This is a genomic window from Pseudomonas sp. SF2, assembly GCF_036858055.1.
Classification (GTDB): domain Bacteria; phylum Pseudomonadota; class Gammaproteobacteria; order Pseudomonadales; family Pseudomonadaceae; genus Aquipseudomonas.
In genome coordinates this window covers 1-56,158 of sequence record NZ_JAMBDI010000012.1, presented here as the reverse complement: position 1 = coordinate 56,158, position 56,158 = coordinate 1, and the positions used below count along the sequence as shown (strand labels likewise).

Annotated in this window: 48 protein-coding genes, 1 pseudogene and 2 riboswitches; of the genes and pseudogenes, 22 read left to right on the top strand and 27 right to left on the bottom strand. The window is 64.8% G+C overall.

Translation table 11 applies throughout. The annotated features are described in order from the left end of the window. Positions 1–73 precede the first annotated feature (73 nt). The 7 genes from M2S36_RS09345 to M2S36_RS09315 all read left to right on the top strand — a co-directional run bounded on the left by M2S36_RS09345 (position 74) and on the right by M2S36_RS09315 (position 12,136). On the top strand, positions 74–4,549 hold the full coding sequence (locus tag M2S36_RS09345) for an NEL-type E3 ubiquitin ligase domain-containing protein (RefSeq protein WP_333957045.1): 4,476 nt from the start codon (positions 74–76) through the stop codon (positions 4,547–4,549). 110 nt (positions 4,550–4,659) lie between these two features. Continuing rightward, entirely contained in the window at positions 4,660–6,078 is a 1,419-nt protein-coding gene (locus M2S36_RS09340) for a dermonecrotic toxin domain-containing protein (protein ID WP_333957044.1), read from the top strand. Further along, positions 6,029–9,103 carry an NEL-type E3 ubiquitin ligase domain-containing protein gene (locus M2S36_RS09335; protein WP_333957043.1) on the top strand — a complete coding sequence of 1,025 codons (3,075 nt, stop codon included), beginning with the start codon at positions 6,029–6,031 and terminating at the stop codon, positions 9,101–9,103. The genes M2S36_RS09340 and M2S36_RS09335 overlap by 50 nt, the downstream gene beginning before the upstream one ends. Before the next feature lie 210 nt (positions 9,104–9,313). Next, entirely contained in the window at positions 9,314–9,865 is a 552-nt protein-coding gene (locus M2S36_RS09330) for a DUF4174 domain-containing protein (protein WP_207837393.1), read from the top strand. A 163-nt stretch (positions 9,866–10,028) separates the two neighbouring features. After that, positions 10,029–10,520, top strand: a complete 492-nt coding sequence (locus M2S36_RS09325) for an HvfA family oxazolone/thioamide-modified RiPP metallophore (RefSeq protein WP_207837390.1) — start codon at positions 10,029–10,031, stop codon at positions 10,518–10,520. A 76-nt stretch (positions 10,521–10,596) separates the two neighbouring features. After that, the gene (locus M2S36_RS09320; protein WP_207837388.1) at positions 10,597–11,445 is read left to right on the top strand and encodes an HvfB family MNIO-type RiPP peptide maturase; all 849 of its coding nucleotides are present in this window, start codon (positions 10,597–10,599) and stop codon (positions 11,443–11,445) included. Next, positions 11,438–12,136 (top strand): HvfC family RiPP maturation protein, encoded by a 699-nt coding sequence (locus tag M2S36_RS09315; RefSeq protein ID WP_207837385.1) that lies wholly within the window; start codon positions 11,438–11,440, stop codon positions 12,134–12,136. Before M2S36_RS09320 ends, M2S36_RS09315 begins: the two co-directional genes overlap by 8 nt. Before the next feature lie 75 nt (positions 12,137–12,211). On the opposite strand, the gene M2S36_RS09310 is transcribed toward M2S36_RS09315, so the two are convergent. The 4 genes from M2S36_RS09310 to M2S36_RS09295 form a co-directional block, all read right to left on the bottom strand. Next, positions 12,212–12,700, bottom strand: coding sequence for an HvfX family Cu-binding RiPP maturation protein (locus tag M2S36_RS09310; RefSeq protein ID WP_207837383.1), 489 nt, complete (start codon positions 12,698–12,700; stop codon positions 12,212–12,214). 14 nt (positions 12,701–12,714) lie between these two features. Next, positions 12,715–13,332, bottom strand: a complete 618-nt coding sequence (locus M2S36_RS09305; protein ID WP_207837381.1) for a ferric reductase-like transmembrane domain-containing protein — start codon at positions 13,330–13,332, stop codon at positions 12,715–12,717. Positions 13,333–13,580: 248 nt separating this feature from the next. Further along, positions 13,581–14,867, bottom strand: a complete 1,287-nt coding sequence (locus tag M2S36_RS09300) for a sensor histidine kinase (protein WP_233694273.1) — start codon at positions 14,865–14,867, stop codon at positions 13,581–13,583. Then, positions 14,864–15,604: a response regulator gene (locus M2S36_RS09295; RefSeq protein ID WP_003250463.1), complete on the bottom strand. Its 741-nt coding sequence runs from the start codon at positions 15,602–15,604 to the stop codon at positions 14,864–14,866. Before M2S36_RS09295 ends, M2S36_RS09300 begins: the two co-directional genes overlap by 4 nt. Before the next feature lie 221 nt (positions 15,605–15,825). Here M2S36_RS09295 and M2S36_RS09290 point away from each other — a divergent pair, with 221 nt between their 5' ends. Then, positions 15,826–16,101, top strand: a complete 276-nt coding sequence (locus M2S36_RS09290) for a DUF2790 domain-containing protein (RefSeq protein ID WP_233694274.1) — start codon at positions 15,826–15,828, stop codon at positions 16,099–16,101. Continuing rightward, positions 16,091–16,627 (top strand): thioredoxin family protein, encoded by a 537-nt coding sequence (locus tag M2S36_RS09285; RefSeq protein ID WP_233687780.1) that lies wholly within the window; start codon positions 16,091–16,093, stop codon positions 16,625–16,627. Before M2S36_RS09290 ends, M2S36_RS09285 begins: the two co-directional genes overlap by 11 nt. A 116-nt stretch (positions 16,628–16,743) precedes the next feature. On the opposite strand, the gene M2S36_RS09280 is transcribed toward M2S36_RS09285, so the two are convergent. Both M2S36_RS09280 and aroQ read right to left on the bottom strand, forming a co-directional pair. Next, positions 16,744–17,592, bottom strand: a complete 849-nt coding sequence (locus M2S36_RS09280; RefSeq protein WP_241106490.1) for a shikimate dehydrogenase — start codon at positions 17,590–17,592, stop codon at positions 16,744–16,746. Next, positions 17,589–18,038, bottom strand: a complete 450-nt coding sequence (gene aroQ / locus M2S36_RS09275; protein WP_207837374.1) for a type II 3-dehydroquinate dehydratase — start codon at positions 18,036–18,038, stop codon at positions 17,589–17,591. Before aroQ ends, M2S36_RS09280 begins: the two co-directional genes overlap by 4 nt. A gap of 237 nt (positions 18,039–18,275) precedes the next feature. On the opposite strand from aroQ, the gene M2S36_RS09270 reads away from it, so the two are divergent. Genes M2S36_RS09270 through M2S36_RS09260 form a run of 3 tightly spaced genes read left to right on the top strand, consistent with a single transcriptional unit; the run spans position 18,276 to position 23,881 of the window. Further along, entirely contained in the window at positions 18,276–19,529 is a 1,254-nt protein-coding gene (locus tag M2S36_RS09270; protein WP_233687779.1) for a TolC family protein, read from the top strand. After that, complete coding sequence (locus M2S36_RS09265) at positions 19,522–20,718, top strand: efflux RND transporter periplasmic adaptor subunit (protein ID WP_333957040.1); 1,197 nt, start codon at positions 19,522–19,524, stop codon at positions 20,716–20,718. Before M2S36_RS09270 ends, M2S36_RS09265 begins: the two co-directional genes overlap by 8 nt. Before the next feature lie 16 nt (positions 20,719–20,734). Beyond that, complete coding sequence (locus tag M2S36_RS09260; protein WP_333957039.1) at positions 20,735–23,881, top strand: efflux RND transporter permease subunit; 3,147 nt, start codon at positions 20,735–20,737, stop codon at positions 23,879–23,881. 94 nt (positions 23,882–23,975) lie between these two features. On the opposite strand, the gene M2S36_RS09255 is transcribed toward M2S36_RS09260, so the two are convergent. The 6 genes and pseudogenes from M2S36_RS09255 to M2S36_RS09230 form a co-directional block, all read right to left on the bottom strand. Then, positions 23,976–25,313, bottom strand: a complete 1,338-nt coding sequence (locus M2S36_RS09255) for an MFS transporter (RefSeq protein WP_207837362.1) — start codon at positions 25,311–25,313, stop codon at positions 23,976–23,978. Between the two features lie 219 nt (positions 25,314–25,532). Then, positions 25,533–27,683, bottom strand: a complete 2,151-nt coding sequence (locus M2S36_RS09250) for a TonB-dependent receptor (protein WP_233687777.1) — start codon at positions 27,681–27,683, stop codon at positions 25,533–25,535. 70 nt (positions 27,684–27,753) lie between these two features. Next, complete coding sequence (locus M2S36_RS09245; RefSeq protein WP_233694278.1) at positions 27,754–28,164, bottom strand: DUF2946 family protein; 411 nt, start codon at positions 28,162–28,164, stop codon at positions 27,754–27,756. Positions 28,165–28,223: 59 nt separating this feature from the next. Next, a pseudogene (locus M2S36_RS09240) lies at positions 28,224–28,358 on the bottom strand (ParA family protein); the annotation flags it as partial. A gap of 227 nt (positions 28,359–28,585) precedes the next feature. Continuing rightward, positions 28,586–30,157 carry a sensor domain-containing diguanylate cyclase gene (locus M2S36_RS09235; RefSeq protein ID WP_233687775.1) on the bottom strand — a complete coding sequence of 524 codons (1,572 nt, stop codon included), beginning with the start codon at positions 30,155–30,157 and terminating at the stop codon, positions 28,586–28,588. A 78-nt stretch (positions 30,158–30,235) separates the two neighbouring features. After that, positions 30,236–30,715 (bottom strand): hypothetical protein, encoded by a 480-nt coding sequence (locus tag M2S36_RS09230; protein ID WP_233687774.1) that lies wholly within the window; start codon positions 30,713–30,715, stop codon positions 30,236–30,238. Positions 30,716–30,903: 188 nt separating this feature from the next. Here M2S36_RS09230 and M2S36_RS09225 point away from each other — a divergent pair, with 188 nt between their 5' ends. Further along, on the top strand, positions 30,904–31,227 hold the full coding sequence (locus M2S36_RS09225; RefSeq protein WP_207833873.1) for a hypothetical protein: 324 nt from the start codon (positions 30,904–30,906) through the stop codon (positions 31,225–31,227). A gap of 53 nt (positions 31,228–31,280) precedes the next feature. Here the strand turns inward: M2S36_RS09225 and M2S36_RS09220 are convergent, their stop codons facing one another. The 9 genes from M2S36_RS09220 to lpxO form a co-directional block, all read right to left on the bottom strand. Next, complete coding sequence (locus M2S36_RS09220) at positions 31,281–32,621, bottom strand: OprD family porin (protein ID WP_207833865.1); 1,341 nt, start codon at positions 32,619–32,621, stop codon at positions 31,281–31,283. 16 nt (positions 32,622–32,637) lie between these two features. Further along, positions 32,638–33,426 (bottom strand): ABC transporter ATP-binding protein, encoded by a 789-nt coding sequence (locus M2S36_RS09215; RefSeq protein WP_207833863.1) that lies wholly within the window; start codon positions 33,424–33,426, stop codon positions 32,638–32,640. Next, positions 33,423–34,436, bottom strand: coding sequence for a FecCD family ABC transporter permease (locus M2S36_RS09210; RefSeq protein ID WP_233687772.1), 1,014 nt, complete (start codon positions 34,434–34,436; stop codon positions 33,423–33,425). Before M2S36_RS09210 ends, M2S36_RS09215 begins: the two co-directional genes overlap by 4 nt. Continuing rightward, complete coding sequence (locus M2S36_RS09205) at positions 34,436–35,446, bottom strand: ABC transporter substrate-binding protein (RefSeq protein ID WP_333957035.1); 1,011 nt, start codon at positions 35,444–35,446, stop codon at positions 34,436–34,438. Before M2S36_RS09205 ends, M2S36_RS09210 begins: the two co-directional genes overlap by 1 nt. Before the next feature lie 111 nt (positions 35,447–35,557). Beyond that, positions 35,558–35,754, bottom strand: a riboswitch (cobalamin riboswitch). A gap of 28 nt (positions 35,755–35,782) precedes the next feature. Next, a complete protein-coding gene (locus M2S36_RS09200; RefSeq protein ID WP_207833858.1) occupies positions 35,783–36,949 on the bottom strand; it encodes a DUF1624 domain-containing protein in 1,167 nt (388 codons plus the stop codon). Between the two features lie 202 nt (positions 36,950–37,151). Further along, on the bottom strand, positions 37,152–39,278 hold the full coding sequence (locus tag M2S36_RS09195; protein WP_333957033.1) for a TonB-dependent receptor: 2,127 nt from the start codon (positions 39,276–39,278) through the stop codon (positions 37,152–37,154). A gap of 109 nt (positions 39,279–39,387) precedes the next feature. Then, a riboswitch (cobalamin riboswitch) is annotated at positions 39,388–39,595 on the bottom strand. 174 nt (positions 39,596–39,769) lie between these two features. After that, a complete protein-coding gene (locus M2S36_RS09190; protein WP_063915069.1) occupies positions 39,770–40,339 on the bottom strand; it encodes a GNAT family N-acetyltransferase in 570 nt (189 codons plus the stop codon). Between the two features lie 78 nt (positions 40,340–40,417). Continuing rightward, positions 40,418–40,762: a carboxymuconolactone decarboxylase family protein gene (locus M2S36_RS09185; RefSeq protein WP_333957032.1), complete on the bottom strand. Its 345-nt coding sequence runs from the start codon at positions 40,760–40,762 to the stop codon at positions 40,418–40,420. A 119-nt stretch (positions 40,763–40,881) separates the two neighbouring features. Next, a complete protein-coding gene (lpxO, locus tag M2S36_RS09180; RefSeq protein ID WP_333957030.1) occupies positions 40,882–41,781 on the bottom strand; it encodes a lipid A hydroxylase LpxO in 900 nt (299 codons plus the stop codon). A 158-nt stretch (positions 41,782–41,939) separates the two neighbouring features. Here lpxO and thpR point away from each other — a divergent pair, with 158 nt between their 5' ends. Further along, positions 41,940–42,485, top strand: coding sequence for an RNA 2',3'-cyclic phosphodiesterase (gene thpR / locus M2S36_RS09175; RefSeq protein WP_233687770.1), 546 nt, complete (start codon positions 41,940–41,942; stop codon positions 42,483–42,485). Between the two features lies 1 nt (position 42,486). Here thpR and M2S36_RS09170 read toward each other — a convergent pair whose 3' ends face one another. Beyond that, on the bottom strand, positions 42,487–43,083 hold the full coding sequence (locus tag M2S36_RS09170) for an NAD(P)H-dependent oxidoreductase (RefSeq protein WP_333957029.1): 597 nt from the start codon (positions 43,081–43,083) through the stop codon (positions 42,487–42,489). 93 nt (positions 43,084–43,176) lie between these two features. Between M2S36_RS09170 and M2S36_RS09165 the strand changes: the two genes are divergently transcribed. Beyond that, positions 43,177–43,773, top strand: a complete 597-nt coding sequence (locus M2S36_RS09165) for a TetR/AcrR family transcriptional regulator (RefSeq protein ID WP_207833842.1) — start codon at positions 43,177–43,179, stop codon at positions 43,771–43,773. A 48-nt stretch (positions 43,774–43,821) separates the two neighbouring features. Here M2S36_RS09165 and M2S36_RS09160 read toward each other — a convergent pair whose 3' ends face one another. Next, on the bottom strand, positions 43,822–44,727 hold the full coding sequence (locus tag M2S36_RS09160) for an AraC family transcriptional regulator (protein ID WP_063915064.1): 906 nt from the start codon (positions 44,725–44,727) through the stop codon (positions 43,822–43,824). 180 nt (positions 44,728–44,907) lie between these two features. Here M2S36_RS09160 and calA point away from each other — a divergent pair, with 180 nt between their 5' ends. Further along, on the top strand, positions 44,908–45,960 hold the full coding sequence (calA, locus tag M2S36_RS09155; RefSeq protein ID WP_207833840.1) for a vanillin reductase: 1,053 nt from the start codon (positions 44,908–44,910) through the stop codon (positions 45,958–45,960). A 139-nt stretch (positions 45,961–46,099) separates the two neighbouring features. On the opposite strand, the gene M2S36_RS09150 is transcribed toward calA, so the two are convergent. Next, positions 46,100–47,416, bottom strand: coding sequence for a hypothetical protein (locus M2S36_RS09150; protein ID WP_207833838.1), 1,317 nt, complete (start codon positions 47,414–47,416; stop codon positions 46,100–46,102). Positions 47,417–47,624: 208 nt separating this feature from the next. Here M2S36_RS09150 and M2S36_RS09145 point away from each other — a divergent pair, with 208 nt between their 5' ends. Then, complete coding sequence (locus M2S36_RS09145; protein ID WP_333957028.1) at positions 47,625–48,839, top strand: sugar transporter; 1,215 nt, start codon at positions 47,625–47,627, stop codon at positions 48,837–48,839. A gap of 155 nt (positions 48,840–48,994) precedes the next feature. Here M2S36_RS09145 and M2S36_RS09140 read toward each other — a convergent pair whose 3' ends face one another. Further along, positions 48,995–49,918 carry a LysR family transcriptional regulator gene (locus M2S36_RS09140; protein ID WP_207833828.1) on the bottom strand — a complete coding sequence of 308 codons (924 nt, stop codon included), beginning with the start codon at positions 49,916–49,918 and terminating at the stop codon, positions 48,995–48,997. A 103-nt stretch (positions 49,919–50,021) separates the two neighbouring features. On the opposite strand from M2S36_RS09140, the gene nfsB reads away from it, so the two are divergent. From nfsB to M2S36_RS09125, 3 genes are all read left to right on the top strand, one after another. Continuing rightward, a complete protein-coding gene (gene nfsB, locus M2S36_RS09135; RefSeq protein WP_063915060.1) occupies positions 50,022–50,675 on the top strand; it encodes an oxygen-insensitive NAD(P)H nitroreductase in 654 nt (217 codons plus the stop codon). A gap of 111 nt (positions 50,676–50,786) precedes the next feature. After that, complete coding sequence (locus M2S36_RS09130) at positions 50,787–51,236, top strand: antitoxin Xre/MbcA/ParS toxin-binding domain-containing protein (protein WP_063915059.1); 450 nt, start codon at positions 50,787–50,789, stop codon at positions 51,234–51,236. Next, the gene (locus tag M2S36_RS09125; RefSeq protein ID WP_063915058.1) at positions 51,233–51,670 is read left to right on the top strand and encodes an RES family NAD+ phosphorylase; all 438 of its coding nucleotides are present in this window, start codon (positions 51,233–51,235) and stop codon (positions 51,668–51,670) included. Before M2S36_RS09130 ends, M2S36_RS09125 begins: the two co-directional genes overlap by 4 nt. A gap of 7 nt (positions 51,671–51,677) precedes the next feature. Here the strand turns inward: M2S36_RS09125 and M2S36_RS09120 are convergent, their stop codons facing one another. Both M2S36_RS09120 and M2S36_RS09115 read right to left on the bottom strand, forming a co-directional pair. Continuing rightward, entirely contained in the window at positions 51,678–52,832 is a 1,155-nt protein-coding gene (locus tag M2S36_RS09120; RefSeq protein ID WP_233687767.1) for a cysteine desulfurase family protein, read from the bottom strand. 195 nt (positions 52,833–53,027) lie between these two features. Continuing rightward, entirely contained in the window at positions 53,028–53,954 is a 927-nt protein-coding gene (locus M2S36_RS09115) for a LysR family transcriptional regulator (protein WP_063915056.1), read from the bottom strand. A 140-nt stretch (positions 53,955–54,094) separates the two neighbouring features. Between M2S36_RS09115 and M2S36_RS09110 the strand changes: the two genes are divergently transcribed. Together M2S36_RS09110 and M2S36_RS09105 are read left to right on the top strand one after the other, a co-directional pair. Further along, positions 54,095–55,324, top strand: coding sequence for an acyl-CoA dehydrogenase (locus M2S36_RS09110; RefSeq protein ID WP_063915055.1), 1,230 nt, complete (start codon positions 54,095–54,097; stop codon positions 55,322–55,324). A gap of 294 nt (positions 55,325–55,618) precedes the next feature. Continuing rightward, the coding region (locus tag M2S36_RS09105) for a PAAR domain-containing protein (protein ID WP_442969521.1) at positions 55,619–56,158 on the top strand (540 nt) is incomplete at its 3' end.

Below are 56,158 nucleotides of genomic sequence, written 5' to 3'. Positions count from 1 at the left end.
TGGTACCTGGCTAGCACTCGCTGGCCAGTGGCAGCCACTAGTTTCGCACCTCCGTTTACCCTGGAGGCGCGACATGCAGAACCGTCTGAATCCGACCCAAGCATTGCCCACCACCCTGGACCTGGAGCGAGGCTTCCAGGACGGCATCCTTGCCCGCCGCTTGCCGGCCTGGCTGAGCGGGCTGCACCTGGCAAGCCCGGACAGTGCGCCGCAGCCGCCTTCTTCGGTAACAGCAGAACAACTGACGACGCTGCTGCAGGCCCTGCAAGACAGTTTCGACTGCCGCCAGCGCCTGCAGCGCCAACTGGCGCCGTTGCAAGGCATTCACGCATTCTGCAAGCCGCTGCTGCAGCGGGCGTTGCAGGAGAAACTGCATTCCCTGCACGACCCCGATACGTTGTACTACCGCCATACCTACTTCACCCTTTCGCCTGATCCCGAACTGGCCACGGGCCGCCTGGCGCAGCAGGAAAAAGACTACTACGACATCGCGCTTGTCGATGCTGCGCTGGCCAATTTCACCGAGGATGAAGCGAGCCCGGGCACCCTGCCGCGCAGCGACTGCCTGGTGGACGCAGTGGGTGTGGCGGTGCCGGGGGTGAGCGCTCCGGCGTTGGCCAAAGTGTGCCGCCAGCTGGACCTGGGTGAGCGCTATCAGGAGCACCTGGACACCGTCCTGTACCCGCCCGCCAAGGGCACCGAGGGCCTGCAAGCCACGCTCAAGGCACAGTTGGTGTCGAACATGCAGGTGGATGCCTTCAAGGCAATGACCGAGGCAGCCCTGACCCATGCAGAACTGGCCCTGATCCTGGGGTTGTGCAGCAGCGGCGAGCCTGGCAGGTTCGAGGGTGACCCGGTCGCCGCCAGGCATCTGCATGCCTTTGGGTGCACGCTGGAGCAGATCATCGTGCTGCATGTCACCCGCACGACGCTGGGTTTTACCAGCACCAGGCGCGTGCTGGTGTATCTGCCCGGCGACCCGGTCAGCCCCTGGTGTGTTGCGCCAGACCTCGACACCTTTGTCCGCAGGATCTTGGGTAAACGCCTTGCCGACCCTCAGTATCAGGGTTTCTTCAGGCGTTTCGTGCGCCTGCGTGATCAGGCCGGATTTTTCGCCCGGGTTATCAGCGAGCTAGCGGATGTGACCGAAGCCGCTTCGCGGGATATGGAACAGCACCTGGTTGACTGTGCATTGCCCTTGTTCGACCGCCAGGCACAGGCACGCATCGATGTGATCAAGGATGATGCGGCATTCATCGCGGTACCGGTACGCATGATCGACAGCGGCGTGCAGCAGGCGCAGCGTGAACGTCTGGAGGCCGGCGCCTGGGCTGCGGCAGGGGTAGCGGGGCTGTTCGTGCCGGTCATTGGCGCGGTGATGGCGGCAGCCATGGCCTGGGACATGCTCAAGGACGCATTCCATGCGGTGGAAAGCTGGCGGGAGGGCGATACCCATGCCGCGGTCGAGCACCTGCTGAACATCGCCAGGACGGTCATCACGGTGGGTATCGCGTCTGTGCTGGCCGGCGCGGTGGTGCGTAAGACCGACCTGGTCGAGCAACTGGTCACGGCGCGCCTCGAGGATGGCAGCGAAAAGCTCTGGCGCTTCGACCTGTCCCCTTTTCGCACCGAGCCGCCAGCGCTGCAAGCGCAGCCCGATGCCGAGGGAGTGTATCGCCTGGGCGAGCGTTGCTGGGTGAACATGCAGGGTTACTTCTACGAAGTGGTACAGGGCGACGACGAGCAATGGCGCATGCTGCCCAGGCAAGGCCACGGCCCACGGTTGCGTCACAACGGCGCCGGTGCCTGGCGGGTATGGTGCGAGCAGCCGGTGGAGTGGCATGACACGCACGCCATGTTCCGGCGCCTGGGCGGTGAGTTCAGGCAACTGGAAGACGACCAGATCGATCACGTGCTGGCCATTCACGGGATGGAACCGGACGACTTGCGCGGCTTGCATGTGTGCGGCCAGGCAGCGGATGCCTGCCTGCTGGACACCGTCAGCCGGGTCAGGCTGGCGAACCGCATCAAGCTCCTGGTCAGCCAGCTGCGCGCAGGCGGGGCGGTGGCCGATACGGCACTGCTTGCCCGGGCACGGCGCTGGCAGAGTACAGAGGATGTGGCGAATGACGAGCTGGCCGATTACCTGTGGAACCGTCGCCGTTCGTTGCTGGGGCAGTTGTACTACGAACAGTACCCGGTGACCGGCGATACGCAGGCGTTACAGCGCGATTTTGCCAGCCTGCACCGGCTTGCGGCGGAGCAGCTGCTGGGCACGGCAAGCCCGGACGACCTGTTGATCTCGGCTGCGGTACTGGTCAAGCGCATCCGCTGCATCCGTGTACACGAAGCCTTGTTTTTCGATACGCCGCAGACCCTGGACCTTGCGCGCTTCGCCCTGGGCATGCTCGACCGCATGCCTGGCATGGACATCGGCCCACGCTGGCAATTGTTCGACGGTGACGCCGGTACGCCGCTGTTCAGCACCCGTGGGGGCGGGCGGCAGTTGCAGCTGAGGTACCGGGACGGCCTGTTCCATCTCAGCGATGACCAGAGGCCGTTGGGCACAGCGGGTGAGTTGTTCCAGCAGATAGCCAGCGGCTATACCCGTGAGCAGCGCGCGGCACTGGCCATTGGCAAACCGTTCGCCTTGCAGCTACGCAGCGAGCTGGCGCGGCGGGTGGCGCAACAGCGGGAAGTGATCGCCGGAGTGCTAGGCATCAGGCCCTCGAATGGCGCTGTGTTCATGCCGCAACGCCTGGCCAACGGCCGCATCGGCTACCCGTTGAGTGGCTGGCGCCAGTGCCTGGGCCTGGACCGGGCCGTAGTCAGGAACCTGGCCGCCGAGCTGCGTGACCTTTACCCGGGCTTCGACGATGACGAAGTCGAGCACTGGCTGGAACGGTTGCGGGCGTCGCAACGTGACCCCGCGACGGAGCTGGCCGAGTTGAAGCGACAGCTGGGCACGTTGCGTCAGACCCTGAAGGGCTGGCAGGTGGGTACGGTCAAAGCCTGGGCCTGGAAGGCGCGTCGAGAGTTCGCCCGAGGCCTCGTTGACTGCTGGCGCTACCTGGTGCCCAGACAACTGGGGGCTGTAGAGGCAGACCGCGGTTATTTGCTGAGTTGCTACCGCAGTGACCTGGATGCGCTGCCGGCTATCCCGGCGACGGTCAGCTTCGCGCATGTGTCGGACCTGGCATTACGGTCACTGCAGATACACACCGTGCCAGACACGTTTCTGCACGCCTTCTCCACGTTGAGCACCCTGAACATCACCAATTGCCGACTGCGTACGCTGGCGTTGCCCCAGGCCATGGCCGAACGCCTGCAGGTGCTGGACCTGTCGAACAACCAGATCGGGCCTGAGGGCGGCATGCCGGCCCTGCTGCAGGCCTGCCGCTCGCTGGTGTACCTCAACCTGTCCCACAACCCGTTGCGCAGTGCGCTGTCAGTGGCGGACATGCCCCGGCTCAATGCCTTGATGCTGCGGGGGGCGCAGTTGACGCAGATGCCCGCCGGGGTCATGGAGGCACCGCACCTTCATACGCTGGACGTGAGCCACAATGCGATCCGCACTTTGCCCTACGGGTTCTATCGCTCGGACTTGTGGCACGCGGGGCGGGTCTGGCTTGCAGGCAACCCCTTGCTGCGTGACCAGGATACCTGGCACGAGGTTCTCGAAGACCAGGTGCCGACGATGCTGCGCTGGACCGACCTGGTGCAGCCCGCTGAACGAGATCGCATGGCTGATATCTGGAGCAAGCTCAATGGCCAGGAGGCATCGAGAGACTTCTTTCACCTGCTGCAGCGCTTGACTGGTTCGGCCGATTTCCAGCAGGAATTCCTGGCCCGCTACCTGGCACTCAGGGTGCTGCGCATGCTGGTGTCCATGAGCGAACAGCCGCTGTTGTGCACGGAACTGTACGCGCATGCGCTGACCGAGCACTGCCAGGACAACGCAACCTTGCGCTTCAGCGACCTGGAAGTACGTGTGCGCAAATGGAAAGCACTGCACGGCAGCAAGGCCGACGACCCGGAGCGGGCGCTGTTGCACCTGGGCGGGCAATGCTGGCGGCTGGATACCCTCGACCAGGTGGGTGGCTTGCACGCCGTGCGTGCTGGCCGGCCTGAGGAGTCGCTGGAGTTCGCACTGGCCTACCGGCTGGCGCTGGCCGACGAGCTGGACCTGCCTGTCGAGCACGACGAAATGCTCAACCCAGGCGTTGCCAACCTGTCGCGGCAGGATATCGATGCCGCCGCGCAGCTGGTGCGGGTTGCCCAGTCCAGGGACGCGCTGGTCGATTACCTGTCGACCACAGCGTTCTGGAAGGAGTACCTGACTCGCGTCTTCGCGACGCGCTTGAGTACGCCGCATTTCTTTCATGCCGAACTGGAAGCGCTGGTCGAGCGCAACGCCGCGCAAGTGGATATCGATCGGCTTCAGGACCGCGTACAGCAGTGGGAACTCAATGTGACCAGGCAACTGACACGGGAGGCGCTGGGCCGCCACCTGGCGGCTGTGATGATACCCGTGGCTGCGCCCAGGTAGCGGTGCCTGGGCGGTTGCCCTTGCCGGTGAAGCGGGTAGTAATCCGCTAGGCACCTGGGTGTCTCGCCCGCCGATAGCCTTGCGTTTTTTCAGCACGCGGAGGCGGCATCATGGGTACCCTGCAAGCCACACACGACCTGCTCGAACAAGCCGAGCAGGACGCCATCATCGCCAAGCGCTTGCCCGGCTGGATGCGCCCGGGCAACCCCGAGCACATGAGGGTCCTGTGCCAGGCATTGAGGGGCAGCCTGGACTGCCGATACCGCTTGCAGGCCTTGTTGCAGCAGATTGTACCAATCGACCGCTTCGCCACGCCCTTGCTGAAACAGGCACTGCAAGCCCGCTACGGCCTGAAACAGGACCTTGATCATTTGTGGATGCGCGCGGCATTTGAAAAACCACTGAGCACCTATGCGCCGATTCGCGTGCCTTTGACCGAGCGGGTCTATTACCAGATTCCCCTGCTCGAGGCTGCGTTGCACGGCTTTACCGCTGCCGAGGCCAAGGCCGGTGGCCAGGCGCCGGACTGTGGCCTCTACGAGGCCGACGGCATGCCACTGGAGGCTCCCAGCGCCATGGCCTTTGCCAGCCTGGTACGCGAGCTGGATCTGGGCCAGCGTTACCAGCAGCATCTGGACAGCCACCTGGCAACTCCGCAGAGCAAGGCGTTGTTGGCCGACAGCGTGCGCCACGGCATGTTGATCGCTGCCATGCAGGCTCGCCACGCGGGTGTGCTCGACGCAGCAGAGCTCGAGTTGCTGGTCAAACTGTGGCGTGACGGTTGGTTATCCCAGCTCGATGATACTCGGGTGCTGGGCAAGCGCCTCGAAGTGCTGGGTTGCCCGCTGCAGCAGATCGTGGTGCTCGACGTTCGCGATGAGACCTTTGCCCCGCTGCACACCAGTACCAGACGCGTGCTGGTGTATATCCCGGGTGACCCTCAAGGCGCGTGGAGCGCCCATGACGATTTGCAGCAATTTGCCCAGCGCGTGCTGGGGCAGCGCTTGCGCATGGCCACATACCGGCAGTTTTTCGCTCGCTTCGTGCGGGCGCGTGACAGCCAGGCGTTTTTTTCGCGCATCGGGGCGGGCTACGATGACCTGACGAAATGGGCCAACATCGACCTTGATGAGCGCATGCACCCTATGGGGGCTTATGTGTTCAAACACCTCGCGGCACTGCGTGTTGCCCAGGTCAAGGATGATGCGCAAGTGTTCGCGCCTTCTGTAGCGAAGCTGGACCGGGAGGTCCAGCAGGCGCACGCGCAGCGCCTGGCGGCGTTGGGGTTGACCGCCCTGAGTGCTGCCAGTCTTTACCTGCCTGCACTGGGAACCGTGCTGCTGGCCATGCTTGCCTGGAAATGGCTGGATGACGTGTTTCAGTCGGTGGCGGCGTGGCAGGAAGGGGAGGTTCGTGAAGCACTGGACCATGTCACCGAGGTGGCCATCGACCTGGCCGTGATCGCTGCGGGTCGACAGCATGCCCCAGGCGCGCCTGGAGGACGGTGCCGTGTGTTTATGGGACGGTGACCTGGCAGCCTTTCGTGGCGAGGCGCCGCCTGCCGATGCGCTGAGTGATGCGCAAGGCGTTTGGCGCCAGGGTGAGCGGGCCTGGGTGGCCATCGATGAGCACTTCTACCGGGTGGTGCAGCGCAGTACCGATGGCTGCTGGCAATTGCTGCCGCGCCATGGCCACGGGCCGCTGCTGGTGCACAATGGTGCCGGCGCCTGGAGGCTCTGGTACGAACAGCCGTTGCAGTGGGATGCGCCTCGCTACCTGTTCAGGCGCCTGGGCGGCCAACTGGCGCAGTTGCAGGACGAACAGGTTGACGAAGTGCTGGGCATCCATGGCCTGGGCAGCGACCAGCTAAGAGCCTGGCATGTACTGGGACGGGCGCCGGAGCCGGGGGTAGTCGACAGCGCCCAGCGGGTGCTGATCGACCAGCGCATTCGTACGCTGGTGGCCCGTTTGCGGTCAGGGCAGCAACCCGAAGACAGTGTGGTGCTGGCGCAGCTCGAAGGCCTCGAAGGGGCCGCTGGCCTTTCCGGGCAAGCCCTGGCGGACCTGGCCTGGGCCCAGCGGCGGCGGTTGTTCGAGCAGGTTTATCAGGCCGAAGCCCAGGTGTCGGCAGGCAACCCCGACATCACGGCACTGCGGCGTGTGTTCCCCGGCCTTCATTGGCGTGCCGCTCAGGCGCTGCTGGCCAGGGCCAGTGCAGCGGACCGTGAGCGCTTGCAACTGACCGGGCGTATCCCGTTACGCCTGGGCGAGGCCGCCAGGCAGCGACTGACTGACGTGCGCAAGGTTCGGGTGTTCGAAGCGCTGCACTGGGACACCCCGCAAAACCTCGACCTTGCCCGCGTTGTGCTGGCGATGCTCGAGCACTTGCCGGCGGCCAGCGGCGGGATACGCTGGCGGCTGTTCAATGGCGGGGAGCGCGCTGCGCCGGTGGCCACGATGCAGGCGGGTAGCCCGGTCTGCGACCTGGCTTTCGAGGACGGGCTGTTCCAGCGTATCGGCCCGCAAGGGCTGGCCGTTGGTGAGGCGGGCGAGCTGTTCGAGGTCATCAGCCATGCCTATGGCGATGACCTGCGCGCAGCCCTGCAGGTGTCCGAGCCTTTTGCCCATAATCTGCGGGTGCTGCTCACGCGCCAGGCCCTGGCCAGGCGTCAGGCTGTCGAGCAACTGCTCAGCCCTTCGCGTACGTCGGGGCTGCACCTACCCACCCGGCTGGCGGACGGCCGCATCGGTTATCCCTTGAGCGGGCGTCTTCCGGGCGGCTCGCCGAGTGCGTATCGACCCGGGCCGATCCTGCGCCGCGTGCGTTACCTGTACCCGACCTTCACCGATGAGCAGGTGTTTGCCTGGGTAGAGCGGGCGCGCAATTCGGTCCTGGGGCTGGAGCGCACGTTGCAGCAGTACGAACAGGCCTTCGACGCACTCACTACCCAGCTGCGGCGCTGGGTTCATGCAGCCCCCGACACCGCCGAGCGAGAGAACAGGCGCAGGTTGCGACGTGCATTGCGCTGCTGCTGGCAACAGATGCTCGAGGAGGGGGCGCACGAGGTGGGGCCTGGCACGGTCTACCGTTGGGACATGACTGAAATGCGCACCAGTAACCTGCCGGCGTTTTCCGAGCAGGTGGTGTTTGCCCATGTGCATGTGCTGACGCTGCAGAACATGCAGCTTGAGGATGTGCCCGAGAGTTTCTTGCGCGCATTCCCGAATATCCGTGGCCTGGAGATGCCCAACAACCGGCTCGCCCGAATCCCGCAAGCGCTGCTGGGCATGCCCAACCTGCAGCGTCTGAGCCTGCAGCGAAACCGCATCCGCCTGGATGCCGGGCAAGCCACCATTCTTGCCAGCTGCCCCAACCTGGTGTCCGTCGATTTGTCGCATAACCCTCTGGGTCGACCGTTTTCGTTGAGTGGGCTGCCGCGCCTGCGCGAGCTGCGGCTTGCCGACACGGGCATACGGGATGTCCCTTATGGTCTCCTCCAAAGCACCTCCTTGAGGGTGGTGGACTTTCGCGACAACCTGATAACCACCATGCCGGAGGGTTTCTATGATTCCCGGCTGTGGATGGAGCACGAAGTGCGCCTCAGAGGTAACCCCTTTAGCGAGCCCGAAGCCCAACGGTTGCATGCAGTGTTGCTTGCCGCAATGGCCGATGGGGGCGCGGCGGCGGTGCCCGCGCGGTTGCGCTGGATGGATGCTGCCGGGGTCAGCTTGCGTACCGAGCTCGGTGCCCATTGGGAGGCGCTGGAAGCCATGCCTGATGCCACGCAGTTCTTCAACCTGCTTGAACGCTTGATGGAGACCGAAGACTTCCAGCATCTGACCGGGGCACGTTACCTGGCTGGCCGGGTGCTGGAACTGCTGCGTGCCATGAGAGAGTCGGACGAGCTTCGCGACCTGATGTTCAATGACGCCGAGCAGTTGACCTGCCAGGACAGCGTGGCCCTGCGTTTCAGTGACCTGGAGCTGCGTTTGCTGGCGTGGCGGGCCCGTACTCAGGCGGCGGGCGGGCAGGAGCAAGCACTGCTGCGGCTCGGTCGGCAAATGTGGCGGCTGGATGAGGTCGATCAGTTTGCCCAGCAGGATGTGCTTGCGCGTGAGTTCGAAGGGCGAGGCACAGACCCGATCGACATAGTGCTGGCTTATCGTCTGGGCCTGCGCGAGCAACTTGAGCTCCCGGTTCTGACCAGTGGCATGACGTTTCGTACGCTTGCCCAGGTAGGGGCAGCGCAATTGGCGCAGGCGCGGAACTGGGTGCTGGCCAATGAAACCGGGGAGCGGCTTGCCAGTTCATTGATCGTGCGCGATTTCTGGCAAGCTCACCTGCGCGCTGCCCATGCAGCGCGGTTCGAGTTGCTCGACGCCCCCTTCCACGAGCGCCTGGAGGCGTTGCAGGGCAATTTCACCCTGCCCGAGGCGGAGCGTTTGACCGAAATCAACCGGGTGGCCAGCGAGCGGCAGGCGGCGGAACGCGAACTGATGATGACGCTGACGCTCGATGCGCTGGACGGGCAGGCAGAACAGGCGGCGACTTGAAGTCGTCGGTGCCGGCACGGGCAGTGGTATGGCGATGAACTATGCTGATTATCGGGCATCGACGGCGTGCTTGAGCGCCGCATGTGCCTGGGGGAAATGCCAGGTTACCTTTGCATACGCACGTGCCGGCTCGGTTGGTTTAGGCTCGCTTGTAGGATCTTTCTCCCTGATCTGTAGTCTTTGGTTTATCGAGAGAATAAGGAGATACGCATGCTCGTCCGGTCACTGACCCTCGCCACCTTGCTCGCATTTGTCGGCCCCGTATTTGCCGCCGACAGTGACGCGCCGCTGGCCAAGGAACTGGGCAAGGCCAGGCCCTTGGTCGTCATTGCGCCCAGTAGCGCCGACCCGACGTTGCGTGGGTTGAACGAAGCCCTCAAGGACCCGGCCACCCAGGCCGCCTTCAAAGAGCGCAACCTGGTGGTCTACAGCGTCGCCAACATGATGGGCAAGCGTGAGGACAAGAACCTCGAGCAGCAGACCACCATGGCCCTGATCCGCGAGTTGAAGCTGGGTGCCAGCAAAGGCACCAAGGTGATCCTGGTGGGCAAGGACGGTGAGCGGCACATGCTCAAGGACGACGAGAGTGGCGAGGTTATCGACCCGCAGGTGATTCTCAAGGCGGTCGATGACCTGCCCGCCAGCGAAAAAGCCGTGACGGCGCCCGAGCCTGTGGCCGCGGCGGTACCGGAAACCAAAGCCAAGGCCAAGGACAGCAAGCCCGCCAAACCGGCCGCGCCGCCCAAACCGCTGGAAGACTGACCCGGCACAACGGCCCCGGCGCACCTCGGGGCCGTTGTGTATCCCACTGTATCTGCTCACGCCGCAGACCCATTCCCATACAAAACCGCACCCCGTGCGATACATCCACGACATACCGCAACGGCCTAATGGCTCCACATTCCAACCACAGTGGAGCAACACCATGACTCAAGTACGAAACACCCTCGGCCTGCTCGGCGCTGCCCTGATCGGCAGCATGGCTTTGAGCAGCAGCGCCTTTGCCGTCGAGCCGTTGGCCCAGGGTTACCAGCTGGCTTCGGCCAAGGTGGCCGGCGAGGGCAAGTGTGGTGAAGGCAAATGTGGTGGCAGCGCCAAGGCCACCCAGGGCGAAGGCAAATGTGGTGAGGGCAAGTGCGGCGCCAGCGCCAAGGCCGGTGCCGAGGGCAAGTGTGGCGAGGGCAAGTGTGGTGATGCCTCGTTCGCCAAGACCGACAGCAACCACGACGGCAAGGTCTCGCGCGACGAGTTCCTGGTGGTGGCCAAGGACCGTGCCGGCGACTTCGACAAGATCGACCGCAACCATGATGGCTTCATCTCCGAGCAGGAAGCCGCGGATCACCTCAAGGCGATCTACCAGGCTAATGGCAAGGCCATGCCCGAAGGCTTGTTCAGCCACCTGACCGGCAAGCCCTGACCTTCTGCCCCACGAACCGCGCAACGCCCCTCCTGCTGGTCAGGCGGGGCGTTGTGCCTGTTGCGGAGACCTGCTCATGCACCCCACATCTTTGTCTCCCGTCCCTTTACGGGTCGGGCTCGGCCTGCGCCGCGGGCTGTTGCCGGAACTGCTGGCCATGGAAACTGACGCCGTGGACTTTCTCGAATGCGCACCGGAAAACTGGATTGCCGTAGGTGGTGCCTACGGCAAGGGGCTGGCGCAGCTGGCCGAGCGTTTTGCCATTACCTGCCACGGGCTATCGTTGTCGCTGGGTGGCAGCGAGCCGCTGGACCGACATTTCCTTGGCCAGACCCGCCAGTTTCTCGATCGCCATCAGGTACGCCTGTACAGCGAGCACCTGAGCTACTGCAGCGATGACGGGCACCTGTACGACCTGATGCCAATTCCATTCACTGACGAAGCGGTGCGCCATGTGGCCGCGCGGATTCGCCAGGCCCAGGAATACCTGGAACGGCGCATTGCCGTGGAAAACATCAGCTACTACGCCGCGCCGTACCAGGCGATGAGCGAACTCGATTTCATCCGTGCGGTACTTGATGAGGCCGACTGCGACCTGCTGCTGGACGTCAACAACGTCTTCGTCAACGCCTGCAACCACGGCTACGACGCCCACGAATTCCTTGCAGGCTTGCCCCTGGCGCGGGTGACCGGCATGCACGTGGCCGGCCATTACGATGAAGCGCCGGACCTCAAGGTAGATACCCACGGGGCTGCGGTAAAGGAAGATGTATGGGCGCTGTACGCGGTCGCCTGTGCGCGCTTTGGTGTGCAACCGACCGTGCTCGAGCGTGATTTCAACTACCCGCCGTTGGCCGAACTGCTCGCCGAAACGGCGCGCATCAGCACTGTGCAGCGTGTTTCGGGAGGGCATGCAAATGAATGAGACCTTGCGTGAGCAGCAGTACACCTTGGCCCGGCACCTGCGTGACCCGCAGCGCCATGCGCCGCCGCCTGGCATAGAGGCCCGGCGGCTGAAGATTTACCGCGAGCTGTTCTATGGTGCTATCGAAGGTTTGCTGGCCGGCAGTTTTCCGGTGATGCGCCAGGCGTTGGGCGAACAGCGCTGGCATGCGCGAGTGCGAGATTTCTATGCCAACTATCGCAGCCAGACACCGTTGTTCACCGAGATTGCCGAAGCGTTCGTCGAGTACCTGCAAGGCATCGAGCTGGATGCGCCCTGGCAGTTGGAGCTGGCGCACTATGAGTGGGTCGAGGCGCAGTTGTATCTGAGCGATGCCGAGGACCCGGCCCATGACCCGGCAGGCGACCTGCTGGAAGGGGAGCCACTGTTGTCGTGCGTGGCACGGGTGTTGGCCTATCGCTGGCCGGTGGAGCGGATCGGGGCGGATTACCAGCCAGCGGTCGCGCCAGAGACGCCGACCTTGTTGCTGGTTTATCGCGATGCGGAGTTGAAAGTGCGCTTCGCGCGCCTGGCACCGCTGGCGTACCGGTTACTGGCCTTGGAACAGGGCAGTGGGCGGGTGCGGTTGGAGGCGTTGGGAGGTGGTATGGAAGAGGGGTTGGCGTTGCTGGAGGGGTTGCGCGAGCAGGGGGTTATCATCGGTACAGGTTGAATCGTTGGTATGGGGGGCGCTTTGCGCCCCATCGCCGGCAAGCCGGCGATGGGCTGCAACGCAGCCCCGGCGAAATCACCTGCAGAACCGCCCCCTGAGCCAATGATCCAGGCTCAACCTCCCAGCCCCTTTCAGCAGCAGTGGCAGCAACGCCACCAGGTAGATCAGCGGCAACTTGAAGTTGCCAAAACCCTGGTCGGTAATCGCATACCCTTGGGCCAGCTCGGCCAGGCTCGACCAGTGCGCCGGCCAATGCACCGCGGCAATCGCCACCACGGTCAGCACCATCAGCCCCAACGAGGCCAGCCGGGTACCTAGCCCCAGCAACAGCAGTAACGGCAGGATCAGCTCCGCCCACATCGACAGCTGCCAGTTCAGCTCTGCAGGCAGCAGGTTGAAGGGGAACGGGAAGTTCGCTTGCAGGTCGGCGAACCAGTTGCTGCCATTGAATTTCTCCCAGCCGGATTCGAAAAATTCCCAGGCCAGAAACAGCCGCAACGGCAGGTCGGCGCTCCAGGTACCGAAACGGTCGAAGGTGGTCAGGGTGCGGGTCAAGGTAGTCATGCTGGTTTCTCTCTTCAGGAAAGGGCACGGGCGTTACGGCGTTGCTGACGGGCCAGCTTGGCGGTGAGCTTGACGGCGATGGCGCTGAACATCAGGGCGAACGCCAGCGGGTACCAGCCGCCCATGGGGATGCGTTTGTAGAACGACAGGCAGAACACCGCGGCCAGTACCCACATGCCGGTGCTGTGCAGGGCCTGCCAGGCACGGCCACCCAACAGGCGCATCGGGGCCTTGAACGAGGTGATGGTGAGCAGCAGCAGGAACAGGTAGCCGAGGGTACCGGGCAGGCTGGAGGTGAGCGTGCGGCCGGCCCAGAACAGCTCGGGGAATTGCTGGGCGTAGCGGTAGATCAGTACGCCATGCACGGTGTGGGAAAAGGCGAATGCCAGCCCCAGATAGCGCCGTTCCTGGAGGAGGCGGCGGCTGCTTGTGCCAGGCAGCAGGGTCACCAGCGACGAAGCCAGGAAGGCCAGCAGGAATAGCGCGAAGGAGCTGCGCGCAGTGGCACGGATCGCGCTGCGCAGGCCGTCGGGATCAGGTTGGCTGGCCAGGACCATGGCGGTCATCGCCAGGGTCAGGCCGGCGAGCGTGGCGAACAGCTTCCAGCCGGAGGGAAGGGTGAGGGGTTTCATCAGGGAGGCTCCCGGGGTGTGGTTGTGTGACCGGAAGTGTGTCGGGGAGGGGTATCTGCAGTGTGTCGGCGGTGGTGGGGTTGTGTATCGGATTGTAGAAGTCGCTCAAGCGCCGCAGTCCCTGTAGGAGCGGCCTTGTGTCGCGATGGGCTGCGAAGCAGCCCCAGGTTTTCAGCTTCGGCGCATGAATTGCCGGGGCCGCTTTGCGGCCCGATCGCGACACAAGGCCGCTCCTGCCTGAGATTGCCTTACCTCAGCTCGATCTGCGCGCACAGCCCGCCGCTTGCGCGATTGCTCAGGGTCAGTCGGCCACCCATGGCCTGGATCAGCTGGTGGGCAATCGCCAACCCCAGCCCAGTGCCGCCGGTGCTGCGGTTGCGTGAGCCTTCCACGCGATAGAACGGCTTGAGCACTTCATCCAGTTCGTCACCAGGTATGCCTGGCCCGTTGTCGAGCACGCGGATCACGGTCATGTCACCCTCGCGGCCCACCTCCAGCTCGGCAGCACCGGCAAACTTGAGAGCGTTGTCCACCAGGTTCACCAGCACCCGTCGCAGCGCATGGGGGCGAGTTTCCAGCAGGCTGCCGCTGCTGCCATGGCGCTCGACCCGGGCGCCACTGTCCTGGTAGTCGAACACCAGGCTGTCGAGGAAGGCATCGAGGTTCACCCGGCACGGTGCCTCGGTGCTGGTGTCCATGCTGCGGGCATAGGCCACGCCTTCGCGCACCAGGTGTTCCATCTCGCCCAGGTCGCTCCACAGTTTGTCCTTTTCAACCCCGTCGTCCATCACTTCGACGCGCAGTTTCATGCGCGTGATCGGCGTTTGCAGGTCGTGGGAAATGGCTGCCAGCAACTGCATGCGTTCCTTGAGGTAGGCAGCGATGCGCGCCTGCAGGGCGTTGAAGGCCACGGCGGCGTAGCGCACCTCGCGCGGGCCGCTTTCATCCAGCTGCACGCCAGGCTTGTCCGGGTCGAGGTTGTCCACCGCGCGGGCCAGGCGGGTCAGCGGGCCGATCGCCAGGCGTACCGCCAGCCAGGTGCACAGCAACAGCACGGCCAACTGGATCAGCAACACCACGGGCAGCCAACGTGCCACCGGAACCGGCGATGGGGTTACGTCGATGGTCAGCGGTGCGCCATCAGCGAGGGTCAGGTGTGCCTGGAAGTGCGCGTTCGGGCCGGGGATTTCCTGGAAGGAAAGGCGATAGTCGGCGCCAATGGCCTTGACGATCGAGTCGGCAGCCATGGGCGGGTCGCTGCTGGGCATGGCTTCGCCCGCCAGGCCATGGTCCAGCCGGTAGCGGTAGGTACGCCGCTCCAGGCGTGGCAACCAGGCGGCGCGCTCGGCCGCGGGCAGGCGGTCGAGGATGGCCACCGAGGTGGCCACGTCCTGCTCCAGGGTGCTGAGCATCATCGAGCGGCTGCTGATGTAGCGCTCGTAGGCCTGCAGGCCGAACGACAGGCCGTAGGCCAGCACCAGGCCGGTGAAGAAGATCAGTGCCAGGCGCGAGGCCAGGGTACGTGGCCACTTCATGATGGCGACTCGAGCAGTTGCACCGGCAGCGAGAACACGTAGCCCTCGCTGCGCACGGTCTTGATGCAGCTGGGTTCGCGGGCGTCGTCTCCCAGGCGCTGGCGCAGGCGGCTGACCAGCAGGTCGATGGAGCGGTCGAAGATGTCGGCTTCGCGGCCTTGGGTCAGGTTGAGCAACTGCTCACGGCTCAGCACCCGCTGCGGGTGGTCGAGAAACACCCGAAGCAGGCGATATTCGGCACCACTCAGGGCAACCAGGGTGCCTTCGCTGTCGAGCAGATGGCGCGCGGTGGTGTCCAGCCGCCACTGGCCGAAGCCGAGCAGGCGGCTGCTTTCGCTGATGGTCAGGTTGGGCGGCAGCATGCGCGTGCGGCGCAGCACGGCGTTGATGCGGGCCAGCAGTTCGCGAGCCGAGAACGGTTTGGTCAGGTAATCGTCGGCGCCCATTTCCAGGCCGATGATGCGGTCGGTTTCGTCGTTGCGCGCGGTCAGCATCAGCACCGGGGTGTTGCGGTGCTTGCCGGCGCGCAGCTCGCGGCATAACAGCAGGCCGTCGTCGCCGGGCATCATGATGTCCAGGACGATCAGGTCGACGCTGTTGGCTTCGAGAAAGGCGCGCATCTGCCGGCCGTCGGCGACGATGCTGGTGCGCAGGCCGTTCTTTTTCAGGTAGTTGCCGACCAGTTCGCGGATTTCGCGGTCGTCGTCGACGATCAGGATGTGATCGACGTGTTCCATGCGCTGCGTTCCTGTGCAAGAGGGGATGGGCGCAGTGTACCGAGCGTGTTCGCCCTTGCCTGCGGGGTTTTGTATTGCAGTGTATCTGGCGTGCGGACAGACACAGGAGGAAGCACATCACCGCTTCGGGCGACACATACGGGATACCTGGCTGGCGTGAAATGGCTCTCGACCGGGGAGCACACCTCCCCACCCCCAAAGCGTTACACAGGAGAGATGCCATGAAACTCAATACCTTCGTCAGTGCCAGCCTGTTCGCCGTGCTCAGCTTCGGCGCCATTGCCGCCCAGGCCTCCACGATGCCGATGAACGATACCGGGGTCATGCAGTACCGTTACGGCGACCACCTGGATGTGAAGAAAGTGCTGTCGATACAGGATGACCAGAGTGATGCTTGCGGCCTGGTGAACACCCGCATGGACTACCTCGACTCCAAGGGCCAGCAGCAGAGCGTGCAGTACCGTACCTACGCCACCGGCGGTTGCCATGAGAATTGATCGACGCTTGTTGTTGAAGGTTGGCGGCATTGCCCTGGCGCTGGCCGGCCTGGGCCTGGCTGGGCACCTGATGGCCCGCGACAGCTACGGTGCCATGCCGTCGCTGTCGGGAGCCAGCCAGTGGCTCAATTCGGCGCCGCTGGATGGCCCCGGGCTCAAGGGCAAGGTGGTGCTGGTGGACTTCTGGACCTGGGACTGCATCAACTGCCGGCGCAGCCTGCCCCATGTGAACGAATGGGCGCGGCGCTATGCCGACCAGGGCCTGGTGGTGGTCGGCGTGCACACTCCGGAGTACGACTACGAGCACGATGTGGGCACCTTGCGTGACAAGGTGGCCAGGCTGGGGATCGGTTACCCGGTGGCGGTGGATAACGACTACAAGGTGTGGAATGCCTGGGGCAACCAGTTCTGGCCGGCGCACTACTTTGTCGACCGCAAGGGGCAGGTGCGCCATGTGCACTTTGGCGAGGGGGATTATGGGGGGCAGGAGCAGGTTATACAGGCGTTGCTGGATGAGAAAGAGTGAGTGGTCTGTGCCGGCCTCTTCGCGGGTGAACCCGCTCCCACAGGTACTGCACCGCTTGCAGGCTGTGCGATCCCTGTGGGAGCGGGTTCACCCGCGAAGAAGCCAACAACGATCTGTCAGGTGAAACTGGCGAAATGCGCCTGCATCCGCGCCGCATCCGCCTGGCGCCCGCTGAACAGCTCGAACGCCTTCACCGCCTGGAACACGGCCATATTGCTGCCGTCCAGGGTGCGGCAGCCCAGTGCCCGGGCGGCGCGCAGCAGTTCGGTTTCCAGCGGGAAGTAGATGATCTCCGCCACCCACAACTGCGCATGCAGCAGCTCCACCGGCAGCGGCGTGCCCGGCAGCTTGGCCATGCCCACCGGCGTGGTGTTGACCAGCCCGTCCGCCTCGGCCAGAGCCGTGGCCAGGTCAGTGCCGACCACGGCGCGCCCGGCACCGAAATGGGCATTCAGGTTGTCTACCAAGGCTTGCGCACGGGCCGCATCCACTTCGAACAGCACCAGCCGCTCGACCCCTTCACCCAGCAGGGCATGGGCTACGGCGGAACCGGCGCCACCGGCACCCATCTGCACCACCTGGCGCCGTGCCACGTCGGGCAGGCCACGGCGCATACCTTCGGCAAAGCCCAGGCAGTCGGTGTTGTGACCGACCCGCTTGCCGTCCTTGAGCACCACGGTGTTCACCGCGCCGATGCCGCGGGCTTCGTCCGACAGTTCGTCGAGCAACGGCAGGATCGCCTGCTTGAACGGGTAGGTGATGTTGAGCCCGGTAAAACCGGTGTGTTGGGCGGCGTCGAGCAAGCCGGGCAGGGCGCTGTCGTCCAGGTGCAGCTGGTCGGCATCGATCAGCCGGTACAGGTAGCGCAGCGCCTGGGCATCACCTTCGTGTTCGTGCAGGGCTGGGGTGCGCGACAGCTGGATGCCGCGGCCGATCAGGCCGGCGAGGATGGCTTGCTGGCTCATGCGCCGTGCTCCTGCACCCTTTCGGCGAAGTGGCTGATGGCCATGCGGTAGCCATGGCTGCCCAGGCCGCAGATGACCCCGACGGCGATGGACGATATGAACGACAGGTGACGGAACGGTTCACGCTTGTGCACGTTGGACAGGTGCACTTCGATAACCGGCACTTCGCTGGCCACCAGGGCATCGCGGATGGCCACTGAGGTATGGGTCCAGGCACCGGGGTTGATCACGATGCCGGCGCAGCGACCACGAGCGGCATGGATCCAGTCGATCAGTTCGCCTTCGTGGTTGGTTTGGCGGAATTCAATTTCCAGGCCATGGGCATGGGCAGTATCGGCACAACCCCGGGCCAGGTCGGCGAGGGTTTCGTAGCCGTACTGGGCAGGCTCGCGGGTGCCCAGCATGTTCAGGTTGGGGCCGTTGAGCACGAGAATAATGGGCTTCATTACGGGCATCGCTTTGTTGTTGTTGGATTCACCTAGTTTTGTACCGCCTGGTTAGTTTAGTCAATTGGACTAAACCGCTGTACCAGGAAAGTGGGCGATTATCGAACCCTGCATGTACACATCCCCGGCAGGAGAGAACGCAGGCTGGATTACAGAATTGTAATTTTTCCGCCACCCCCCCGATAAGCACGGCTTTTTACAGTTCCTCGCCAAAGCTCGCCGACGAGGACCTGTTTCGTGCCCATTCCCCGCAAGACCGCCTTGCTCTGTCTGTTGCTGGCCGGCGCCGCCAGCGCCCAGGCCAGCCAGAGCCTGAGCCTGCCCCAGGCGCTTGACGCCGCCTTTGCCCAGAACCCGGAACTGGCCGCGGCTGGCCGGGACATCGGCATTGCCGACGGCGAGCGGCGCCAGGCCGGTCTAATCCCCAACCCGGAACTGTCCTGGGAGGTCGAGGACACCCGGCGTGACACCAGCACCACCACTGTCACCCTCAGCCAAGCGCTGGAGCTGGGCGGCAAGCGCGGCGCACGCATCGCCGTGGCCGGTGCCGGCCAGGCCATTGCCCAACTGGACCTGGAGCGCCAGCGCAACGGCCTGCGCGCCGATGTGGTGCAGGCCTTCCATGCGGCCTTGCGCGCGCAGACTGCGCTTGAACTGGCGCAGCAATCGCAGGCGTTGACCGAGCGTGGGCTGCGGGTAGTGCAGGGGCGGGTGACCGCCGGCCAGTCATCGCCCGTGGAGGCCACCCGGGCCCAGGTGCAGCTGGCCCAGGCCCAGGCCGAAGTGCGCCGTGCACAAACCCAGCGCAGCGTGGCCTATCAGGCCCTGGCACGGTTGACCGGCAGCCCGTTGGCAAGCTTCGACCAGTTGCAGGCCGCCGACCTGTCCCCCGGTGACGCGCCCAGCGCCGACGCCCTGCTCAGCCAGGTCGAGCAGACGGCCGAATGGCGCCTGGCCGCCGCCCAGGTCGAGCGCGGCGACGCGTCCCTCGGGTCGGAAAAGGCCCTGCGCATTCCCAACCTCACCGTCAGCCTGGGTAGCCAGTACAGCCGCGAAGACCGCGAGCGAGTCAATGTGGTGGGCCTGTCGATGCCCTTGCCGTTGTTCGACCGCAACCAGGGCAACGTGCTGGCCGCGGCGCGCCGTGCCGACCAGGCGCGTGACCTGCGCAACGCCGTGGAGCTGCGCTTGCGCAGTGAAACCCGCAGCGCCGTCAGCCAGTGGGCCACGGCCATGCAGGAAGTGCAGGCCTACGACCGCACCATCCTGCCTTCTGCGCAGCAGGCCGTGGACACCGCCACCCGCGGTTTCGAAATGGGCAAGTTCGCCTTTCTCGATGTACTCGACGCCCAGCGCACGCTGATCGAGGCACGCGGGCTGTACCTCGAGGCACTGGCCTCGGCGACCGACGCGCGGGCGCAGGTCGAGCGGATCTATGGCGACCTCGATGGCCTGAGCAACAAATTGAACAGCAGGAGCAACAATGACTAATCCACGCAAGATAGCCCTTCTGGCTGCCGCCATTGCCGCGCTTGGCCTGGGTGGCCTGGCCTGGACCGACAACCTTGGCAAGGCGTCGAGCACGCAAGCCCGGCACGACGACCACGGCGACAGCCACGGCCACGGCGAGGAACAGGCCGGCGAAGGCCACGAAGAAGAAGAGGGCAAGCTGCACCTGTCCATCGCCCAGATCGAAGTGGCCGGTGTGCAACTGGCCAACGCCGGCCCTCGTGAGCTGGGTACCGCCATCAGCTTCCCGGGTGAAATCCGCTTTGACGAAGACCGTACCGCCCATGTGGTGCCACGCGTGCCCGGCGTGGTCGAGGCGGTGCAAGCCGAGCTGGGCCAGGCGGTCAGGCGCGGCCAGGTGCTGGCGGTAATCGCCAGCCAGCAGATTTCCGACCTGCGCAGCGAGCAACAAGCTGCCCAGCGCCGCCTGGAACTGGCGCGCCTGACTTTCCAGCGCGAACAGCAGCTGTGGCAGGAACGCATCAGCGCCGAGCAGGATTACCAGCAGGCCCGCCAGGCCTTGCAGGAAGCCGAGATTGCCCTGGCCAACGCCCGGCAGAAGGTCGCCGCCGTGGGGCCGGCCGGCACCGGCAACCGCTATGAACTACGCGCGCCGTTCGATGCAGTGGTGGTGGAAAAGCACTTGACCGTGGGCGAGGTGGTCGATGAGACCAGCAACGCCTTCACCCTGTCTGACCTGAACCGGGTCTGGGCCACCTTCGCCGTCGCCCCGCGCGATCTGGACAAGGTGGTCACCGGCCGCAATGTCACGGTCAGCGCGCCGGACCTGGGGGCCCAGGTCGAGGGCAAGGTCAACTACGTTGGCAGCCTGCTCGGCGAGCAGAACCGCGCTGCCACTGTCCGCGCCACCCTGGCCAACCCCAACGGCGCCTGGCGCCCGGGGCTGTTCGTCAATGTTGCGGTCAGCGTCGAGCGCTTCAAAGCCGCCGTGGTGGTGCCGGAAAGCGCCCTGCAAACCTGGGAGGAGCAGACCGTGGTGTTTGCCCGCACCGATGAAGGCTTCGAGGCCCGCCCGGTGAAGACCGGCCGCCGCGACGCCGGCCAGGTGGAAATCACCACCGGCCTTGCCGCCGGAACCCAGGTGGCCGCCGCCGGCAGCTTTGTCCTCAAGTCCGAGCTGGGCAAGGGCTCGGCCGAGCACAGCCATTGATCACGGGGACGCCTGCATGTTCGAACGCCTGATCCAATTTGCCATCGAGCAGCGCCTGGTGGTGATGCTGGCCGTGGTCCTGATGGCTGCGGTGGGTATCCACAGCTACCAGAAACTGCCGATCGACGCTGTACCGGATATCACCAACGTCCAGGTGCAGATCAATACCGCCGCGCCCGGCTATTCGCCGCTGGAGACCGAGCAGCGCATCACCTTCGCCATCGAGACCGCCATGGCCGGCCTGCCTGGGCTCAAGCAGACCCGCTCGCTGTCGCGCTCGGGCCTGTCGCAGGTCACGGTCATTTTCGACGACGGCACCGACCTGTTCTTCGCCCGTCAACTGGTCAACGAGCGCCTGCAAGTGGCACGCGAGCAGTTGCCCGATGGCATCGAAGCGGGCATGGGGCCGATTTCCACCGGGTTGGGCGAAATCTTCCTGTGGACGGTGGAGGCCGAGCAGGGCGCGCTGAAGGAGGACGGCACGCCCTACACCCCGACTGACTTGCGGGTGATCCAGGACTGGATCATCAAGCCGCAACTGCGCAATGTACCCGGGGTGGCCGAGGTCAACAGCATCGGTGGCCATGCCAAGCAGTACCTGATTGCGCCGGAGCCCAAGCGCCTGGCGGCCTACAAGCTCACCCTCAACGACCTGATCGCGGCGCTGGAACGCAACAACGCCAACGTCGGCGCCGGCTACATCGAGCGCAATGGCGAGCAGTTGCTGATCCGCGCGCCAGGCCAGGTGGCATCGGCCGAGGACATCGCCAACATCGTCATCTCCAGTGTCGACGGCACGCCAATCCGCGTCAGCCATGTTGCCCAGGTCGGCCTGGGCGAAGAGCTGCGCTCGGGCGCGGCTACCGAAAATGGCCGGGAAGTGGTGCTGGGCACGGTGTTCATGCTGATTGGCGAGAACAGCCGCACGGTGTCCCAGGCGGTCGCCGCCAAGCTGGTGGAGATCAACCGCAACCTGCCCAAGGGCGTGGTCGCGGTGACGGTGTACGACCGCACCAATCTGGTGGAAAAGGCCATCGCCACGGTGAAGAAGAACCTGGTCGAAGGGGCCATCCTGGTCATCGCCGTGTTGTTCCTGTTCCTGGGCAACATCCGTGCTGCGCTGATCACCGCCATGGTCATTCCGTTGTCGATGCTGTTCACCTTCACCGGCATGTTCAGCAACAAGGTCAGCGCCAACCTGATGAGCCTGGGCGCACTGGACTTCGGCATCATCGTCGACGGCGCGGTGGTGATCGTGGAGAACGCCATCCGCCGCCTGGCCCACGCCCAGCAACGCCATGGCCGCATGCTGAGCCGCGCCGAGCGCTTCCATGAAGTGTTTGCGGCCGCCCGTGAGGCGCGCCGGCCGCTGATCTACGGCCAGTTGATCATCATGGTGGTGTACCTGCCGATCTTTGCCCTGACCGGGGTGGAGGGCAAGATGTTCCACCCTATGGCCTTTACCGTGGTCATCGCCCTGCTCGGTGCCATGATCCTCTCGGTTACCTTCGTGCCAGCGGCCATTGCCCTGTTCGTCACCGGCAAGGTCAAGGAAGAGGAAGGCCTGGTAATGCGCACGGCGCGTCAGCGCTATGCCCCGGTGCTGGCCTGGGTGCTGGGCCGGCGCAAGCTGGCGTTCGCCGCCGCCGCCACCCTGGTGTTGTTGTCCGGGGTAATGGCCAGCCGCATGGGCAGCGAGTTCATCCCCAGCCTCAGCGAAGGCGACTTCGCCCTGCAGGCCCTGCGCGTGCCGGGCACCAGCCTGTCGCAATCGGTCGACATGCAGCAGCGTCTGGAACAGGCGATCATTGCCCAGGTGCCGGAAGTGGAGCGGGTGTTCGCCCGCACTGGCACCGCCGAGATCGCCTCCGACCCGATGCCGCCGAACATATCCGACGCCTATGTGATGCTGCGTTCGCGTGAGCAATGGGGCGACCCGGGCAAGCCGCGTGATGAGCTGATCGCTGAGGTACAACGTGCCGCTGCCAGCGTGCCAGGCAGCAACTACGAGCTGTCGCAGCCGATCCAGTTGCGCTTCAACGAGCTGATATCGGGGGTGCGCAGCGATGTGGCGGTCAAGCTGTTCGGTGACGACATGGACGTGCTCAACCGCACCGCCGCGCAGATCGCCAGCAGCCTGCAAGGTGTGCCGGGCGCGTCCGAGGTAAAGGTCGAGCAGACCACTGGCCTGCCGGTGCTGACCATCGATATCGACCGCGACAAGGCGGCACGCCATGGCCTGAACGTGGGCGACGTGCAGGACGCCATTGCCATTGCCGTGGGGGGCCGCACGGCCGGCACGCTGTACGAAGGTGACCGCCGTTTCGACATGGTGGTGCGCCTGTCGGAAACCCTGCGTACCGATGTCGACGGGCTGGCCAGCCTGCTGATTCCGGTGCCGGCCAGCGCTGCAGCGGGTGCCGGGCAGATCGGCTTCATCCCGCTGTCGCAGGTGGCCACGTTGAACCTGCAGCTGGGGCCGAACCAGGTCAGCCGCGAGGATGGCAAGCGGGTGGTAGTGGTCAGTGCCAACGTGCGCGGGCGTGACCTGGGCTCGTTCGTCGAGGAGGCCGAACAGACGTTGATCGAGCAGGTGCAGATACCACCGGGTTACTGGACACGCTGGGGTGGCCAGTTCGAGCAGCTGCAGTCGGCGGCCGAGCGTCTGCAGGTGGTGGTACCGGTGGCCTTGCTGCTGGTCATGGCACTGTTGCTGATGATGTTCAACAACCTCAGGGATGGCCTGCTGGTGTTCACCGGCATTCCGTTCGCCCTCACTGGCGGGGTGCTGGCGCTGTGGTTGCGGGACATCCCGTTGTCCATATCCGCTGGCGTGGGGTTCATTGCCTTGTCGGGGGTGGCGGTGCTCAACGGGCTGGTGATGATCGCCTTTATCCGTGGCCTGCGGGAGGAGGGGCGTACGCTGCGGGCGGCCGTCGAGGAGGGCGCGCTGACGCGCTTGCGGCCGGTGCTGATGACGGCACTGGTGGCGTCGCTGGGGTTCATTCCGATGGCTTTGGCTACCGGGACCGGGGCCGAGGTGCAGAGGCCGCTGGCGACCGTGGTGATTGGCGGGATTCTGTCCTCCACTGCACTGACCTTGCTGGTGTTGCCGGCGTTGTATCAGTGGGCGTATCGGCGCGAAGAGGTGCAGGAGGGTTGAGCCCCCGGGGCCGCGTTGCGGCCCTTCGCGGGCTTGCGCGATCCCTGTGGGAGCGGGCAAGCCCGCGAAGGGCTGCAAAGCAGCCCCCAAAATATCAAACGGTACTACGGGCTCCGGGCCGCGCGCTTTCCGTTCCCGCCTCATCATGCAACGAAATCCGCGAAGTCTCCGGCAACGCCAACCCACCCACCAAGGCCACCAGCGCAATCACCACCAGGTAGAACGCCGGTGCCAGGCTGCTGCCGGTCTGCCCGATCAGCCAGGTCGCCACCAATGGCGCGGTGCCGCCAAACAGGGTATAGGCCACGTTGTAGGTAATCGCCGAAGCGGTATAGCGGGTGCGGGTAGGGAAGCTTTCCGACAGCAATGCCGCCGTGACCACACCACTGCACAATGCCCCCACTGCCAGCAGGATCACCCCCAGCAGCGCGCCGGACATCGAGCCGGAGCTGGCCAGCCAGTACGCCGGGAACACGCACAGCATCACCCACAGGCAGGTAAAGCCGATGGTCTTGCGCCGCCCTACGCGGTCCGAGAACGCGCCGGCCAGCGGGCAGCCGACGGCGGCGAACAACAGGGCCACGGTGGTCACCAGCAGCGATTGCGCGCGGGTCAGGTTGCCGACCAGTTGCAGGTAGGTGGCGAAGTAGGTGGTGAACATGTAGAACGACAGCGCGGTCAGCGAGATGAAGGCCCCCAGATTGCGGATCGCCCGGCCATGGTTGCGCAGGGTTTCCTTGAGCGGCGAATGTTCATGCTCCTTGCCCTGGGCGATGGCTTCGCGGAACGCCGGAGTTTCTTCCATGCGCCAGCGCAGGTACAGGCCGACCAGCCCCAACGGTGCCGCGATCAGGAACGGGATGCGCCAGCCCCAGGCATTCATCGCTTCGGCCGACAGGCTGGCTTCCAGGCCATAGGCGATCACTGCCGCACAGGCAAACGCGGAAAAGGTCGAGACCGGCACGAAGCTGCCATAGAAGGCGCGCTTGTCGTTGGGCGCGTGCTCCATCAGGTAGGCGCAGGCCCCGGCATATTCGCCACCGGCAGAAAAGCCCTGCAGGCAGCGCGCCAGGGTCAGCAGTGCGGGGGCTGTCAGGCCGATGCTGGCGTAGGTCGGCAGCAGGCCGATCAGGGTCGTGGAGCCGGCCATCAGCAGGATGGTCAGCGACAGGATGCGCTTGCGCCCCAGGCGGTCACCCAGCGCGCCGAACACGATGCCGCCCAGCGGGCGCAGGGCGAAGGCTACGGCGAACACCGCAAAGGTCTTGAGCAAGGCCACGCTGGCGTCTTCGCCGGTGAAGAACTGGCTGGCGATCAGGGTAGCGAGAAAGCCGTAGACGGCGAAGTCGAACCATTCGACGAAATTGCCGATGGCCGAGGCGGCTATCACCCGGCGCAGTGTGGCGGGGGATACCTCGTGAGGTGTGGGCATGCGAGTGCTCTCCGGTTCCATTGGCAGGCATGATGAAAGTGGCGCGGTCGGGCCGCGCCATCATTGTTGTGCTTGCCAGTAGATAACCGGGCGCTGGAGGACGCTTTGTCGAGGGCGACCTCGGGATACCTGAATCAACCGCGAGTTGTTCGCTTTGCGCGGTCCGCTCCCACAGGAGCCAACGCAGGCCGGGGTGTTCATGCAAGACAAGCCATGCGCTCAGAAACGCATGTCCAGCGCCAGTTCGAAAGTGCGCGGCGGCCCCATGTAGTACTGGCTGTTGTAGGCCTGCTTGGCATACACCTCGTCGGTCAGGTTGCGTACCCGCCCGGTGAGTGAGGTGTGTTCATCCAGCCGGTAGCGGGCGAACGCGCCGAACAGGGTGTAGGCCGGGGCCTTGAGGCTGTTGGCATTGTCGGCATACACCGAGCCCACATAGCGCCCGTCTGCCCCCACCGACCACGCCGGGGTCAGGCTGTAGGTCAGCCACAGGTTGGCGATGTTGCCCGGTACGTTCACCGGTGCGTTGCCCTTGCGCGACACCGACACGCCATTGACCGCCTCGTTGAACTCGTCGTACTGCGCATCGACGTAGGCATAGTTGGCCTCGGCCAGCAGCTTTGGTGTCACCTGCAGCCGCCCGGACAGCTCGACACCGCGCGAGGTCTGCTGCCCGGCCTGGACCGTGAGGTTGGCGTCGTTGGCGTCGCGCACGGCGAAGTCCTTGCGCACGATCTGGTACAGCGCCAGCGTGGCCGCACCGCGCCCGTCGAGAAAGTCGAACTTGCTGCCCACTTCCCACTGCTCGCCCTTGGACAGGTCGAACAGCCCGACGTTGGAGTAGGTCGCTGCCGCCAGCGAGCCGGCCGGCAAGTCGGCGGAGGTACTGTACTGCGCATAGAGGCTGGCCGAGGGCGTCAGCGCATAGGTCAGGCCGATACGCCCGGAAAGCGGCTCCCAGCGCCGCTCGAAGAACGCCGGCGAGGTTGGCGTCACCGCGCCGTAGTTGGTCACTTGCATGTCCAGGTAGTCGTAGCGCAAGGCGGTCAGCAGGGCCAGGCGTTCGGTGAGTTGCAGGCGGTTTTCGGCAAACACTGCGCGGTTGGTCACCTCGTGACGGCGTTGCTTGGTCAGGCCGGCATTCACCCCGGGGATGTCGTCGAAGCTGCCGGGGTCGAAGTGCTCGGCATCGACCACGTCGCTCCAGCTGCTCGAGGTGGGGTAGAGGGTCTGGCGCATGCGCGAGTACTCCAGCCCCAGTGACCACTGGCTGGCCAGGCCGAACAGCTGGTTGTCGTGGCGCAGCTCGATGCGGTCGCCCAGCAGGTTCTGGTCATGGCGCTGCAGGTAAGGGCTGCTGCGGCGTACCTTGCCATCGTCGGTGTAGCTGTAGCGTTCGAGGTTGCGGTAGTCGCGCTGGGCGTTGTAGTGGTACAGCGTGTTCTGCACGCTGGTGCTGTCGCTGAGCTGGTAGTCGAGGATCGAGCGCAGCCAGCGTACCCGCTGCTCATAGCGCCCGTCGCCGACGTTGTAGTTTTCGAAGCGGCGGCTGTTGTCGATTTTCATCGTGCTGCGCCCGGGCAGGATCGGTGAGCCCCAATACGGGCTGTCTTCGCGATCTTCCTGGTACTCCACGGCCAGGGTATGGGTGAGGTTGGGGGCGAGGTCGCTGAGCAGCGAGAAGGCCAGGCTGTCGGTGTGCCGTTCGTTGCGGTCGATGTAGCCGTTGCCATGCCCACGGCTGAAGTCCAGGCGCATGAAGTGGCGGGCATCGGCGGGGTTGCTGGCCAGTGCCTGGTTGATGCCGAACGCCACTTCGCTGTCGTCGAAGCTGCCATAGCGGATACGGCCGTCGATGGTCTGTTGATCGCGGCTGGCCAACTTGGTGATGTAGTTGATCGAGCCGCCTACCGCGCCCGCACCATGCAGGAACGACGACGGCCCGCCGATCAGCTCGACGCGGTCGAGCACCCAGGCATCCACTGGCCGGGTGGCGCTGCTGTAGCCCAGGTTGATGCCGTTGTACAACTGGGTAACCTGGTTCTGGGTGAAGCCGCGGTAGGCGACGAAGCCGCCAAAGCCGGGGTTGGCCGAAGCGTTGACGCCGGTCATGGCGTTGATCACGTCCTGGCTGTCCTTGGCGTCGCGCTCTTCGATCAGGCGGCGGTCCGAGACACTGACCGAGGCAGGCGTTTCTCGTGCGGTGAGGCCCAGGCGCGAGCCGGTACGGATCGGCTCGTCCAGTTGCACGCCGCTGGCGGCGTCGCGTTCACCGTCGATGGTGGTGGCGCTCAGTTCAACCGGGGCAGCGTCCGCCCAGGCAAGGCTGCAGGTGCCCATGAGGAGCACCAGGGAGGTATTGCGAAGCATGTTGGTGTGTCTTCCACGCAAAGGTCATGGCTGACCGCGAGCGCGCGCAATCAGGCGCGCCCGGCTGAGGTCAGGCGAAATGAAGTACGGCTGCGGGGAAAGAGGCGGGGGAGGCGCGGGGGTTGAGGGCGGGGCGTTGATAGCGTGGCGGCGGTTGCGCCCAGCTGCGCACCACGATGGGCGAGGTGGCCACGGCTTGCGCCGGGGTGAACGACCAGCCGCCGCTGCTGAGCGGCACGGCCAGGCTGAACGAGGAACACACTGGGCAGTCGAGCTGGGCCATGTGCTGGTCGCCGCCCGCGCCATCCAGGTCGATGGCTACACCGTGTTCGCTGTTGACCGAGCAGAAACCGCCTTCCAGGCCGGCCAGGCGCAAGCCACCCATCTGGCCGTGGTGCAGGCCGCACAGCACCAGGCTGAACAGGACGCTGGCGTAGAGCGTCCAGGCAGTCAGCGTGCGGGTGTGCCGGGTGGTTTTCATGGCGGCGAATCTATCATCCGGATGAACGCTCGGGTAGTGCTTCGGGCTCAAGATTTTTAGTAGGTGGCATTGGTCTGCGGGTCGAGGTCGACCAGCAAGGTCCGGTAGCCTTCGGCGGTACTGGCGGCGGCAAGGTTGCAGGCGATGCTGGACTTACCGACACCGCCCTTCTGATTGAAAACCACAGGACGCATGAGGCGTTCATCCATGACTGAAACGCGACAGTTTCATGACAAGGATTGTTACAGCCAGCTAAGTTCATTTCTTCATGTGGCAATGGGGCTGCCTTTAGCGGTGTAGTGTCTGTTCCGGCCCTTTCGCGGGTGAACCCGCTCCCACAGGTTATGCACCATCCTTAAGGGCGGCGGGGTGTGGGAGCGGGTTTACCCGCGAAGATGCCAGAACAGGCAAGCAAGGGCGCTCAGGCAACGACTACTCGATTACGCCCCTGCTGCTTGGCCCGGTAAAGCGCCTGGTCAGCCTCGCTCAACGCATCCCCCGGTTCGCTATCGGCCTCGCCATCCCAACGCGCAACCCCTAGCGACACCGTCACCGCCCCCGCCGGCTCCACCGGGGTATCCTGCACCGTCACCCGCAGCCGTTCGGCCACCGCTGCTGCAACGTCCAGGCTGGCCCCTGGCAGCAGCATCAGGAACTCTTCGCCGCCGGTGCGGCACAGCAGGTCACCCTCGCGGCAGCAGCGGCGCATCAGCTCTGCGAGCCGGCGCAGCACCTGGTCACCTATTTCATGCCCGTGGCAGTCATTTACCCGCTTGAAATGGTCGATATCCAGCACGATGGCCGCAAATGCCCGACCCTCGGCTTCCAGCAGCGACAGGCTGAACTCCAGGCTGCGGCGGTTGCCCAGGCCGGTCAGCGGGTCGGTCTGGGCGTCGCGGTTGAGCCGGCCAATACGTTCCTGCAGCAGGTTGAGCCCGAACAGCAGCGCGCGCTTGAGCTCGGCCGCTTCGAAGTACCAGGCTGGTACCCGATGCAGGCGCTCGGCAGTGCCGGCACGGTCCATCGAGCGGGCGCCGGCGGCAAGCTGCCACAGCGGCCGGGCGATGGTCATGGCCAGCCACCACAGCAGCAAGCTGCCCACCAGCGCCAACGGTACGGAGGTGCCGACCACGTTGAGGATCAGGTTGCTCAGTGGCGCCAACGTCTGAGTCAGCGGCTGCTGCGCCACCACGCCCCAACCGGTGCTGGGTACGGTGGCGAACCCGGCGAGCATTTCCACGCCGAGGCTGTTGGTCAGTTGCCGGGTACCGCTGCCCAGGGTCGTCAGCTGGTCGATCAATGCGTTGCCTTCAACCACCGTGCCCACGCGCTGGCTGTCGGGGTGGTACAGCAGACGGCGGTTGCGGTCGACCACGTACAGGTAGGAGCCGTCCTTGTAGAAATGCTCGCCCAGCAGGCTGTTGAGGATGTTGTGTTTACGCAGGTACAGGCTGCCGCTGACATACCCCAGGTAGCGGCCATTGCTGTCGAAAATGGGTTGCGACAGCGCCACCACCAGGTTATTGGCCGCCGTCACGTAAGGCGTCGACACCAGTGCTCGGCGCGCGTGCAGCGCCTCTTGAACGCCGGGCGACTGCATGTGCCTGCCGACCAGGTGCCGCAACGGGGCGGGGGAAATCGCCAGCAGCACCCCGTTGGCATCGATCACGAACGTGGAGTTGAAGGCCAGGCTCTGGCTCAGGACACGCTCGGTCTCTGCCTGCAGGGCAACGGCGTCACCGAACTGCCGGCCTTGCACGCCAGCGCTGAACGACAGTTGCTGTAAAGCGTTGCCGATAAAGGTCTCGGTGATGGTGGCCAGTTTCATCGCGTACACCCGGTTGGCTTCCAGGGCGTGGTCGATGAGCAGTTGGCGCTGCACCCGGTAGCTGGCGAAATAGCTGGCGCACAGCATGACCACGGCGGTAAGGGCGCAGAGCACCAGAATGAGTGTGCGTAAATCCAGGCGCAATCCGTGCTTGGTGTGTGGCAATCCTGACCTCGGGTGATCGAAAAACAGCTATGAAATGGGAATAACCTTACGCGTTATGGCCGCAGCGGGGAACCACGCTCAGGAGCCTGCCTTTTCCAGCGCGTCCAGTTCGTCTTCGACCTGTTGCATGCGCTGCTCGGCCAAGGCCTGCACCTTCGCGTCGCGGGCGGTCTCGCGCATCAGGGCGGTCAGCTTCTCGCTCAGGCGCTTGCCGGCCTCGGTGTCTTCCAGGGCACGGGCCTTGGCCGGGTCCTGGGTGGCCTCGACGATGGTGGCGAACTCGGCATCGCTGAAGTTCTTTTCGCTGTACAGCCGGAACAGGTCCTGGCGCTGGTCCTCGACGGTCAGGTACTTGCGTAGCACGCCCTGGATGGTCGCCTGCGACAGCTGCGGGTGTGTGCGGCCGAGCAGCGCTGCCATGCGCTCGATGTTGTGCGTGTAGGCATCCTGCAGCGGCAGCTGGGCCAGGATCTGTTCTTCACGGGAGGGTTGCTGGTCGCAGGCGGTGAGGGCGGCAGTCAGCAGCAGGGGCAACAGCAACTTCTGGAAGCGAGGCATGGCGTGGCCTGGTTGGGCAGTGAGTGCTGCCGATTATACCGATGTCGGCCGTTGTGGCTGCGCTGGCAGGTCAGAAAGTGCCTACAAAGATGCTGCTCAGCTAATCGACGCGTTCATTTCAAAACCTGCCCGGGTTGCTTACCTTCCGAGGTGCACGGATTTTTCAATGCACCCAAGGGAGATTCACGATGACGCACATGGCCCTGTACAAACTCAAACTGCTGGACGAGTTCGAAGACCGCAGAGACCTGTGGACCTTCGGTGATTTCGAGAACAGGTTGATGGACCTGTGGCGTGGAGCGACGCGGCATGACGCCAAAGGCATCATCCATGCGGCGCACAAGGAAAGGCGCTGGCCCAGGACCGTGAAGCGCTACCTGCTGACCAATTACCGGGTGTTTGGCAATGTCAGCTCAGAGCTGGAGCGGACCTTTGCCGAGGTGGTGGCGACGCTGAGTGCGCAGGAACGGGCGGAGTGGGGGTTGCAGCCTGTTGGCAGTTCGGTCGTCTGATCGGTTTTTGGGGCCGTCATGCGGCCCCAGGATCTTTCCGACCACGCGATACATCAGAACTCACCCCCCAACGGCCATTCCACCGCCAACCGTATCTGGTCCCCATCCAGCTCCGCCTGCGCCGTGTTGCCCCGATGCACGTCATGGCGCAGCGAAAACACGGTGCCCTTGGCCTTGCCACTCTGTACCACATACCGTGCCTCGAGGTCGCGCTCCCAATGTTTGCCCCCCTTGCCATACCCCAGGTACGCATACCCGCCTGCAGGGTCGACATGAGTGCCGTCGATATCGAACCCGCGCACGTACAATGCCGTCAGGTTCAACCCTGGCACGCCGTAGGCGCCCATGTTCAGGTCATAACGCGCCTGCCACGACTTCTCGTTCGGCGCGTTGAAGTCCGACATCTGCACCGCGTTGGCAATGAAGATCGCCCCCCGCGTCACGTAGTCGAATGGCGTGTTGCCGTCCACCTGCTGCCAGCCCAGGCTGAAGCCGTGCGGCCCGTGGTTGTAGCGTGAGACCAGGCTCCAGGTGGTGTTGTCGATGCGCCCGGACAGCGCCTTGCCGGTGTCGGTGGTGCGGTACAAGTTGAGGTCGAGGCTGAGGCTGCGGCGCTCATCCAGGGCATGGCTGAGGGTGCTGCCCAGGTAGTGCTGGTTCCAGCTGTCCTGGTAGCGGGAGGTGTACAGGCTGCCGCTGAAGGCGGCGCCGGGGTTCCACACCACGCCAGCCAGGTCGAAGCTGTTGCCCTGGCGGCCGTTGGAGTAGTTCACCACGAAGCCCTGGTCGTGGCTGGAAGCATTACGGTCGGTACTCTCGTTGAAGTGCCCGGCCACCAGCTTTAGGGTGTCGAATTCGTTGCTGGCAAGGAAGAAACCGGTGGCTGTCTCGGGTAGCAGGCGGCTGTCCGAAGAGCTGAACACCGGGGTCTTGACCCGTTGCTCACCGTAAGACAGCACGGTATTGGACATGCGCAGTTTCAGTGCCGCGCCGGCACGGCTGTATTCGTTTTTCGGGTGCCCCTCGTTATCCACCCCGAGCAAGCGCGCCTTGCCTGCGCGCCCGCCGCCGCTGTCAAGTTGCACACCCAGGTAGGCGTGGGCATCGACCCCGACACCGATCAGCCCCCGGGTGAAGCCGGACTGAAAGGTGCCCATCAGCCCATAGGCCCATTCCTCGGCCTTGCCGTTGCGTTCACTGCGCGGCTTGTAGGCGTTGCGCGCGGCACTGTTGCGCCCGCCATGCTTGTAGTCGCGCTGGTCGAATACGCTGCGGTTGAGCAGGCTCCAGCGGCCATCCTCGACAAAACCGTTGCTTTGCGACTGGGCGGATTCGGCCAGCGCGGCCGGTGCTAGCAGGGTGCCGGTGAGCAGCAGGGCGACAGGGCGCGGCATGGGCAAAGCTTCCTGTTCAGGAGGCGCGAAAACGCAAGATGCGTGCGCCGTCGAAGGGGTCGGTGAGGTAGTGGGCGTGCACGCCGAAAGTGCTTAGCAGGCGCTCGGGGTTGAGCACTTCGAGCGGTTTGCCGAGGGCGACCAGGCGGCCCTTGTCGAGCACCGCGACGCGGTCGCAGGTAAGTGCCTGGTTGAGGTCGTGCAAGGCCACCAGGGTGGTCACCGGCAGGGCTTGCACCTGTTGCAGCAGGCCCAGCTGGTGCTGGATATCGAGGTGGTTGGTCGGCTCGTCCAGCAGTAGCACCTGCGGCCGTTGCGCCAGGGCACGGGCGATGTGCACGCGTTGGCGCTCGCCACCGGACAGCGAGCCCCACAGGCGTGTGCGCAGGTGCAGGGCGTCGAGGTCGGCCAGGGCCTGTTCGACGATCGCGCGGTCTTCCCGGGAGAACGGCGCCAGCGCCGACAGCCAAGGGGTGCGGCCCAAGGCAACGGCGTCGAACACGCTGATCGCATCGAGGGTATCAGCCTGCTGTTCGACCAGCGCCAAGGCCTGGGCGACACGGCGGCGGGGCAATTGTGCCAGCGGCTCGCCCAGCAGCTGCACGCAGCCGCTGCCTGGCTTGCGCAGTCCGGCCAGCACCTTCAGTAGCGAAGACTTGCCGGAGCCGTTGGGGCCGACGATGCCGAGGGTTTCACCGGCGACAACGCTTAGTTCGATATCGCTGAGCACGCTATTGCCGGCCAGTTGCAGCCCCAGGCTCTGGCAACTCAAGGGGGCCATCGGTACAGCCGTCATGACCGTCATGGGCGCCCCCGGCGGCTGACCAGAATCAGCGCGAAGACCGGTGCGCCGAGCAGCGCGGTGACCACGCCAACGGGGATCACCTGGCCAGGAATCAAGGTGCGCGACAGGATGTCGGCAGCAATCAGAAACAGTGCCCCGCCCAGGGCACTGGCAGGCAGCAGGCGGCTGTGCCCGGGGCCAAGCAGCAGGCGCAGGGCATGGGGAATCACCAGCCCGACAAAACCGATGGCGCCGACGATGGACACCATCACGGCGGTCACCAGTGCCGCGCAGCTGATCAACAGCAACTGGGTACGCCGTACCGGGATGCCCAGCGACGCCGCCGAGTCGGCACCGAAGGTGAAGGCATCCAGCGCACGGCGGTACCACAGGCACACCACCAGCCCGAACAGCGCCACTGGCACGGCCAGCCACACCGAAGGCCAACGCACGCCACTGAGGTTGCCCAGCAGCCAGAACAGGATGCCGCGCGCCTGCTCGGCGGTGGCCGACTTGGTGATGAGGAAGGCGGTGAGGGCGTTGAACAGTTGCGAGCCGGCGATCCCGGCGAGGATCACCTGGGCGTTGTTGCTGCCCGGGCCGGCTGCGCGGGCCAGCACCAGCACCAGGGCGAATGCTGCCAGGGCGCCGATGAAAGCGCCGCCGGACATGCTCAGCGCCAGGCTGCCCAGGCCCAGCAGGCCGACCAGCACCGCACCGGTCGAGGCGCCGGCAGACAACCCCAGCAGATAAGGCTCGGCCAACGGGTTGCGCAACAATGCCTGGAGGATCACGCCGCAGATGGCCAGGCCGGCGCCGCAGGCCGCAGCGACCAGGGTGCGGGTCAGGCGGTAGTTCCAGATGATGCCGGCGTCGATCGGGTCGACCGGGTAGCCGGCCTGCCACAGGTGGTTGGCCAGCACCTGGCCGACCACGCCGGGTGACAGGTTGGTTTCGCCGATGGCGGTGCCGGCCAGCAAGGCCGCCAACAGGGCGACCAGGGCAACAGCGATGGGTAACAGGCGCATCATCACTGGGCTGCTTTGCCGCTGGCGAAGGCGGCGGCCAGCGTCTGCAGGCCGCTGAACAAGCGAATGCCGGCCTGCATGGCGTCGGCGTCGAGGATGATGATGCGGTCGTGCTTCACCGCATCCATGTTGCGCGTTACCGGGTCGCTGCGCAGGTATGCCAGCTTCTTCTGATAGTCGTCGGCGGGGTAGCGGCGGCGGTCCATGCGGGCGATGATCAGCCAGGTGGGGTTGGCCTTGGCCAGGGTTTCCCAGCCAACGGTCGGCCACTCTTCGCTGGACTCGACCACGTTGCGCACGCCGAGGGTGCGCAGCATGAAATCGGCGACCCCCTGGCGGCCTGCTACGTAGGGGTCGATGTGCAGGTCGGCGCTGGAGAACCAGAACAATGCCGAGGTGGTGGACAGATCCTTGCCGGCCAGTTGCGACTTGGCGCTGTCCAGGCGGTTTCTGAGCTCGGCATTCAGGGCTGTGCCACGGTCCTGCACGTCGAAGATTTCCGCCAGCTGGCTGACGCTCTTGTAGATGCTTTCGACCTGGAACGCCTGCAGGCGGGTGCCGTCGGCGCCCACCAGGTTGTCCTTGCCTTCGCAGTCCGACGGCAGCAGGTAGGTGGGGATACTCAGTTCATCGAACTGCTCGCGGGTGCCGACCGCCCCCTGGGCACCGACCATCCATTCGAACTGCACCGTCACCAGTTGCGGGCGCTTGCCCACTACTGCCTCGAAGCTGGGCTCGTTGTCGGCCAGGCGCGGCACCTTGTCGTTCTGCACCTGGTACTCGGGCAGCACGTTGTTGAACCACAGCGAGGTGGCCGCCAGTTTGTCACCCAGCCCCAGCGCGTAGAGCATCTCGGTACCGGCCTGGCCAATGGTGACCGCGCGCTCCGGCGCCTGGGCGAAGGTTTGCGGTTTGCCGCAGTTGTCGACCGTCAGCGGGTAGTGGGTGGCAGCAGCCTGGGCCAGGCCGGTGAGGCCGAGGCTGGCGAGCAGGGTGGCAAAACGGGGCAGCATGCTGGGCGATCTCCTATCGGACAGTTCGGGTGAGGAACGCACGGACAGGCATCGCCGAGCCCCCGCTGGCGGCAGGGGCAACACTGATAGCCAATCCCGGACACCCCGCCGGTTGGTGAATGTAGGCCGGCAGGTCTCCTGACTGGTGCGTCATGGCCTGGCTCCGCCTTCCCGGGTTGGTGGCCCAGTGGCATCGATGGAGCAGGCTCGGCACCTACAGTTGCGGGGGCAGTTCCGTTTGGCCCGAATTGGCGGGCCTGGGATTCCCTATTGATTCCGTGGTGGAAACCGGCGGCCGGCATGGTAGACCATCGCGCCGCCGGGTGAAAACGCTTTTCAGAAGTACTTCAGCCAGGTGATGTCGCGCCGCCGCGCCTTCAGGCGGGCGAACCAGCGTACCGGCAGGTACAGCGAAACCGCCAGCAGCACCGCCCCCAGCCACACCGCGGCGATGCCGTCGAAGCCGAAGTAGTCGCCATGGTTGCGGCCGAACAGCGCCACGCTGGCCAGGTACAGCAGCTTCAGCACATACAGGTGCAGCAGGTAGAAGAACATGGGGGCTGCACCGAACACCGCCAGGGCGCTGATCCAGCGGGCCTGGCCGGCGCGTTCGAAAGCGCGCAGCAACAGCAGGCCACAGCCCAGGGTCAGGGCCAGGAACAGCAGCGACGGTGGGTACTTGGTGATGTTGAAGAAGCTCATCAGGGTTTGCGTGAGGGTTGGGTAAGCGCTCCACGGCGCCTCGCCGTAGCCGTTGAGCAGGCGCAGCACGACAAAGCCCGGCAGCGCGATCAACCCGGCCAGCAGCAGGCGATGCTGGCGCTGGCCGGCCTCGCTGCCACGGGCGAACCACGGGCCAAGGCCGTAGCCCAGGGCGATGACACCGATCCACGGCAGCACCGGGTAGGAGGTGCGCAGGCGCAGGCTTTCGGAGAACTCAAGCCAGCCCCGGTCATGCAGGATTGCCCATGGCACGTGCAGGGCGGATTCGGCACCAAAGTGCAGGCCATCGAGCAGGTTGTGGCCGGCGATGATGATTGCGCCCAAGGCGATCAGGGCGGCACGTGGCAACCAGACCAGCAGCGACAGGGCGATCATGCTGACGCCGATGGCCCAGATTACCTGCAGGTAGATGACGCTGGGCGGCAGCTGGAAGGTCCAGGCGAAGTTGACCAGGGTGAATTCCAGCACCACCAGGAACAGCCCGCGCTTGAACAGGAACGCCGAGACATCGCCGCGGCCCTGGTGTTTCTCGCCGTACAGCCAGGCTGACAGGCCGGTCAGCATGACGAACACCGGCGCGCACAGGTGGGCCAAGGTGCGGCTGAGGAACAGCGAGGGCTCGGTGGTATCGATGGCCATCGGGTCGCTGACCTGGCGGTGCAGGAAGAAGGTTTCGCGGACGTGGTCCAGGAGCATGAACAGGATCACCAGACCGCGCAGGGCATCGATGCTCTGCAGGCGCTGGGTGAGCAGGGTGGGGGTGGCACTGGCGCTTGTCATGAAAGTTCGCTGGTAGGAATGGATGTCAAATGAAATGTTATCTTATAACTAAATAATCATGGATTGGTAGATTTTTTGTGCTGCCTGCACCGGCCTCTTCGCGGGTAAACCCGCTCCCACAGGTACGTTACAGGTTTCAAGGTCTGTGATGTCCCTGTGGGAGCGGGTTTACCCGCGAAGAGGCCGGTGCAGGCAGATAGGATCAGAAGCTGTAATCCACCGTCGCAAAGTACGACCGTGGCATCCCCAACAGCCACTGCTGGCCACTGAACGCCGACTGCACATATTCACGGTCGAACAGGTTGTTCAGCTGCAACCCCAGCCGCACATCCGGCAACACCTGCCAGCCGATGTTGGCATCGACCACGGTGTAGCCGGGGGCACTCCGGGTGTTGGCGGTGTTGGCATAGCGCTCATCCACATAGCGCGCGCCAATGCCGGCCTCCATCCGCTGGCCGAAGCCTTTGCTCAGCCACAGGTTGGCGGTACGCCGTGGGATATTGGCCGGGCGATTGCCCGCACGGTCCTGTGCCACGCCGCCGACCACTTCGTCGAAATCGTCGTACCTGGCGCGCACCACCGACGCGTTGGCCGACACCTGCCACTGGTGCGCCAGCGCCAGTTCCAGGGTTGCCTCCAGGCCGTCGGATGTCTGCTGACCAGCCTGTTGCTTCTCGTGGGTGACCGGGTCATCCACCAGCAGCTTCTTCTTGACGATGTGGTAGGCCGCCAACGTCCATTCGCCACGCCCTTCCCAGAAGCGCTGCTTGAGGCCCACCTCGGTCTGCCTGGCTTCGGTCAGGTCGTAGTGCATCTGGTTGGCGCTGAGGCTGATGAGGTTGTCGACCCCGTCCTCGCTGGTGGAGTACTGGCCATACAGCGACAGGTCGTCGCTGACCGCAAACACCAGCCCGGCACGCCAGTTGCCACCTTGCAGGCTGCGGTCGCTGCGGCTGTCGACGGTCAGTTTTTCCTGAACGATGTGGTTCTGGTCGCGGCGCACGCCGGTAACCAGCGACAGGCGATCGCTCAGCTGCAGGCGGTTTTCCGCGAACAGGGCAAAGGTGTGGGTGGTGGACAAGGTTTGCGGGCGCAACGGCGAGGCGCTGTGGAACCAACCCGGTTGCGGCTGCCACGGGTCGACGTAGTCGCCGCCCACATCGTTGTAGGGCGTGTTGCTGTCGACGTTGAAACGGACCTTGTTGTACTCGGCACCGACCATGGTCTTGCTGGCCAGGCCGAACGGCGTGTGGTCGAGGGTGAAGGTCTGGCGGTCGCCGAACTGTTCCTGGTTGTGCTTGATTTCCAGGTAGCTGCCGCGCAGCAGCTGCTGGCGCTCGGCGTCCCAGCTGTAGTCCTCGGCGTTGCGCCAGTGCCGGCGGCTTTTGATGTAGTACAGCTGGTTGCTGGCGCTGAGGTGGTCGTTCAACGTCCAGTCAGTGTTCAGGCGGGTCCATTCATCGACGTAATGCTGCACGTCGTTCTGCACGTTGTAGTTCTTGTTGCGCAGGCTGCTGCGGTAGTGACCGTCGATCAGCGGGGTGCCGTAGTAGTTGGCAGGCTCCGCATCGCCGCGGTCGTGGGCGAGGGTGAAGCTGAGGTCGTCGCTGGCATCGAAGCGCAGCGCGGCGCTCAGCGCCAGGCTACGTGAAGGGGTGCGGTCGACCCAACCGTTACCGGCTTGCTGGTTCAGGACCAGGCGGTAGCTCAGGCGCTCGCCGAGGCTGCCGCCGCTGTCCAGGCCAAGCTGCTGGCGGTCCCACGAACCGTAGCCCAGGCGCAGGTGGTTGCGTACCTCGCCGGCAAACGGCTTTTTCGGGATCACGTTGACCACCGCACCGGTGGCGCCTTCGCCATACAGCACCGAGGCCGGGCCGCGAATCACATCGATGCGCTCGACCATCCACGGGTCGACCGGGAACGTCTGGGTACCGGCACCGGTGTACAGGCGTGCGCCGTCGAACAAGGTCATCACCGAGCTGTGGCCGGCAAAGCCGCGGGCGGAAAGGCCCGTGCCGCCGTCGCCCGGGGAGCCGACGTAGCTGATACCCGGCGAGCGGGTCACTGCATCCTGCACGGTGAGGTTGTTGCGCTGCTGGATCTGCTCGGCGCTGATGCTGCTGGTACTGGCCGGTGTTTCCAGGGCGCTGAGGCCCAGGCGCGAGCCAGCCTGGGTCGGGGTGGCCAGGTCGATGGCGTGGCTGCCCTGGGTGTCGGTGATGGTCGTGGAGGGCAGGGCCAGGGGCTGTCGGTCAAGGTCGTCGGCCAGGGCCGGCAGGGAAACGGCCAGGCAGGCCGCCAGGGGGTGAAGCTTTAACATACGGGACATGTCGTTCCACTGCTGCAGGAATGAATGGATCCCGGTGGAAAACACGCAAAGGCGCACCGTGCCCACAGGTGCGCGCACGGATACCGGCCTGCGCCCGCCCACCGCGGGTTGCCAAGTGAAGCTCCAGGCCGGTCTCCGGGCTTGCGAGGGGCATGAAGCCTTCACCTTCCCATGCAGGTGCACAGTGGTATCTCGAAGGGTTCGCTCGCTTACCGTTGCGGGGGCAGCGCCGGACTTGTCGTGGGCAACACGACGCACCGGCTTCCCGTTTCACCCTGCGCGCGGCGGCGCAGGGCACCTGAAACTGGCGGGCATCTGACCATTGAAACGTAGGGGCGTCAAATCTGGTGTGATCATTGGGGGGAGTTGTAGGCAGGCCTGGCCTCTTCGCGGGTAAACCCGCTCCCACAAGTAAAACACCGGCCCAGAAGCCCGTGATATCCCTGTGGGAGCGGGTTTACCCGCGAAGAGGCCAGGCCTGCGAGAGAAGATCAGCGCCCGCGCCGCCGCGATACCCGCGCCTCGATATTCTTGCGCCCGATCAGCAGCGGTGGCTTCTCCACCACTGGCTCATCCGCCAGCCACTTGTACATCACCAGGCAGTCCACCAGCCCCAGGCGGGCGTGGCGATAGGCCTTGGGCAAGCGGCCAACTGTTTCGAAGCCCAGCTTGTGCCACAGCGCCACAGCCACCTCATTGGTGGCCACCACCGAGTTGAACTGCAGGGCCAGAAAGCCCTCCTGGCGCGCCTGTTTCTGTGAGTGCTCGCACATCAGCCGCGCCACGCCCCGGCCGCGTGCCGACTCACAGACCATGTAGCCGCAATTACCCACGTGCCCACCAGGCCCGGCGGCGTTGGCCTTGAGGTAATACGAACCCAGCAGCTCGCCGTCTTCTTCGGCCACCAGCGTGCGCATGGGCAGCTCCAGCCACAGCTGGCGGGCCTGGTCGAAGCTCAAGGCCGGGTCGAATGCGTAGGTTTCACGGGCCTGGACAACGGCCTGGAAGGTGGGCCAGAAGCGTTCGAAGTCTTCCGGCGTCATGGGGCGGATGTGGATCATGCGGGTTCCTGCAAGGGCTGGGCCGCCCAGTCTGGGTGGCGCGGCGCCGTCGCGCAAGGGCGGCGACGCCAATTGCACTCAGCCGTTGGCCTTGCCCACCGCATCCATGGCCCGTGCCGAGTAGACCAGCGCGGCTCCGGCGTTCATCGCCACGGCAACGCCAAGCGCTTCGGCGATTTCCTCACGGCTGGCGCCGTGCTTGACGGCTTGCTGCGAGTGCACGGCGATGCAGCCGTCGCAGCGGGTGGTCACGGCCACGGCGAGGGAGATCAGCTCGCGGGTCTTGGCGTCCAGGTGGTTGGTCTTGGCACCTGCGCCGCTGGCGGTCAGGTAGCCGGCAACGGTATCAGGGGAAAGCTGCTTGAGATCGCCGATGCCGGCCATCAACTGCTTACGGTAGGCGTCCCAGTCCATCATGCTCATCGTCTTCACCTTGGGGAGGTTGCGAGTGGAGCTTTCAGGCTAGTCGAAGAGTGGGATGTGTGAGACTCGTACTTTGGTTGGTTGCGCGCAGGCCTTTGGGCTGCGCGCTCCCGCACCGGTCAGATGTAGATGAACACCAGCACCAACACCGCAACGAATGCCCACTTCTCCAGGTAGTAGCGCGTGCGGTTGCGCTTCTTCAGCGCCTTGCCACGTTCGCGGATCTTGTAGATGCGGGTGAACAGCCGGTTGATGCCACCGGTCTTGTCGCCGGCATCGTTGGGTGCCGCGGCGGCGGCCATGACGTTGCGGCTGAACCAGCGGTTGAACGCGGTTGCCCAGCGGTACTTGAGCGGGCGTTCCACGTCGCAGAACAGGATGATGCGGTTGTGCTCGGTGGTGTTGGCCGCGTAGTGGATGTAGGTCTCGTCGAAGACCACGCCCTCGCCATCGCGCCATGAGTACTTCTCACCGTCCACGTCGATGTAGCAACCGTCGTCGTTCGGCGTGTCCAGGCCCAGGTGGTAGCGGTAGGAGCCGGCATACGGGTCACGATGGCGCACCAGCTTGGCGCCCGGCGGCAGGGTGGCGAACATGGCGGCCTTGACCGTGCCGATGCCTTTGAGCAACTCGGTGGTGCGTGGGCACAGGGTCATCGCCGACGGGTGGCTTTCGCCGTACCACTTCAGGTAGAAGCGCTTCCAGCCGGTCTTGAAGAATGAGTTGAAACCGACATCATCGTAATTGTCGGACTTCTTGATTTCGCCCACATGCAGCAGCTGGCGGGCCTCTTCGCGGATTTCCTGCCAGTGGTCCTGCAGTGTCTGCAGCTCGGGGAAGGCCTCCACCGGCAGGTAAGGCTTGGCCGGATGCCTGGAAAACAGGTACAGGAAGCTGTTGACCGGTGCCAGGAAGCTGGAGTGGTCGCCCAGCTGACGGGTCAGCTTGTGGCGAACCCGACCGCGCAGGTGAACATAGGCGATCGAGAGGACGAAGATGAGTACGAGTGCAATTTTCATGGACGTTTACTTGTCGAAAAATGGCCATGCGCCATGGCATGAGCCCGCCAGCATAAACAATCATGGGGGTAGTTTGTACTTATTGTTACGCAATGACGGGGCGACTTAGGTTTAATGCCCTGCAGCCTTGCGCAAACGTTTCATGTTCAGGAGTTCGTATGATTCAGGACGTACGCCCCAGCGGTACCCCCTTCAAGCGGCTGTTCTTCGCCTTGCCGGTCAGCGATGCCCAGCGCCGCGCGCTGGCTCAGTGGCGACGTGGCCTGAGCCTGCGCAGCGGCAAGCCGGTGCCGGCCGCCAACTTCCATGTAACACTGCTGTTCCTCGGCGATGTGGATACCGCCCAGGTGCCTGCAATTTGTGCGGCAGTCGACCAGCTGGCGCTACCGGCCACGGCACCACGGCTGTTACTGGACCGCTTGCAGGTATGGCAGCGGGCCAGCGCCCTGGTGCTGGAGGCGCAGCAGACGCCAGCGGCCCTGTTGCAACTGGTTTACAGCTTGCAGCAGGCACTGCTGCCGTTGGGGGTGGAAGCGGCCGACCGTGAGTATCGCCCGCACCTGACGCTGGCCAGGGATTACCGCGGCCAGCCGCCAGAGGCCAGCAGCGCGCCGGATTTCTACCTCGCCGCCCGCCATTTCACACTGTACGAGTCGCGCAAGGGCGCTTACTGGCCGTTGGCGCAGTGGCCGCTGTCGAGCTGATTCAGGCCGTGGCCTCGCAGTCTGCGAACATCCGCTCACCCAGCCTGCGTGCCGTGTGCAGGTGCGATGCCGGGTCCGCGTCTTCGCTTTCGTCAAGCAGGGTGGAACTGAGTACCTCGGCGCCGCAGTAGTCGAAAATGCCGTGCTCGATCTGCACGCGCATCGCCTCGCCATAGCCATGCCGTTCGAAGGTGCCGCCATCGGCACCGGCGACACCGACCAGGTGCACCTTCATGCCGCGCAGCTTCTTGACGGTGATCCCCCCTTCATAGTCGAACGCCCAGCCATTGCTGAACACCCGCTCGACCCAGCCTTTGAGCAAGGCCGGCAGCGACCACCAATAGATGGGGTAGACCAGCACCAGCGTATCGGCGCGCTCGATGCGCGCCTGCTCCTTGAGTACATCCGCCGGCGGGGCTGCGAGCCGGCGGTGCACCGCATGGTCGGCCAGGCCGAAACGCGGGTCGAAACCTTCACTGGCCAGGTCGGCGATTTCGCTGCCGTGGCCGGCGTTGGCCAGGCCGTTGGCGATCTGCCGGGCCAGGGCATGGGTGAGGGATTGCGGGTCGTGATGGCCGACGACGATCAGGGCGTGCATGGTGGTCTCTCCAAGACAGGGATGCAGGATTACCCGGAGCGCTATATACTCAAGGTAAGTTACGTTTGGTAAGTTACTTTTGGTAGGTTATAGATGTCAAGCGATGATCAAGCCCACTCGCGCAAGCGCCTGAGCCGCGACGAGCGCCGTCGGCAGTTGCTCGATGTGGCCTGGCAGTTGGTGCGGGAGGAGGGCACCGATGCCCTGAGCCTCGGCCGTTTGGCCGAGCAGGCAGGGGTGACGAAGCCGGTGGTGTACGACCACTTCGAGACCCGCACCGGGCTGCTGGTGGCGCTGTATCAGCAATACGACGCACGCCAGACGCGAATGCTGGAGCAGGCGCTGGTGCGCTGTGATGCCAGCCTGGCCAGCCGCGCCGGGGTAATTGCCGAGGCCTACGTGGACTGTGTGATGAGTCAGGGGCGTGAAATACCGGGAGTGTCGGCGGCATTGGCCGGCTCGCCGGAAATGGAAGCGCTCAAGCGGGCGTATGAGCAGCCGTTTCTGGACAAGTGCCGCGAGGCGTTGGTCGGGTTTTCGCCCAGTGGCAACATTGGGCTGGCGGGCATGCGCCTGATGGTGGGGGCGGCGGATGCCTTGTCGCAGGCAGCTGCGGCGGGGGAGCTGGACGCCGGGCAGGCCAAGGCCGAATTGCAGGCAGCAATAGTGGCGATGGTCGAGCGGCAATGAAGCCTTGAGAGTGCCCGGGCTGCTCTGCAGCCCATCGCCGGCAGGCGATTACACCGGCAGGCTCTGATGCGGCAACTCATCCCCCGGGCTGCGGGCGAACTGACGCTTGTACTCGCGGCTGAACTGCGAGGTGCTCTGGTACCCCACCCGGTGCGCGACCTGCGCCACCCCCAGGCCTTCGCCAATCAGCATTTGCTGGGCTTTCAGCAGCCGCAGGCGCTTGAGGTACTGCATCGGTGCCATGTCGGTGCAGCGCTTGAAGTGCTCGTGGAAGGTCGAAACGCTCATGTTGGCGCGCGCGGCCAGCGCTTCCACGCTCAGCGGCTCGGTGTAGTGCTCGCGCAGGTGGGCAAGGGCGGCGCCGATGCGGGCGAAGTGCCCCTGTTGCTCCACCAATGCCCGCAACACGCCGGCCTGTGGGCCGCGCAGGGCGGTGTACAGCACCTCGCGCACCCGCGCCGGGCCCAGCACCTTGGCGTCCATTGGGTCCTGCAGGCAGCGCAGCAGCCGTTCCACGCATTCGCGCATCGGAGCATCGAGTGCCGCCGAGGTCATCGACTGCGGGGTTTGCGCCTGCACCGCGGCATCCGGCGCCAAGGCCATGCTTTGCACCAGTTCACCCAGCACGCCGCGGTCGATGTCCACCGCCACGCCCAGCAACGGCGCTTCGGGGGTGGCGAAGGTTTCGCACATGAACGGCACCGACAATGCCTGCACCAGGTAATGCCCGGCGCCGTACTCCAGGGTACGCGGCCCCAGGCGCGCCAGCTTGCTGCCCTGGGCCAGGATCATCAGGCTGGGTTCGTAGATCTGCGGGCTGCTGGCCACATAGTGCTCCCAGCTCAGCACCTGCACCTGGGGCAGGTGCGTGGGCACGAAGCCCGGGCGCGTGGCGAGGCTGCGGATCAGTGCGCAAAGCGGCGCATTGGCGTCGACATGGCGGGTCAGTTGCATGATGGACCAGGGCAGAGAATCGGACAGTCTAATCATCGCAGAATGACGGCCCGGCGCCAGGCACTGCATGGCATCTTCGGAGAATCAGGCATGGATGCCGGAGAATCAGCTGTGGGCGAGGCGGCGCATGGCGCGCAGAATGCGCCGCCTGAATCGTTTCACTTCTTAGCGAGGCCCTGCATGTACACCGCCATCGGTTACGCCGCCCAGACCCCTACCAGCCCCTTGACCCCCATGACCTTCGAGCGCCGCAGCCCGCGCCCGGACGACGTCGCCATCGAGATCCTGTACTGCGGTGTGTGCCACTCCGACATCCACCAGGCGCGCAACGAATGGGGCATTGCCGTGTACCCCCTGATGCCTGGCCACGAGATCATCGGCCGGGTCACCGCAGTGGGCGACAAAGTGACCGCGCACAAAGTCGGCGACCTGGTCGGCGTGGGCTGCATGGTCGATTCGTGCCGCCACTGCGAAGCCTGTGCCAAGGACCTGGAGCAATACTGCCTGGAAGGGCCGACCATGACCTATGCCACCCCGGACCGGGTCGACGGCAGCAACACCATGGGCGGTTACTCCAGCAGCATCGTGGTCAGCGAGCACTTCGTGGTGCGCATTCCGGCCGGCATGGACCTGCCCAGCGCCGCGCCGATCCTCTGCGCCGGCATCACCACCTATTCGCCGCTCAAGCACCACGGTGTCGGCCCCGGTCACAAGATCGGCATCCTTGGCATGGGCGGCCTGGGCCACATGGGTATCAAGCTGGCCAAGGCCCTGGGCGCCGAAGTGACCCTGTTCACCCGCTCCCAGGCCAAGGCCGAGGAAGCCCGCCGCCAGGGTGCCGACCATGTGATCGTGTCTACCGATGCCGAGCAGATGCGCGCTGCGGCGGGTCGCTTCGACTTCCTGCTCGACACCATCCCGGTGCAGCACGACCTCAATCCGTACCTGGAAACCCTCAAGTTCGATGGCGTGCACATCCTGGTCGGCCTGATCGAGCCGATCGACCCGGCGGTGCATGCGGCCAATCTGGTGATGAAGCGTCGGGTGCTGGCGGGGTCGTTGATCGGTGGTATTGCCCAGACACAGGAAGTGCTGGACTTCTGTGCCGAGCACGCCATTCGTTGTGATATCGAGCTGCTGGATATTCGCAACATCAACCAGGCGTATGAGCGGATGATTGCCGGGGATGTGAAGTACCGGTTCGTGATCGATATGGCCACTTTGCAGGGCTGACTGATGGGTTGCCTGTGCTGGCCTCTTCGCGGGTGAACCCGCTCCCACTGGTAAATCACAGCTTCCGAAGTCTGTGCAGTACCTGTGGGAGCGGGCGAGCCCGCGAAGAGGCCGAGACAGGTAATGAATACTGGATCTGTTACCAGGCCAATGCCCTGTCCCAGCCTTTCCAGAACAACCACCGCCGTACCTCGCCATGTGCGCCGGTACCGATCTGCCAGGCCGGCCGCCCGCTGTCCAGGGCAATCACCGAAACAAACCCGGCATGGCTCGCCGCCACCAGCGTACGCCCGTCGGCACTGATATCCAGCGCACTGATGGTCGACCCCAGGTAATGCTGCCAATGCTCCACGCCATCTTCGCCAAACGCCCGCAGGTAACCATAGGCATCCCCCACGATATATTCGCCGTCGCGTGCCACACCGGCATACACCCGCGCGCCATCCTGCACCAGCGGGGTGCGCGGGTCCTGGCTGTAGTAATCGGTATCCAGCCCCGGCAAGTCGGCCACCCTGACTGCCAGCGTGGCGCCACTGTAGAAATGGCAGGCATTGAGTATCAACTGGTCTCCCGCGCGGTTGAACAGCGCGAAGTGCGGGTACTCGCTGGCCGGGCCGATTGCTGCCACGGGCCTGAGCTGCTCGTCCAGCACCAGGTGACGGCTGCCTTGCTCGCCGACCACGATCAACTGGCCATCTGCCGACACCGCACCGTGCTCCATGCTCAGCCCCAGGTAGATGTCGTCCGGGTCGGTGCCTTCGTCCAGCTCGTCGAGCACCCGCGCCTGGTGTGGCAGCAGGCGGGTCGCGCCGTGGCGGGTCAGCAGGAAGATACCCTCGGCACTCACCAGCAGCACACGCTGGCCATCCGGGAAGGGGATCAGCGCGGTCGGCGTGGGCGGCAGGTCGAACGGTTCGAACGGGTAACCCGGCGGCAACCCCTCCAGCCCCGTGGGCCAGGCCAGACGCAGCACTTGCGGGCCGCCCCAGCCATCGGTCACGCGCACGCCCTCGGCATTGGCCAGGGCGAAGTAGCGGCGGGCCGGGCAGCGGCCGAAATGATCGACGCCGATCACCGGGGTCACCCCGTGACGGTCGATGCGCACCACCTGGCCTTTGTCATGCGGCATGCCGATACGTGCCAGCAGGCTGCCGTCGTCCAGCAGCAGGACGTTGCAGATGCCTTGTCCGTTCTCCTTGATCAGCGCCAGCAATGGGTGGTGGGCGGGCGGCCAGGCTTCGCGGAAGGCTTGCTGCTCGAAGGCTTCGACACCAGGCCGGTTGGCGGCTTGCAGGGCTTCGAGCCAGGCATCGAGCAAGTGTTCGGTGGCTTGCGGCAGGGGTTCTTCGAGGTCATCCCAGCCTTGCGCGCGGCCCTGCGCGACATAGTCGTTGACAGCCTGGGCGTAGGCGGTGACCGCCTGCTGCCACTGCTGCTGTGGGGGCTGCTGGTCCATGAGCGGATCGGGCTCCTTGTTGCTGCATACGCGTTTCATACAAAGCGCGCATGGTACTCCTTCTACCCGCCTCGCGGTTGTGAGGCCCCGGCGTGACGCGTACCATGCCGGCATTCCTTCCAATAACAAAGCGTGCGTCGACACCCCGGCAAGCGGGTGGCTGGCGTGCGTCCTGTTGCCTTGTCTGCGGAGAACCGGTTTCCACCCCATGAACGGACCCACACCTACCAACATGCCACCCACGGCGGGTAGCGGCAGCTGGCTGAGCGTCATTGCTCTGGCCCTGGCGGCCTTTATCTTCAACACTACCGAGTTCGTCCCGGTGGCGCTGCTCAGCGACATTGGCCGCAGCTTCGACATGAGTACTGCCCAGGTCGGCCTGATGCTGACCATCTATGCCTGGGTGGTGGCGCTGGCCTCGCTGCCGATGATGCTGCTGACCCGCAACATCGAGCGGCGGCGCCTGTTGCTGTTCGTGTTCCTGGTGTTCATCGTCAGCCACTTGCTGTCGTGGTTGTCACAGAGCTTTGCCATGTTGCTGGTCAGCCGCATCGGCATTGCCCTGGCACATGCGGTGTTCTGGGCCATCACTGCCTCCCTGGCGGTGCGCGTGGCACCGCCCGGCCAGCAGGCCAAGGCGCTGGGCCTGCTGGCCACCGGCACCACCCTGGCCATGGTCCTGGGCATCCCGTTGGGCCGTGTGGTGGGCGAAGCGCTGGGCTGGCGCATCACCTTCCTGAGCATTGCCGGGGTGGCGCTGGCGACCATGCTGTGCCTGATGAAGTCGCTGCCGCTGCTGCCCAGCCAGAACTCGGGCTCGCTGCGCAGCCTGCCGGTCCTGTTCAAGCGCCCGGCGCTGGTGATCACCTATGTGCTGGTAACGCTGGTGATTACCGCACAGTTCACCGCCTACAGCTACATCGAGCCGTTCGCCCTGCACGTGGCGCAGATCGGCGGTGAGCGCACCACGCTGTTGCTGCTGCTGTTCGGCGGTGCCGGGGTGTTCGGCTCGTTGCTGTTCAGCCGTTACAGCGAGCGCTTTCCGCATGGCTTCCTGGTGGGTTCGATCGGCCTGCTGGCGGCATGCCTGTTGCTGCTGTTGCCGCTGTCGGGCAACTTCCATGTGTTCGCCGCGTTGAGCATGTTCTGGGGGGGGGCGATCCTCAGTTTCAGCCTGTCCTTGCAGTCCAAGACCCTGAAACTGGCATCCGATGCCACCGATGTGGCCATGGCGCTGTTCTCGGGTATCTACAACATCGGTATCGGCGGCGGCGCGTTGCTGGGCAGTATCGTCAGCAGCCAGCTGGACGTGGCGGATATCGGCCTGGTGGGCGGTAGCGTGGCGGTGGTCGGGTTGCTGCTGGCCGTTGTCAGCACCCGGCGGTTCCGCGAGGCGCTGGGCGGGGTGCCTGGGCATTCCTGAATGACCGTGCCGGTTTTTTCGCGGGCACGCCCGCTCCCCCAGGTACTGCATCGCTTCTGACGTTGATGCAGTACCTGTGGGAGCGGGCGTGCCCGCGAAGAGACCGGTACTGGCAATAGAAGGCTCAAACCAGTACTGCAGCCCATGCCCGCTGTTCAGTCTGGAACGATTGTGCAGCCGTTGGTCAGCGCCCGGTTGCGCAGTGCCTCGAAGCGTTCGCGCAGCCACAGGTGCAGTTGTGCCACTGCGGGCGTGAGTTGCTTGCGGTGCGGGCACACCAGGGTGACCGGGGCGGGTTCACCGAGGTATTCGGGCAGGACGATTTCCAGTTCGCCGGCCACGATGTTGGCGCTTACGTCCAGCCACGACTTGTAGACGATACCTTCACCCTGCAAGGCCAGGCGGCGGATCACGTCGGCATCGTCGCTGACCAGCGGCCCGCGCACCTGCACGGTACGGTTGCCCACCCGCCATTTGTCATAGACCCGGTTGTGCTGCATGTACAGCAGGCAGGCGTGCTGCTGCAGGGCGTCGGGCGTGAGCGGGTGGCCGTGGCGGGCCAGGTAGTCGGGCGCGGCGACCAGCACCCGGCGGTTCCAGTCGGCCAGCGGCAGGGCAATGTAGTTGGCGTCCTGGTTGAGGCCATAGCGGATCGCTACGTCCACCGGGTCGCGGTTGAGGTCGGCGATCTGGTCGGACAGGAAGAAACGCAGGTGCAGGGCCGGGTGTTCGCGGCGGAAGGCGCTCAGCCAGGGCAGCAGCATGTTGCGGCCCAGGTCGGACGGTGCCGACACTTGCAGGGTGCCGCGCAGGGAGCTGGGGTTGCCATGCAGGTCCTCACGGCCCTGGCGCAGGCTCTCCAGCACATTCAGGGCGGTCGGCAGGTACAACTCGCCTTCAGCGGTCAGGCGCAGGCTGCGGGTGGTGCGGGCGAACAGGCGCACGTCGAGTTCGCGCTCCAGGCGCTTGATCGCGGCGGCAACCTGGCCCGGCAGCAGCTGTGCCTCGTGAGCGGCGGCGGTAAAGCTGCCCAGCACGCTGCTGCGGACGAACAGTTCGAGGTCGGCGATGCGCAGCATTTTCACTCCTGGGATGAAAGTGTTGCTGCATTGTGCCGGTTTTTCTTTTCTGCAGGAAAGATAAGATGCCCGGCAAATCCCCCGTTCATTCCCGGAGTTTTGCATGGATACCGTCTCGCTGGCCAAGCGCCGCTACACCACCAAAGCCTACGATGCCTCGCGCCGTATTCCCCAGGCCACTGTCGATGCCCTGCTCGAGCAACTGCGCCACAGTCCGTCCTCGGTCAACTCGCAGCCGTGGCATTTCATCGTTGCCGACAGTGCCGAAGGCAAGGCCCGCCTGGCCAAGAGCACCGCAGAGCGCTATGCCTACAATTCGCCGAAGATCCTCGATGCCTCGCATGTGATCGTGTTCTGCACCCGTACCGAGATGAGCGAAGCGCACCTGAATGCCGTGCTCGACCAGGAAGCTGCCGATGGCCGATTCCGTGATGAGCAGGCGCGTGCCGCGCAGAACCAGAGCCGCCGGCACTACGTCGACCTGCACCGCTTTGACCAGAAAGACGTGCAGCACTGGATGGAAAAGCAGACCTACCTGGCGTTGGGTACTGCCTTGCTGGGGGCTGCTGCACATGGGCTGGATGCCACGCCGATCGAGGGCTTCGACAGCAAGATTCTTGATGCCGAACTGGGCCTGCGCGAACGTGGCTTCACCAGCGTGGTGGTTCTCAGCCTGGGCTATCGCAGCGAGACGGACTTCAATGCCGGGCTGAACAAGTCGCGGTTGCCGGCTTCGCAGGTGTTCACCTTCCTGTGAGATTGGGGGGGGGGGGGNNGGGGGCCGCTCTGCGGCCCCGTCTTCCCGGTCGGCTTGCAAAATCCGGCATATGCCGCATACTTCTCGGTAAACGCCGGAAGGGAGAGCGCCATGCTTGCCGAAGTGCTTCGCGACAACGGTTACCACGAGTACCGGGCGCGCCTGCATGCACTGCTGGAAATCCCCGAACTCGCCAGTGATTTCGAAATCCACACCCGCATCACCCATGGCTTTGCCGCCACCTGGCTGGTGAAACTGACCGAACTCGGTGTGTTCACCCCCGTGGAGCGTGACCAGATCATTCCCCTGCGTACCCTGAAATCCCGCATCGAACGCGACCAGCCACTGACCGTGGAAGAAAGCGACCGGCTGTTCCGCTCGGCCCATATCACCGCCATGGCCGAAGCCGTCTTCGGCGAAGCGGGCAAGGCCAAGCGCTGGCTGTCCAAGCCCAAGGAGCGCTTCTCGGGGCTGACCCCCATGCAGATGCTCACCACCCAGCAAGGCACCACCCAGGTCGAAGAGATGTTGCTGCAGATCGCCGAGGGTTTTGGCCTGTGATTCTGTGGCGCATCAGCGCCTATGCAGATTTGAGCGGAACGGGCGGCTTGCGTATCAGCGGCCGCTGGCACCAGGCGGGCCGGCCAGTGGTGTATGCCGCCACCAGTCCGGCCGGGGCGATGCTCGAGGTGCTGGTGCACCTGGAGATCGACCCTGAGGATTTCCCCTCCACCATGAGGCTGCTTCGCATCGAATTGCCCGATACCGTTTCGCAAGCGCAGTTGCCCGTATTGCAGCCTGGCTGGTCGAGCCAGACCGAACTGACCCGGGGCCTGGGCAACCGCTTTCTGGATGAGTGTTCGGCATTGCTGTTGCCGGTGCCGAGCGCGATCATGCCCAGCACCACCAATTACCTGTTCAACCCGCGTCATCCACAGGCAAACAGCGCCAGGCTCGAGGTCGAGGACTTCACTCCGGACAGCCGGCTTTTCTAGGGCAGCTTCACCAAAGCGCTGCTGATGCCGCTGTCAGCACCCGGCCAAACACTTCTAGCGCCTTGTCCACTTCAGCCTCGTTGCTGAAACGCCCGATGCTCAGGCGCACGCTGTTGCGTGCCTGGCGCTCATCCAGCCCCAACGCCAGCAGCACATGCGAGGCTGCATTGCTCGCCGAGTTGCAGGCCGAGGTAGTCGACAACGCCAGCTCGCTGGCCAGCGCCGCACTGTTGAAGCCCTTGTTGTCGATACACAGGTTCAGCGTGTGGGGAATGCGCTGGTTGGCGCAGCCGTTGAGGGTGACGCCGGGCAGGGCCAGCAGGCCTTCGCGCAGGCGCCTGGCCAGTTGCTCAAGGCGCAGGTGTTCGCTGTCGCCGGGCTGGCCGGCCAAGGCAAAGGCGCTGCCCATGCCGGCAATCTGGTGGGTCGCCAGGGTGCCGGAACGCAGGCCCTGCTCATGGCCGCCACCGTGCATCTGCGCGCGCATCAGCGTACGGGCGCGCGGCCCGACGTAGAGTGCACCGATGCCCTTGGGGCCATACACCTTGTGCGCCGAGAACGACATCAGGTCCACGGCCATTACGCTCAGGTCGATGGCCAGTTTGCCCACCGCCTGCGCCGCATCCACGTGCAGCAGGGCACCGTGGGCACGCACCTGTTCGCCAATTGCGGCAAAGTCGGTGATCGTACCCAGTTCATTGTTGACCGCCATCAGCGACACCAGGCGGGTGTCGGTGCGTAACGCTGCCTGCACCGCTGCGGGCTGAATCAGGCCGGCGGCATCCGGTGTAAGGCGGGTAATGGCCCAGCCCTGGCGCTCCAGTTCGGCCACGGTGTCGAGCACGGCCTTGTGTTCCAGCTGGCTGGTGATCAGGTGTCCGGGCTGGCCGAGGCCTTGGGCAATGCCCTTGAGCGCCAGGTTATTGGACTCGGTTGCACCCGAGGTCCAGACCAGTGCATCGGCCTGTGCGCCGACCCGTTCGGCCACTTGCTGGCGGGCTTGCTCCACGGCGCGGCGCGCGGCCTGGCCGAAGGCATGGCCACTGGACGCCGGGTTGCCGAAGTTGGCCTGGCTGCCAAGGCAGGCGAGCATGGTTTCGATGACCCGGTCGTCGACCGGAGTGGTGGCGGCGTAATCGAAGTAGAGCGGGGCGCTAGGCATTGGGGCGGGTCCGTGTCTGTTGCCGTGAAATCGGTGATCGTTGAAGCAAGCGTACCCACTGCTGGAGAGACATTTTTCGCTTCCAGCGACTCTGTTCTCAAGATTGTTGAAAAAAATTTCTCTCTAATAAGTTATACATAGAATATTTTTCTCTTGGCCGGGAGGGGCTCACCAAAGGCCCCTCGGTAGCCCTCTTCAGGCCGACTCCACAGCCTTCTCTTCCTCGGCCACCACGCGTTCGCACAACTCGGTGATCTGCTCGCGCATCCAGCGGTTGGCCGGGTCCTGATCGGTGCTTTCATGCCAGTACAGGTGCGTTTCCAGCGCTGGTACCTCCACCGGCAGTGCTTGGTAGCGCAACTGATGGCGGCGGGCAAAGCGCTCGGGGACGGTCATCGCCATGTCGGTCTGCTGCAACACCTGCGAGGCCATCAGGTAATGCTGCGAGCGCAAGGCAACCTTGCGTTGCACGCCCATCTTGCCCAGGGCCAGGTCGACGTAGCCCAGGCCATTGCGGCGGCTGGAGATATGGATGTGGGTCATGCCCAGGTAGTTGTCCAGCGTCAGCTTGCGGTCTGCCAGTGGGTGGCCCTGGCGCAGGGCGCAGACATAGCGGTCTTGCATCAGTTTGACGTGGCGTACCTGCGGGTCGGTGTTCAACGGTGCGTCGATGGCGAAGTCCAGGCGGCCGGCGGCGAGTTCCTTGGTGGTCTCGCGGCGCTTGCACAGGAAGCTCTCGATCAGCACCGCCGGCGCCAGGCGGCGCAAGCGCTGGAACAGAGGCGGCAGGATCACCGCTTCGGTCAGGTCGGTCATGCTGATGCGGAAGGTCTTGTTGGCCTGTTGCGGGTTGAAGATGCGGCTTTCCTGCACTGACGTGCGCAGCAGCGCCAGGGCATTGCGCACCGGGCCGATGATGTTCTGCGCCATGGGCGTGGGCACCATGCCTTGCGCAGTGCGCACGAACAGCGGGTCGTTGAAGGTTTCACGCAGCCGCGACAGGGCGTTGGACACTGCCGGCTGGGTGATGCCGACGATCTGCCCGGCGCGGGTCAGGTTGGCTTCGGTGTAGATCGCATCGAACACGATGAACAGGTTGAGGTCGACCTTGCTGAGGTTCATGGGCGCCGCTCTTTGTTGGAATTATGGGGCGATCATATATCGGTTATGAATGTTTATACACGTGGAAAATAGACTAGGTGGATGGGCTCATGCTGCTCTAGGCTCTGGCCCATGTACTCCGAACCATGAAGGTAGCCCCGATGGATTTCGCCTATTCGCCCAAGGTCCAGGCACTGCGCGAGCGCGTCAGCGCGTTCATGGACGCCTATGTCTACCCCGCCGAGGCGGTGTTCGAGCGCCAGGTCGCCGAGGGCGACCGCTGGCAGCCCACCGCGATCATGGAGGAGCTCAAGGCCAAGGCCCGCGCCGAAGGGTTGTGGAACCTGTTCCTGCCCGAATCTGAATACGGCGCCGGCCTGAGCAACCTGGAATATGCCCCGCTGGCGGAAATCATGGGCCGCTCGTTGCTCGGCCCGGAGCCGTTCAATTGCTCGGCGCCGGACACCGGCAACATGGAAGTGCTGGTGCGCTATGGCAGCGAGGCGCAGAAGCGCCAGTGGCTGGAGCCGCTGCTGCGTGGCGAGATCCGCTCGGCGTTCGCCATGACCGAACCGGACGTGGCCTCCTCGGATGCCACCAACATGGCTGCCACCGCGGTGCGTGATGGTGACCAATGGGTAATCAACGGGCGCAAGTGGTGGACTTCCGGCGCTTGCGACCCACGCTGCAAGGTGATGATCTTCATGGGCCTGTCCGACCCTGAAGGGCCGCGCCACCAGCAGCACTCGATGGTGCTGGTGCCCACCGATACGCCCGGGGTGAAGATCGTCCGCCCGCTGCCGGTGTTCGGCTATGACGATGCCCCCCATGGCCACGCCGAGGTGCTTTTCGAGAACGTGCGGGTGCCGTATGAGAACGTGATCCTGGGTGAGGGCCGTGGCTTCGAGATTGCCCAGGGGCGCCTGGGGCCGGGGCGTATCCACCACTGCATGCGTTCGATCGGCATGGCCGAGCGGGCGCTGGAACTGATGTGCAAGCGCTCGGTGGAGCGTACGGCTTTCGGCCGGCCATTGGCGCGCTTGGGCGGCAACGTCGACAAGATCGCCGACTCGCGCATGGAGATCGACATGGCCCGGCTGCTGACACTGAAGGCGGCCTACATGATGGACACGGTCGGCAACAAGGTGGCCCGCAGCGAGATTGCGCAGATCAAGGTCGTGGCACCGAACGTGGCACTGAAGGTGATCGACCGGGCGATCCAGATTCATGGCGGGGCAGGGGTGAGTGGCGACTTCCCGCTGGCCTACATGTATGCCATGCAGCGCACCCTGCGCCTGGCCGACGGGCCGGATGAAGTGCACCGGGCAGCAATTGGCAAGTATGAGATCGGCAAGTACGTGCCGGCGGAGATGTTGCGTAGCGGGCGGTGATTTTGCCGGCCTGTTCCGGCCTCTTCGCGGGCCTGCCCGCTCCCACAGGTACCGTGCCGCCTCCGAGCTGCGCGCAGTACCTGTGGGGGCGGGCAAGCCCGCGAAGGGGGCCCTTGACGGTTCACTGTGTCTTCAGGTCCACCCCCCGATCCTTGGCCGCCTTCGTCGCCAGCAGACTCATGGGCTTGCTCATCTCAAACTTTGTAAGAAACTTCTGAAATTCGACCCAAGCCACTTGGGCCTTCCTTGCTGATGTTAGGTTTTCAACCTCAACCATGCACAGGGGGTTTGCATATGCGTGTCAGTCTGGAGGGAAAAGGTCAGGCAGTAGATAGCGATGTCACCACTACGGGGGCTGTCTGCATTGCGACGGACGCCAGCTATCTTGACGAGGGCCGAATGGTGCTGCGCGAAGGTGATCGCACCACGCCATGCCCTCTCTGCGGGCAGGAGGGGATGGTCGCTGAAGGGGTGGACCACTTCATTTCCGATGGCCGCCGGGTGGCCATGGACGGTGCGCTGGTAGTCTGTGGCTGTCCACCGGGCAGCAATCGGGTGGTCGCACCGTTGGGTGAAGCATTTCCACCCCTGCGTTCCCTTGGAGGGCGCGCGAATAGCCACTCTGCCGCGCCATCAGCCGCGATCTACCCCGGGCGTTTCTCCCAACCCATAGTAAGTGCGCTGCCCGGAACCCTGGAGCCCGGGTTCTATGTAGTGCCTCGGCGCATGTCATTTGCACAGGTGCTGCTGCAATTGGCCGAGCACGATGCCACGTTGCCAATCTCCCGGCTGCAACGGCTTAACCCGACGTTCGAGCAAGGCTTCAAGGCAGGG

What these genes read in the sequence shown, in the direction of transcription:
- M2S36_RS09345 (WP_333957045.1), top strand. Translation starts at nt 74, where the DNA reads ATGCAGAACCGTCTGAATCCGACCCAAGCATTGCCCACCACCCTGGAC.
- M2S36_RS09340 (WP_333957044.1), top strand. Translation starts at nt 4,660, where the DNA reads ATGGGTACCCTGCAAGCCACACACGACCTGCTCGAACAAGCCGAGCAG.
- M2S36_RS09335 (WP_333957043.1), top strand. Translation starts at nt 6,029, where the DNA reads ATGCCCCAGGCGCGCCTGGAGGACGGTGCCGTGTGTTTATGGGACGGT.
- M2S36_RS09330 (WP_207837393.1), top strand. Translation starts at nt 9,314, where the DNA reads ATGCTCGTCCGGTCACTGACCCTCGCCACCTTGCTCGCATTTGTCGGC.
- M2S36_RS09325 (WP_207837390.1), top strand. Translation starts at nt 10,029, where the DNA reads ATGACTCAAGTACGAAACACCCTCGGCCTGCTCGGCGCTGCCCTGATC.
- M2S36_RS09320 (WP_207837388.1), top strand. Translation starts at nt 10,597, where the DNA reads ATGCACCCCACATCTTTGTCTCCCGTCCCTTTACGGGTCGGGCTCGGC.
- M2S36_RS09315 (WP_207837385.1), top strand. Translation starts at nt 11,438, where the DNA reads ATGAATGAGACCTTGCGTGAGCAGCAGTACACCTTGGCCCGGCACCTG.
- M2S36_RS09310 (WP_207837383.1), bottom strand. Translation starts at nt 12,700, where the DNA reads ATGACTACCTTGACCCGCACCCTGACCACCTTCGACCGTTTCGGTACC.
- M2S36_RS09305 (WP_207837381.1), bottom strand. Translation starts at nt 13,332, where the DNA reads ATGAAACCCCTCACCCTTCCCTCCGGCTGGAAGCTGTTCGCCACGCTC.
- M2S36_RS09300 (WP_233694273.1), bottom strand. Translation starts at nt 14,867, where the DNA reads ATGAAGTGGCCACGTACCCTGGCCTCGCGCCTGGCACTGATCTTCTTC.
- M2S36_RS09295 (WP_003250463.1), bottom strand. Translation starts at nt 15,604, where the DNA reads ATGGAACACGTCGATCACATCCTGATCGTCGACGACGACCGCGAAATC.
- M2S36_RS09290 (WP_233694274.1), top strand. Translation starts at nt 15,826, where the DNA reads ATGAAACTCAATACCTTCGTCAGTGCCAGCCTGTTCGCCGTGCTCAGC.
- M2S36_RS09285 (WP_233687780.1), top strand. Translation starts at nt 16,091, where the DNA reads ATGAGAATTGATCGACGCTTGTTGTTGAAGGTTGGCGGCATTGCCCTG.
- M2S36_RS09280 (WP_241106490.1), bottom strand. Translation starts at nt 17,592, where the DNA reads ATGAGCCAGCAAGCCATCCTCGCCGGCCTGATCGGCCGCGGCATCCAG.
- aroQ (WP_207837374.1), bottom strand. Translation starts at nt 18,038, where the DNA reads ATGAAGCCCATTATTCTCGTGCTCAACGGCCCCAACCTGAACATGCTG.
- M2S36_RS09265 (WP_333957040.1), top strand. Translation starts at nt 19,522, where the DNA reads ATGACTAATCCACGCAAGATAGCCCTTCTGGCTGCCGCCATTGCCGCG.
- M2S36_RS09260 (WP_333957039.1), top strand. Translation starts at nt 20,735, where the DNA reads ATGTTCGAACGCCTGATCCAATTTGCCATCGAGCAGCGCCTGGTGGTG.
- M2S36_RS09255 (WP_207837362.1), bottom strand. Translation starts at nt 25,313, where the DNA reads ATGCCCACACCTCACGAGGTATCCCCCGCCACACTGCGCCGGGTGATA.
- M2S36_RS09250 (WP_233687777.1), bottom strand. Translation starts at nt 27,683, where the DNA reads ATGCTTCGCAATACCTCCCTGGTGCTCCTCATGGGCACCTGCAGCCTT.
- M2S36_RS09245 (WP_233694278.1), bottom strand. Translation starts at nt 28,164, where the DNA reads ATGAAAACCACCCGGCACACCCGCACGCTGACTGCCTGGACGCTCTAC.
- M2S36_RS09230 (WP_233687774.1), bottom strand. Translation starts at nt 30,715, where the DNA reads ATGCCTCGCTTCCAGAAGTTGCTGTTGCCCCTGCTGCTGACTGCCGCC.
- M2S36_RS09225 (WP_207833873.1), top strand. Translation starts at nt 30,904, where the DNA reads ATGACGCACATGGCCCTGTACAAACTCAAACTGCTGGACGAGTTCGAA.
- M2S36_RS09220 (WP_207833865.1), bottom strand. Translation starts at nt 32,621, where the DNA reads ATGCCGCGCCCTGTCGCCCTGCTGCTCACCGGCACCCTGCTAGCACCG.
- M2S36_RS09215 (WP_207833863.1), bottom strand. Translation starts at nt 33,426, where the DNA reads ATGACGGTCATGACGGCTGTACCGATGGCCCCCTTGAGTTGCCAGAGC.
- M2S36_RS09210 (WP_233687772.1), bottom strand. Translation starts at nt 34,436, where the DNA reads ATGATGCGCCTGTTACCCATCGCTGTTGCCCTGGTCGCCCTGTTGGCG.
- M2S36_RS09205 (WP_333957035.1), bottom strand. Translation starts at nt 35,446, where the DNA reads ATGCTGCCCCGTTTTGCCACCCTGCTCGCCAGCCTCGGCCTCACCGGC.
- M2S36_RS09200 (WP_207833858.1), bottom strand. Translation starts at nt 36,949, where the DNA reads ATGACAAGCGCCAGTGCCACCCCCACCCTGCTCACCCAGCGCCTGCAG.
- M2S36_RS09195 (WP_333957033.1), bottom strand. Translation starts at nt 39,278, where the DNA reads ATGTCCCGTATGTTAAAGCTTCACCCCCTGGCGGCCTGCCTGGCCGTT.
- M2S36_RS09190 (WP_063915069.1), bottom strand. Translation starts at nt 40,339, where the DNA reads ATGATCCACATCCGCCCCATGACGCCGGAAGACTTCGAACGCTTCTGG.
- M2S36_RS09185 (WP_333957032.1), bottom strand. Translation starts at nt 40,762, where the DNA reads ATGAGCATGATGGACTGGGACGCCTACCGTAAGCAGTTGATGGCCGGC.
- lpxO (WP_333957030.1), bottom strand. Translation starts at nt 41,781, where the DNA reads ATGAAAATTGCACTCGTACTCATCTTCGTCCTCTCGATCGCCTATGTT.
- thpR (WP_233687770.1), top strand. Translation starts at nt 41,940, where the DNA reads ATGATTCAGGACGTACGCCCCAGCGGTACCCCCTTCAAGCGGCTGTTC.
- M2S36_RS09170 (WP_333957029.1), bottom strand. Translation starts at nt 43,083, where the DNA reads ATGCACGCCCTGATCGTCGTCGGCCATCACGACCCGCAATCCCTCACC.
- M2S36_RS09165 (WP_207833842.1), top strand. Translation starts at nt 43,177, where the DNA reads ATGTCAAGCGATGATCAAGCCCACTCGCGCAAGCGCCTGAGCCGCGAC.
- M2S36_RS09160 (WP_063915064.1), bottom strand. Translation starts at nt 44,727, where the DNA reads ATGCAACTGACCCGCCATGTCGACGCCAATGCGCCGCTTTGCGCACTG.
- calA (WP_207833840.1), top strand. Translation starts at nt 44,908, where the DNA reads ATGTACACCGCCATCGGTTACGCCGCCCAGACCCCTACCAGCCCCTTG.
- M2S36_RS09150 (WP_207833838.1), bottom strand. Translation starts at nt 47,416, where the DNA reads ATGGACCAGCAGCCCCCACAGCAGCAGTGGCAGCAGGCGGTCACCGCC.
- M2S36_RS09145 (WP_333957028.1), top strand. Translation starts at nt 47,625, where the DNA reads ATGAACGGACCCACACCTACCAACATGCCACCCACGGCGGGTAGCGGC.
- M2S36_RS09140 (WP_207833828.1), bottom strand. Translation starts at nt 49,918, where the DNA reads ATGCTGCGCATCGCCGACCTCGAACTGTTCGTCCGCAGCAGCGTGCTG.
- nfsB (WP_063915060.1), top strand. Translation starts at nt 50,022, where the DNA reads ATGGATACCGTCTCGCTGGCCAAGCGCCGCTACACCACCAAAGCCTAC.
- M2S36_RS09130 (WP_063915059.1), top strand. Translation starts at nt 50,787, where the DNA reads ATGCTTGCCGAAGTGCTTCGCGACAACGGTTACCACGAGTACCGGGCG.
- M2S36_RS09120 (WP_233687767.1), bottom strand. Translation starts at nt 52,832, where the DNA reads ATGCCTAGCGCCCCGCTCTACTTCGATTACGCCGCCACCACTCCGGTC.
- M2S36_RS09115 (WP_063915056.1), bottom strand. Translation starts at nt 53,954, where the DNA reads ATGAACCTCAGCAAGGTCGACCTCAACCTGTTCATCGTGTTCGATGCG.
- M2S36_RS09110 (WP_063915055.1), top strand. Translation starts at nt 54,095, where the DNA reads ATGGATTTCGCCTATTCGCCCAAGGTCCAGGCACTGCGCGAGCGCGTC.